This window comes from Pantoea dispersa, assembly GCF_035783935.1.
GTDB classification, from domain to species: domain Bacteria; phylum Pseudomonadota; class Gammaproteobacteria; order Enterobacterales; family Enterobacteriaceae; genus Pantoea; species Pantoea dispersa_C.
This window is the reverse complement of record NZ_JALKOV010000011.1, coordinates 1-57,671: the sequence shown is the minus strand read 5'-3', so window position 1 is coordinate 57,671 and position 57,671 is coordinate 1. Positions and strand designations below refer to the sequence as shown.

Sequence of the window (57,671 nt, the reverse complement as noted above, 5' to 3'; positions counted from 1 at the left end):
GCCTGCGCTTCGACTATCACGATCGGTTTGGCGCTAACTGGAGCCCGAGCCTCAACCTGTCGCAGGGCCTCGGCGACTACTTCACGCTTAAAGCCGGTATCGCGCGCGCCTTTAAAGCGCCAAATCTGTATCAGTCCACTGAGGGCTATATCCTGTCGACGCGCGGTAACGGTTGCCCGATTGGCCTGTCACGCTGTTACCTGCTGGGCAGCAGCGATCTCGATCCCGAGATCAGCGTGAATAAAGAAGTGGGCATTGAGTTCAGCAATCAGGGCTACGTCGCGGGCATCACCTGGTTCCGCAACGATTACAAAAACAAGATCATCTCCGGCACCACGCCGGTGGTGTCAACCGGCTCGTATAACCTGCTGCGCTGGGAAAACGGCGGTAAAGCGATTGTCGAAGGGCTGGAAGGCAATCTGAGCATCCCGCTGATCGCCGACACGCTGGAGTGGCGCACCAATGCCACCTACATGTTCCGCTCGGAGAGCAAAAAAACCGGTAATCCGCTGACGGTGATTCCGGAATTCACCATCAACTCGCAGCTGGAGTGGCAGGCGACCGAGGCGCTGAGCGCCAACATCAACTGGACGCAGTACGGTCGGCAGAAGCCACGCCAGTATGCGGAAACCAGTCTGGAGGCCAGCCGCGGTCTGTCGCAGCGTGAAATCAGCCCGTATTCCATTGTCGGGCTGAACCTCAACTACGACATCACCAAAAACCTCAGCGCCAACGCCGGTATCAACAACCTGTTTGATAAGCGCGTGTACCGCGAGAATGCCGGGGCATCGACCTATAACGAACCGGGCCGCGCCTGGTACGCCGGTGTCACGATGTCGTTCTGAGGAATGGACGCGATTGGTTAGAGCGAGCGAACTTAGCTGAGCGGTTTAAGCACCGCCGCCTGTGTGGCAGGCCTGCGCGCCAGCCGGATGCTCAACAGCGCGCCGGCCGCCAGACAGATCGACATACACACTATCGCCACGATGAAGGCATGGGTAATTTATCCCGGCCCCTTGCCCGTGCCCAGCACGGCATAAAAGATCCCGCCGATAATCGCCACGCTCAGTGCCGTGCTCAGTTGCAACGTGGAGCTGGCGATACCGGCAATCATCCCGGCCCAGGCGGGTGCCACGCGTCCGGTGACGATGTGCATCAGCGTCGGCAGCGCCAGTCCCTGACCAAACCCCACCACAAACAACCCCACGGCCAGCGGCAGCCCAGACGGTGACACCCCGACCGGCGTGCTGGCCATCAGCCACGCCAGGCCCAGCAGGCCGACCACTTCCAGCACCATCCCAGTGGCGTTAACGTAAGGCCCAATCAGCCGTCGCGCAGCGGGCGTGGATAGCGGCCCAAGTAAAAAGCCCGCGCCAAATGGCAGGAAGATCAGCCCGGCGCTCAGTACGCCCTGATGCAGCGCGCCCTGTAAATAGATGGAGAACAGCAGGAAGAATACGCCAATCGAGTAGAACAGCAGTGCCAGCAGCAGCGACAGCCCCAGACCCGGCACGCTGAAGATCGCCGGATCGATCAGCGGATCGCCGCCCTGCTTTGCCAGCCGGCTTTCATAGCGCCAGAACAGACTGCCCAGCACCGGCACCAGCAGCAGCGATAGCCAGGCCCACAGCGGCCAGCCCGCTTCCCGTCCTTCAATCAGCGGCACGATCAGCAGACCCAGCGTCATCATCGACAGTCCCATTCCGCCAAAATCCAGCTTGCGCGCGTGCTGTGCGCGCGTCTCTTTAATTAACCGCACGCCAAACAGCAGCACCAGCAGCGCCACCGGCAGATTGACCAGGAAAATGGCGCGCCAGCCGCTACCGAACAGGTTGAGTGAGATCAGGACGCCGCCCAGCGCCTGGCCGATCACCGAAGCCAGACCAAATACCGCGCCGTACAGGCTCAGCGCACGCGATTTCTCCGCTTCCGGGAAAATCGCCTGAATCGAAGCCAGCGCCTGCGGGGCCATAATCGCTGCAGTGATGCCCTGCAGCACCCGGCCGGCAATCAGCGCGCCCGGCGACCAGGCAAAGCCACAAAGTGCAGAAGCCGCCGCAAACCCGGTCAGCCCAATGAAGAACATGCGCCCGCGGCCAAACAGATCGCCGAGGCGACCGCCGGTAATCAGCGTGACGGCATAAAACCCGGCATAGGACGAGATGACAAATTGCTCCGCCGAGCCGGACGTGGCCAAATCGCTCTGAATCGAGGGCAGCGCCACATTGACAATAAAGAAATCCAGCGGCGGTAAAAACGCGCCTGTCAGCAGAACGATGAACATCGCCCAGCGACGCGGATCGGGAGTTAACGCGTGCGGTTCGGACATCATAACACCTCACTAAGGAACCAATCGGTTCCAATATGGATAAAAAAATTTAGTCGAGCAGACGCATTGTGCAGTCCACCACGGCGTTCATTTCAGCTTCCGTTGCCCCGGTTTTACCGAGGATGCGCATCCCTTCAATCTGGCAAACCAGTAAGCGTGCCAGCACCTGCTCATCACGTTCGGGCAGCTCTCCGCTCAGCTGACCGCGTACCAGCGTTGCCGCATACAACTGCTGCAAACGCCGGAACATGCGCCCCGTGCGTTCGGCAACCTGTTCATCATGTGCAGCTAACTCGGTAGTCAGTGACACTACCAGACAGCCGCGCCGCCCTTTCTCACCGCTGGAGAGCGCGGCATAGCGCAGCAGCGAGGCGCGAATCGCCGCTTTTACTGCACCGGGCTGCGCCAGAATGTCCGAGGTGGCCTTCAGGCCTTCGGTCATGTAGATGTCCAGCGCCGCCAGCAGCAGCCCTTTTTTATCGCCAAACGCTTTGTAGAGACTGCCGCGCGATAAACCGGTTCCGGCGATCAAATCCGGTAGCGACGCGGCTTCATAGCCGCGATCCCAGAAAACATGCATGGCGCTGCGCGCAGCCTCCTCCAGCTCAAACTCGCGCGGGCGACCGATAGCGGACAGATTCTTCATGAGGACACTCACCTGCAATTATAAACCGATTGGTTCCTATCATAGCCGCAGATCAAGTATTAGTGCAAGCTGGCCACGCCAGTCGTTGGAACGCAGACAGGCATCAGACAAAAAACTGGCGTAACGCGTCGGCCAGCGCCTGCGGTTGCTCATCCGGGATGAAGTGACCGCAATACGCGAAGCGAATGCCACTGACGTCGGCAGCAAAGGCGCGCAGCGGCTGGGCCATATCGGCAATCGAGCCCTGGTCGGCGCTCACCGCCAGCAGCGGGATCGCGAGTTTTCCCCGGTTTTGCAGCAGCTGACGATTCTGCTCCGCTGAGGTGCTGACCTCACGGTACGCCGCCATGCCCGCGCGCAGTGCGCCGTTTTGCTGCAACAGCCGCACGTATTCCGCCATCTCCTCGTCACCAAACACCATCGGACTGGCCGCCTTACGCTGCAAAAACCACTGCAGATAGAGCGCTTCCCGACCGGCGATCAGCGCTTCCGGCAGATCCGGCAACAGATGAAAAGCGAAATGCCAGGTTTTCCAGGCTTTGTCCGGTGAGGCAGGCAGCGCATCCGGCAGCGTCACGCCGGGAATGCCGGCATCCAGCAGCGCCAGTTTGAGGATGGCATCACCGTGCAGCATCGCCAGCGGCCAGGCAACCCAGGCACCGACGTCATGCGCCGCCAGGTAGTAACGCGCAACGCCCAGTTGCTGCAACAACCCCTGCAAGCTGTGCGCCAGCGAAGTGGTGTCATAACCGCTGGCGGGCTTGTCGGAATCGCCCTGACCCGGCAGATCCGGCGCAATGATGAAGTAGTCCGTCGCCAGCTGCGCCATCACCTTACGCCAGGCAAACCAGCTCTGCGGAAAGCCCGCCAGCAGGACCAGCACTGGTCCCTGCGCATTGCCACCGCTGACATAGTGCAGCCGCACGCCCGCCACCGTGGCGTAAGCGTGGTTAAATTGCGGCAGATGATCGACGGGCTGTGACCAGCGTGGCGCGGTGTCCAGGGCAGGCAGTGACATAAGCGTTCTCCGGTTATTTTGGTAAAGAGTGTTTCCTTATTGGATGCGCATCTGCTGTGCTGCCTGGCGTTTGGCATGAGCTGATTAAGGAAATGTTTATTTCCTTAATATTAGCGACAGCGACGCGCGCCTTGCAAGCGGGTTGATGAAATTGATCATTTACGCCGGAGGATGTGGCAAAACGCGCCGTAACAGCGCCCGAACACTGCGGCGTTATCCCGCCTTCTTCGCCGTGGGTTTCAGCGATCGATTGAGATCCTGAATGCGCTTCATGGTTTTTACCGTACGCGCCGAACTGGCCGAAGCCACCGCCAGAATCAGCATTTCGAGGCACACCAGCACCGTACCGTGCAGCGGCATGCGACCATTTTCACCGCCGCGCGGCACGTTGATCACCACATCCGCCTGCTGCGCAAACGCCGAATCCAGCGCGTGGGTCAGTAGAATCACCGGCATACCCAGCCGCTGCGCCTCTTTCAGCGTGGTCATGCCTTCACGATGCGCCGATTTCTGCGCCATCATGATCAGCACATCGCCGCGTTGCAGCGTAATCAACTGCTCCGCCAGTGCAATTCCGGCACGGTTAAGCGTCACCGCCGGAATGCCGATGCGCCGAAACAGGCGAGCGCTGTACTCTGCCAGAATGCCGGAGGCGTTGATGCCAAACAGCGCCACCTGGCGCGCTTCCAGCAGCAGCGCTACCGCCGCTGCGACTGCCTGGCGGTTATCCGGCGCTGCCAGCACTTCACAGGCATGCTGATGGCCACCCAGCACAAAATCGATGCCGGAATTAATGTCACACGACAATTCACTGACGGTGGCGCTCATCTTCTCTTCCGAGTTTTGCGCCGGGCCGAACCATGCTGCCAGCGTGGTTTTCAGATCGCGCAAACCGGCAAAGCCCAGCGCCTGAACAGTGCGCACCACCGTGGCATCAGAAGTCTGTGTCGCCTGTGCGATGTCTAACGCCGTCGCCTCTAATATGGCCTCACGATGCTCATGGATATATCGCGCCACGGTTTGCAGGCTGGGCGATAATGTCGCCGCGCGCGCCCGGTAGCGATCGCCTAATACATCCACGCGATTTTTAATGTTATTTGCCGCCATTATGTTGCCCGTTAGTAATATCGCATCGTTGTGAACCGCATCGGCAGGCCGGTTTGTAGTGAAAATTTGCGCTGCTACCGCTGCCCACTCCCTTCACGTCTGGCTTAACCCGGCCAACCTCAAACGCCATAAAATCAATAATTAACTGATTTAAAATAAATTTTATGACAATTCCGGTTCAAAAGTTTTTGCCGCGTTCTGCTGTAGTATCCACGCCATCATTTACATTTACTACTACATTTTTTCATGTTTGAATGATTCTCAATTACATCTCAGCCGCTTTTTTCCGCTGACTGATGGCATAACAATGCCGGGCCGCGAATGTCCTGTTCGTCACCGGCAACTTTTGACTGATAGCTTCGTTGCGCGGAATAAATGCTTCCGCCATTACACCAGGTTTATATTCAATGCAGAACAACTCACCTCTGGCGATTAAATTGCTGTGCCATCCGGCTATCCTTGCCGCTATTTACGGCGTGACCGTACTGAACAGCGCTGACAGCCTGGCCGCTGAACCAGACAGCACGCTTACCGTGACGGCGCAGCAGCAAAATGGAGACGACGGTTACAGCGCCACCAGCAGTTCGGTCGCCAGCAAAACGCCGGTGTCGCGCCTCAATGAAGCACAATCGGTGAGCGTAGTGACGCAACAGCAGCTGGAAGATTATCAGGCCGCCAACCTCGCCGACGCGCTGCGTTTTGTCAGCGGCGTGAGCGAAGGCAACACGCTGGCGGGCACTGAAGATGGCTTTGTCCGGCGCGGCTTTGGCAGCAACTCGGACGGCTCCATCTACCGTGATGGCGTGCGCAGCAGCCAGGGTTTGAATTTCGACGCCACTACCGAGCGCGTTGAGGTGCTGAAGGGCTCAGCGTCACTGCTGTACGGCATCCAGAATCCCGGCGGCGTAATCAATATCGTGAGTAAAAAGCCGCAATACACCTGGCACAGCAAAGTCAGCGGTCGCGCGGCCAGCGAAGGCGGCGGCGCGGGCACGCTGGACGTCACCGGCCCGCTCGGTAACGGTTTTGCCTTCCGCCTGATTGCTGAAAAGCAGAATCAGGATTACTGGCGCAATTTCGGCAGCGATAAACACACCTTAATCGCCCCCTCGCTACAGTGGTATGGCGAGCAGGCCAGCTTCCTCATCAGCTACGAGGATTATCAGTACGATATTCCTTACGATCGCGGCACGGCGTTTGTTAACGGTCAGCCGGCGGCGATTGGCTATAAAGGTCGCCTGGACGATAAAGCTAACCATGCGTGGGGCCACAATAAAACCCTGAACGCGCACTACGACTGGCAGTTTAATGAGGCATGGAGCACACGCCTGACTCTCGGCTGGAACCAGCGTCAGTACGACAACAACGAAGTGCGGGTCACGGCGATCAACCCCACCACCGGCGTGGTGACACGACGCGCCGACGCCAACCGCGGCTTCAACCATAAAACCAAATACGTAGCATGGGATGTGATCGGTTCCCCGCAGCTGTTTGGCATGACGCACGATGTGGTGTTCGGCACCGATTATGAAATGAACCAGACTTACCGTGCGCACCAGTATCAGGGCAAAGCGAACACCGGCTTTAACCTGTACGATCCGCAATACGATATGCTCGCGCCGGTCACTAACAGCAGCAGCGAAAACCGTGCCAACGCCAACCTGCTTAACCGCCTGCACAGTCGCTCGGTGTACGCCAAAGACAGCATTTCGCTCACCGACAACTGGATTGCGGTGCTGGGCGGACGCTATCAGCACTATGAACAGCGCGCGTCAAAGGGCTTCGATCCGGTGGTGCAAACGCTGGACAGCGAGGGCAACAAGTTCCTGCCGCAGGCCGGGCTGATCTACAAACTGACGCCGGATGTCTCACTGTACAGCAGCGTGAGCAAATCCTTTACGCCGTCGACTGACGTCGACGATGACGGCAACGTCGGCAAGCCGGAACAGGGCACCACGTGGGAAGTGGGCAGCAAATGGCAGATTTCGCCCCGGCTGTTTGCCAGCGTAGCGCTGTACCGCATCGACGAACGCGATATGTCGCTCAACATTAACGGCAACACCCGCGCCATCAATAAAGCGCGTTCGAGCGGCGCTGAATTTGAACTCAATGGTGAAGTGCTGCCGGGCTGGGATCTGAGCGCCAACTACAGCTACGATAAGGCCGAAATCGTCGACGATGGCGTCAATCCGGCCAACAATGGCAACCGGCTGCAGAACGCACCGCGTCATGCCGGGGCGCTCTACCTGAGCCATAATCTGACGCTGAACGGCGTTCCCGGCGACTTCCGCGTCGGCGGGGGTGCGCGCTATGTCGGTTCACGTGCCGGCGATCCAGAGAACAGCTTTACGCTGCCGGATTATGTGGTCGCCGACAGCTTTATCGCCTGGAATAATCAGCTGTTTGGCGAGAAAACCCAGCTGAAGCTTAACCTGAATAACCTGTTCAATAAGCACTATTACACCTCCAGCGGCGGCAACCTGCGCGTGCGCGAAGGGGAAACCCGTAACCTGATGGTCGAGGCCAGCGTTGAATTCTGATCGAGCAAAAAAGTCACTGACGTGGCGCGCCAGACTGGCTGCCCTCCTGCTGCTGGTGTTCAGCACCAGCGCGCTGGCAAAGGTGATTACCGACATTGACGGCAATCGGGTGGAGATTCCCGATAATCCGCAGCGCATCGTGCTGGGCGAAAGCCGCATGCTGTATACGCTGGCGCTGCTGGCACCGGACGACCCGTTCCGCCACATCGTTGGCTGGCCGCGCGACCTGCAAAAATATGACAGCCAGACATGGAACAGTTTTGCGCGCCGTTTTCCGCAGATGCTGAACATCCCGGCGCTCGGGTCGGGCGGCCCGCAGGCAATCAATCCGGAGCAGATTCTCGCCCTGCGGCCGGACGTGGTGATTATGCCAAGCCTGGCACGCTACGATGATGCCGATCTGAGGCTGGTGAGCATTCTGAACGCTGCGCATATTCCGGTGGTGAAGATCGATCTGCGCGTGCATTTGTTGAAGAACACCCGGCGCAGCGTGGAGATTTTTGGTGAAGTACTGAATCAGCAGGCGCGCGCGGCGGCGTTCAACCGCTTTTACAGTGCGCACCTGCAGGTGATTGAGAAACGGCTGGCGCGCTATCACGGGCCGAAACCCACGGTGCTGTTGCAGTTGCATCTGGGACGGCGCAATGAGTGCTGCGTGACGGCGATTAACGGCAGCCTCGGCGAGTTGCTCAATGCCGCCGGCGGCGACAATATCGCTGGTAAGACCCAGCACGGCGTGTTTGGCCGTTTGAGTGAAGAGCAGGTGATTGCTGCCCAGCCAGAGTATTACTTTGCCACCGGCTTTGGCGATAACGCCAGCGCAGGCCTGCTGCGCCTTGGGCCGGATGTCGCGCGCGACGCGGTGCTGAGCAGTTTTCGCCAGCTCACCGCACAGCAGAACGGCTTGCGCGAGCTGAAGGCGATTCGCAACGGCCATGCGGCGGTCATCTGGATGAATTTTTATCTCAGCCCGTGGCACATTGCAGCGACCGAGTTCATGGCAAAAACGCTGTATCCGCAGCTGTTCGCCGATGTCGATCCGCAGCAGACGCTGGAAACCCTGTTCCGCGATTTCCTGCCGATCCCCTATCGCGGCACGCTGTTTATGGGGATTCCGGCGGTGGATTAACCGTGCTGTTCACCCTGATATTTCTGTGCAGCCATTCCGGTGCGCATGAATGCGCACCCTACAGATGACCTCAGACCCGATGCCGTTATGCATTGATGCGCCCCCCGGGAATGGTCCCTGTAGGGTCGCCATTTATGGCGACCGCTGAGATGTCTGCGGCTGGCGCTTAAACACCCAGAACGCCCAGCTGTGGTACAGCAGCGTCAGCGGCAACACAATCAGCAGCCCCGTCACCACAAACCCCTGGGTTACCGGTGAGGATGCCTGCTGATGCATCTCCAACTGCCACGGCAATAACCACGGATAAAGCCCGCACGCCAGCGCCGCGACCACCACGCCGATCTGCAGCAGCGTAATCATCAGTAACGCCACCATCGCTTCGCGCCACAGCGTGAGCAATTGCAGCAATCCCAGCACGGGCAACAGGCTCAGCAACACTTTTCCCGGCCAGCGCTGCCAGCTCTGCTGCCACAGCGCCGGCTCCAGCAACAGCACGGCAATGAAGCAGGCCAGCGTCACCACCCACCACAGCATGGCCAGGGTGCGCGCCCGCTCCACCACCGGCTCGCCAATGCGCCAGCACAGCCAGCAGCAGCCCAGCAATAAATCAACCGCCACCAGCCCGACACCGCACAGCAGCGGCGCCAGCGCGAAATCGATCACAATACCGCTGGGCGGGCGCGACACCAGGATCAAGCCGCTCATCCAGCCGGGCAGAAACGCCGTCAGCAGCGAGCTGACCATTAGCAGCCGGTCCAGCCAGCGTTGCCCGGCCTCGCCGGCCTGACCGCGATATGCCAGCGCCAGCCCGCGCACAAACAGCGCCAGCAGAAACACAAACAGCGGCACCCGCAGCGTTTGCAGCAGCAAACTGTACAGCGGTGGAAACAGCGCCAGCATGCCGCCCGCCAGCAGCACCAGCCAGGTTTCATTGGCATCCCACAGCGGCAGCAGGCTGTGCACCATCCACTGCCGTTCTTGTGGCTGGTCGAAACTGTACAGCAGCATGCCGACGCCGGTATCCGTGCCGTCCAGCGCCAGATACATCAGCAGGGCAAACAGCAGGAGCACAGCAGAAAGTTCGGCCATCATCATGCATCTCCTCAGGCTGGCGTCTGTACCGATTCCGCTACTGCGGTCGCCTGCGGGTCCGGCAGCGGCGCAGCGAGATGGCGCAGCAGATAAGTGAGGCCAAACGCAAAGCTCAGACCATAAATCACCACCACCGCCGCGAAAATGGCGACGCTGCTGCCGAGGGACATCGGCGCCAGGCTGTCGGCGGTGCGCAGCATGCCGTACACCGTCCACGGCTGCCGTCCAACCTCAGTTACCACCCAGCCCGCCAGCAGCGCGACGAAGCCAGCCGGTGACATCAGCGCCAGCAGACGCAGCACGCGCCGTGACTGATAAAGACGACCGCGCCAGCGCTGCACATTGCCCACCAGGCTGCTCAGTAGCATCAGCAGTGCCAGTCCGACCATCAGGCGAAAAGCAAAAAACACCGGCAGCACCGGCGGCAGGCTGTCGCGCGGAAATTCACGCAGGCTTTTGATGTGGCCGCTGAGGTTATGGCGCAGGTAGAGCGAGCCGATGGCCGGGATGGCCAGCTCGGCGTGATTCCGCTGCTGCGCCTGATCGGGCAGCGCGAACAGCCGCAACGGCTCGCCCTCACCCGGCGCAGGCGGCTGCCAGCTGCCCTCGATTGCCGCCAGTTTGGCGGGCTGATAGTCACGGGTATTTTCGCCGTGCAGATCGCCCACTACCATCTGCAGCGGCACGATACACAGCGACACCGTCAGCGCGCTGCGCAGCATTAGTCGGCTGGCGGCCTCGCTGGCGTTACGCAGCAGGCGCCACGCCGCCACGCCGCCCAGCAAAAACGCCACGCTGATCCACGAGGCCAGCAACATGTGCGCCAGCCGCCAGCCAAACGAGGGCGCGGAAATCAGACTCCAGGCGCTATCCGGCATAAACTGACCCGCGTCGCTGAGCGTGAAGCCACGCGGCGTTTGCATCCACGAATTGGCGGCCAGGATCCAGAAGGCGCTGAGAACGGCACCCAACGCCACCAGGCAGGTAATGGCGAAATGTACGCCGGGTTTCACCCGATCGATGCCAAACAGCATCACGCCGGTCAGCGCTGACTCGAGGAAAAAGGCTATCAGCACTTCATACAGCATCAGCGGACCGATGATGCCGCCCGCTTTGCTGGCAAACACCGACCAGTGGGTGCCGAACTGAAACTCCATGATCACACCGGAAACCGTGCCAATCGCTACGGTGAGCGCGAATACCTTGATCCAGAAGTGCAGCGCCTGCTGCGCTTCTTCCCGCCTGCCCCACAGCCAGCGCGCTTCAAACCACACCAGAAAGGGTGCCAGGCCCAGCGTCAGCGCCGCCAGCGTAATGTGCATGCCCATCGTCAGGGCAAACTGACCGCGCGCGATCAGCAGCACCCACTCCTGGCTACTCACGGCTCGGCTTACCGCTGTAGCGGGTGATCGGCTTCTCCTCGTCACCCTGCATGGCGCGCGCGAAGGTTTCCAGCGCCGCCAGCAGCGGCCGGATGCCCTGCCACAGCGCTTCATCATTCAGCAGTTTGAGCACGCCGCTGACGCCCGGCGCGCTTTTCTCCTGCTGCGCCGCGTCACTGGCCGGTTTCATCGCCAGCAGGGCATCACGTAGCGCCAGCAGCAAATGGTTGAAGCGCTCTGGCGGCACGGTGCTGAGCGTCATAAACAGCAGCGACAGGTTCTGTACCGCATTCTGCGTGCCGGGGCGGTTGAGCCCGGCGGCGACAATCTTGCCGATATCGTTGTTGGCTTTCACCACGTCGTTAGCCAGACGCAGGAAACCGTGCTGATGCAGATTCTCCAGCAGCTCATTCAGCGCTTCCTGCGCGCTGGGTTCAGTGCGCGTCGGGCTGGGTTGATAGTGCAGCGGTTCGGCCATTAACTTTTCTCCGGATGCGAAACGTGTTCAGGCGGCTGGCGGTATTCAGGCTGCTGCCATTTTTGTTCAACGGGCAGATGATCCAGCGGCGTGCGCTGGCCGTGGCGAAAGTTGTGCAGCGGAATCGGGTGCGGCTGTGGCGCATGCGCCAATTTGCGCATCATCACCGCAATTTCCTTATAGGCGGGCGTGTTGACGTCGGGATCGTGATGTTCACCGGTCAGCCCGTTAATGCCCGGTTTGCCATGGTGAATAGGAATGAATAGCACATTGCCGGCCATCCGTTCGGTCACCACCACCGGCACCTCTACGCTGCCCCGGCGCGAACGCAGCTCCACCCAGTCGCCCTGCTGTAATTGCCGTTCCTGCGCCAGCTGCGGCGAAATCTCAACAAACCAGTTAGGCGACAGCGATTTGATGCGCCCGCCCTGCCCGGTCTGATTGGTCGACTGGAAATGCTCCAGCATGCGGCCATTGTTCAGCAGCAGATCGTACTGCGCATCGGGCGCTTCCATCGGCGGCTGCCACGTCAGCGGATACAGACGCGCTTTGCCATCAGGAAAGGCGAAACGCTCGGTGTACAGCAGCGGCGTGCTGCTGCCGTCGGCGTTTACCGGCCACAGCTGTGACTGCCAGCCGACGAGATTTTCATAGCTGACCCCGGCAAACAGCGCGGCGATACCCGCCGCTTCCGCCATGATGGCGCCGGGATTCGGATAGTGCCAGTGATGGCCAAGACGCGCCGCGACCTCCGTCAGTATCTGCCAGTCGGGCCGGCTGTCGCCGAGCGGTGCAAACGCAGGTGAAAAGTGCTGAATGCGCCGTTCGGTATTCACGAAGGTGCCCTCTTTCTCCAGGCTGGGACAGCCGGGCAGCACCACATCGGCGAACTGCGCGGTGCGGCTCATGAAGATATCCTGCACCACCATGAAATCCAGCCGGCTAAAGGCTTCGTGCACTTTGGTGGAGTCCGCATCAGAAAAGGCGGTCTCTTCGCCGATGATGTACATGGCACGCACCCGCTGTTTATGCGCGTCTTCCACCATCATGAAGTTATCCAGCCCGGCCTCTGAGGAAAGCGCTTCCGGCGCCACGCCCCAGGCGCGCGCCCACTTTTCCCGTACCTGCGCATCGGTGACTTTTTCGTAGCCGGGATAGACATTGCTTAAGCAGCCAAAATCGCTGGCACCCTGCACATTGTTATGACCGCGCATCGGATAGCCGCCGGTGCCTGGCCGGCCGTAGTTGCCGGTGACCAGCAGCAGATTGGAGAGCGCGGTGCTGGTATCCGCACCGTGGCTGTGCTGCGTAATGCCCATCGCCCACAGCAGGCAGGCGCTGCCCGCGTTGCCGATCATCTCGGCGGCCTCAGTCAGCTGCGCCACGCTCAGGCCGGTGACCTCACTGGCCATCTCAAGGGTGAAAGGCGCCAGCGAGGCGCGATAGTCAGCCACCTGATTCACGCGCTCGCGCAGGAATGCTTCATCAGCATAACCGTGGTCAAACATGTAGCGCGCCATTGCCGACGCCCATACCATATCGGTACCGGGGCGGATGCGCAGATAACAGTCGGCGCGCTCGGCCATTTCGTGACGGCGCGGATCGACCACCAGCAGCTTCTGTCCGCGATGTTTATGGCTCTGTTTGATATGTGAAGCGAAAACCGGATGATTTTCTGCCAGGTTGCTGCCAACGGTGATGATCAGGTCGGTCTGCTGCAGGTCGCGCAGCGTGCCGGCATCGCCGCCGTAGCCTACAGTGCGAAACAGCCCTTCCGTCGCCGGGTTCTGGCAATAGCGCGAGGAGTTGTCCACGTTATTGGTGCCGAAAATCAGACGGGCGATCTTCTGCGTCAGGTAGGCTTCCTCATTGCTGGCTTTACTGGAACCAATAAAACCAATGGCATTACCACCGTGCTGGCGCGCCACCGCGCGCAGGCCATCGGCCACCCGCTGCAGCGCTTCGTCCCAGCTGGCCGGGCGAAACTGGCCATTTTCACGAATCAGCGGCGTGGTCAGCCGGTTTGGGCTGTTAACGAAATCCCAGCCGAATTTGCCTTTGACACAGGTTGAGATGCCGTTGACCGGCGCATCGGCCACCGGCTGAATTTTGAGGATGTGGCGATCGCGCGTCCAGACTTCAAAGCTGCAGCCGACGCCGCAATAGGTGCAGACGGTTTTGGTTTTGTTGATCTCGACTTTACGCAGTGCATCATCGATGAGTGAAATACCGGTGATCGGCTCCATGCCAATGCTGTTTTCCAGCGATTTGACGAAATCAATCAGCGGCCGCTTCAGGTCTTCATCCATCGCGGTGAAGGGGCCGGCATCGGGCTGCATGGTTTTTTCCAGTAGCGCGTTACACGGACAGACGGTCACGCAGTGACCGCAGCTGACGCAGCTGGAACCGGCAATCTGCGTCCCGCCATCCCACAGCACGCGCGGGTGATCGGCGCTGTAATCAATCGACAGCGTCTCATTCACCTCGACATTCTGGCAGGCTTCCACGCAGCGTCCGCACAGAATGCACTGATCCGGATCGTAGGTATAAAACGGATTGCTGTGATCTTTGCTGTCCGGTTTGCGCTGGTAAGGGTAATACTGAATCGGGATGTGCATATCCGCGACGGTGTTATGCAACGTGCAGTCGCCGGTATTGTGTTCACATACCGTGCAATAAAGCTCGTGGCGATTCAGGATGCGGTCCATGCCCTCCTGCTGTGCCGCCTGCAGCACCGCGCTCTGGCTGACCACGCGCAAGCCCTCGGCGCTGCGCAATGTGCAGCCGCGCACGGGTTCGCCATCCACCTCCACCCAGCAGACATCACAGGTTTGCAGCGGCGGCAGCGCCGGGTGATAACAGACGTGAGGCAGCTTTTTTCCCTGCTCCTGCAGAAAATCAATTAACGGTTGATTTGCGGTTCCGCTTAAGCGCTCACCATTAAATATAATGGTACATTGTGCTTCGCTCATTTAACGCCTCGTTTAAGCCATCGCTCATAATTATTCGGGCCGGCCAGAACCGGTTATTATGTAAAGTTATGCTTAGAGCTTAGAAACAAATATCTTTCGCGCAAGCAGGCCGACTCGCTTAATAACGCGCACGGCTTACGCAGCGTTAAAATAATCATTACGTTAGTGATTTTGTAACTAAAAATATCATTTCAGCCACGCCCGCCCCGCTTTAATAAATCGCGACTGCTTATTTTTTGACGTGACAAATATCACATCTCTGCCAGGCTTAATTTACTCGTTCCACTGTACAAGGAGATAGGTATGACTTCATTTACTAACAAAACGCTGATTACCCAGGAATATCCAAAGCCGCCATTCAAAAAGCAGCATCAGCCCATTCCGGGATTAGCCAGTAAGATGGAACCCCGTCCCGATCACGGTGAAACCAGCTATCGCGGCACTGGCCGTTTAACCGGGCGCAAAGCGCTGATTACCGGGGGTGACTCCGGTATTGGTCGCGCGGTAGCCATTGCGTATGCCCGCGAAGGGGCAGACGTGGCGATCAACTACCTGCCGGAAGAGGAGCAGGACGCCGCTGAAGTGGTGCAATTAATCGAAGCGGAAGGCCGTAAAGCAGTGGCAATTCCGGGTGATATTCGCTCAGAATCTTTTTGCCAGCAGCTGGTAAAAGAAGCCGCAGAGAAACTGGATGGTCTGGATATTCTGGTGAATAACGCCGGACGCCAGCAATTTAATGAGTCAATCCGTACGCTCTCAACGGAAGATTTTGACGCCACCTTTAAGACCAACGTTTACGCGATGTTCTGGATCACCAAAGCGGCACTGGAATATCTGCCTGCCGGATCATCCATTATTAATACCTCGTCGGTTCAGGCATATGAACCGAGCGCTATTCTGCTGGATTACGCGCAAACCAAAGCCGCTATCGCCGCCTTTACTAAAGCACTGGCGAAGCAGCTGGGCGAGCAGCAAATTCGCGTCAATGCCGTCGCACCAGGGCCTTACTGGACCGCGCTGCAAGTGTGCGGCGGTCAGCCGCAGGAAAAAATCGAGAAGTTTGGTGCCAGCGCGCCGCTGGGGCGTCCGGGTCAGCCGGCTGAAATCGCGCCGTTGTACGTGACCTTCGCTGAAACCACCAACAGCTTCACCTCAGGTCAGGTGTGGTGCTCCGATGGCGGTACCGGTACCGTCTGACCGGGGAATTCCACCCGCATCACGTGGCTGCCAGCAGGCGGCCACGCTGCCGTTTCTGCTGACAGGGAAGATCCATGAATAATCAAACGTTCCAGTCGCCGGTGCGCGAACGGGGCTTCGCGCGTCTCGGTGACTACGCGGCCATCGGTGAGGGCCGGTCGGTGGCGCTGATCGCCCCCGACGGCGCGATTGACTGGTGGTGCGCGCCCAATCTTGACTCTGCCCCGCTGTTTGACCGCCTGCTCGATCCCGAGATCGGCGGTTTTTTCCAGATCGAACCTGACGCTCCTTACCGTACCGAACGCGCCTACCGTGCTAACAGCAACGTGCTGGAAACCCGCTTTTTTACCGATGACGGCAGCGTGCTGCTGACCGAATCGCTAAACAGCACGCTGGCAGGCCGTCTGCCGTGGAGTGAGCTGGCGCGGCGCGTGGAAGGCGTTGACGGCGAAGTGACGCTGCGCCTGACGCTGCGCTTTGGCACCGTTGCCGAAACCCGCTCGCCGTGGCAGGACAGCACCGAACAGGGCGACGTCTACCACATTGGCGATCTGATGGCGATGCTGCGCACCAGCGAGGACTGGCAGCTTGAACAGCGTGACGATGAGCAAATCTGCGCCACGCTGCGTACGGCTGCCGACAGCCGATCGCTGGTGGCGTTGCTGGTGACCGAGCGCGAACCGCTGGCGGTGCCGCCGCTGGAGGCGATCGATACCCGTATTCAAACCAGCCATACCGCCTGGTGCGACTGGACCCGCAGCCTGAGCTATCAGGGCCGCTTTGCCGAACACGTGCGCCGCTCGGCGCTGTCGCTGAAATTTTTATGGTACTCCCCCACCGGCGCGCTGGCCGCTGCGGCCACCACGTCGCTACCGGAAGGCATTGGCGGAGAGAAGAATTATGACTACCGCTATGCATGGGTGCGCGATGCCTGTCTGATCATCAAAGCCTTTGTTTTTCTCGGTGCGCTGGAAGATTGTAAAGCGGCGTTCTCCTGGCTGTCGAAAACCATTATTCGCCACGGTACCGCGCTGCGCACCTGCTACACGCTGGAAGGCAACGAAGTACCTGCCGAACGCTTCGTGCCGCTGCGTGGCTATCATCATTCCCAGCCGGTGCGCGTGGGCAACAACGCGCGTGACCAGCTGCAGCTGAGCATGTACGGCGATATGCTGGCGACCGCCGAGTTGTTTATTCGGGCCGGGCACGTGCTGGATTTAGCCACCTCGCGCATGCTGGGTGCGCTGGCCAATCACTGTGCCGATCGGTGGCGGCTGAAAGACAGCGGTATCTGGGAGCTGCCCGGGCAGCAGCACTATACCCATTCGAAAATGGCCTGCTGGCTGGCGCTGGATCGCGCCGTCGCACTGGCCGAAGCGCGCCACATTGAACCGACCTGGCTGAAACGCTGGCAGCGCGAGCGCGACCGCATCAGCAGCTGGATTGAAGCGCACTGCTGGAACGAAGAGAAACAGGCGTATGTGTTTTATCCCGACAGCAACGGCCGGCTGGACGCTGCGCTGGCGCTGGTGCATCCCTATGGCAGCCGCGTCAACCCGGCACGTATGCAGGCCACCTACCGTGCCATTGAGCAGGAACTGGGCCACGGCAGCGCCATGCTGTATCGCTACAGCGGCACGGAACAGGAAGAGAGCACTTTTATCGCCTGCTCATTCTGGCTGGTGGAAGCCTGGGCGGCGCTGGGGGAGACAACGCATGCCGAAAGCGCCATGCAGCAGATCCTCGACAAACTGTGCCAGCGCGGCAACGTGGAAACCTTCAATGAAATGTTCGACGTGCGCAGCGATGAGTGGCGCGGCAATATGCCGCAGGGCCTCAGCCATCTGGCGTTGATCTGTGCCGCGCAGGCGCTGACCGATTATGGCTGAAATGCCCACAGCAGCAAAAAGCCTGACGTCGCGGCCGGCGCGGTCAGCGACGACGAAGAAGAATGCATATTCATGCTCCTGACACCGGGCAAGGCGTCGCGCAGAAAGATCGATGCTCAGGGAATCACAACGAGTGCCGGCAGCGGCCGGCAGCAAACTGGCGAAGGTCAGATGACGATGCAGGGTCAGCAGAAAGTGCCATGAGCGCGCCTGTCACCGTGAGTTTGAGGCCATAACAGATTGCTTACGCATTATCATCCATTGAGCCGCGGCGGAAATACCTCCCGCAGCCAGTCGATAAAGACCCGCAGACGCTGGGTGAGATGGCGGCTCTGCGGATAGACCACGTGGAACGGATAGTCGGACGGACGCCAGTCGGCGAGGATCTCCACCAGCCGTCCGGCCTGTAGATCCGCGGCCGCAGCGTAACGAAACGTCTGGATGATGCCCAGGCCCGCCACCGCCGCGGCGAGGTGCGCGTTGCTCTCATTGACGCCAACGCGGTGCGCGATCTTAACCTCAATTCTCTCTTCGCCGTGGCGGAAGCGCAGCGGAAAGGCGCGACCGCTCTGCGGCGAGAGGTAGCTGATGATGCGGTGACCGTTGTTCAGTTCCTGCGGATACGCCGGAATGCCGTAGGTTCGCAAATAGCCGGGCGCGGCGCAGGTGATCATTTGCGCATTGCCTAAGTGCCGCGCCACCAGCGACGAATCGCTCAGCGGGCCGCCGCGCACCACGCAGTCCACGTTATCGCTGATGAGATCCACGGTACGATCGGACACGCCAAGGTCAAGGATGATGTCAGGGAACCGGGCGACAAAATCGGGCAGCGCCGGCAGCAGCACATCGCGCGCCGTTGAGCCGCCAATATCGATGCGCAACTGGCCGCGCGGCTTTGCCGTGACGCTATTGAAAGCGCAGTCGATGTCTTCCAAATCGCGCACGATGCGCAGCGCCCGCTCGTAGTAATCGCGCCCTTCCGCCGTCACTGTGACCCGGCGCGTGGTGCGCTGCAACAGGCGCACGCTGAGATGCGCTTCCAGCTCCTGCACCAGCTTACTCAATGTCGCGTTGGGCATATCCAGTGAATCGGCTGCACGGGTAAAGTTGCCTGCCTCCACCACACGCGCGAACGCCCGGATTGCCAGCAATTGATCCATCACCGCACCTCAGCTGATTATCCACCCAGAGAAATAGTCCTTTCGATTTTACACCATTTATCAGCAAAAGCAGCGGCGCTACAGTGCATTTCAGCGGCGGCAAGTCCGCCAGAATGTAACTTAACGAGCTGTGGAGCACAGGGTATGAATATGAATCTGCAAGACAAAATTGCGTTAGTCACCGGCGGCACTACGGGTATTGGCCTCGCTTCTGCGCAGGAGCTGGCGGCACAGGGCGCGCGCGTGTTTATCACCGGTCGTCGTCAGGCTGAGCTGGATGCAGCCGTCGCCAGCATCGGCGCCGCCGCCACCGGCATTCGCGCCGATGCGGCACAGTTAAGCGATCTGGATGCTGTTTATGCGCAGATTGCGCGCCAGGCCGGTCGGCTGGATATTCTGTTTGCCAACGCCGGTGGCGGCGACATGCTGCCGCTGGGTGCCATCACAGAAGAACATTTTGACCGTATCTTCGGCACCAACGTCCGCGGCGTATTGTTCACCGTGCAGAAAGCGTTGCCGCTGCTGAGCGATAAGGCGTCGGTGATTCTCACCGGATCCACCGCCGCGACTGAGGGTACGGCGGCCTTTAGCGTCTACAGTGCCAGTAAGGCGGCGGTGCGTAACTTTGCCCGCTCGTGGGCGCTGGATGTGAAAGATCGCGGCATTCGCATTAACGTGGTGAGTCCCGGCCCGGTAAAGACGCCCGGCTTAGGCGGCCTGGTGCCGGAAGAGCAGCGCCAGGGGCTGTTCGATGCGCTGGCCGCGCAGGTACCGCTTGGTCGTCTGGGTGAGCCGGGAGAAATCGGCAAGGTAGTGGCGTTTCTCGCCTCAGACGCCGCCAGCTTCATCAACGCCGCCGAACTGTTTGTTGATGGCGGCATGGCCCAGGTGTAAACGGTTATCTGACAGGTGCGCCGCCCGGCGCACCTGCGCTCTGCCTGAAGCATGGCCGTTATCAACGCAGCGAATGCTCGCCTGCTACCGCGCCCGGCGCACCGGCGGTGAGCTGTTGCTCCAGCTGCTCCAGTGAAATGCCTTTGGTCTCCGGCACGCGGCGCAGCACAAAGATAAAGCCCAGCGCACAAATCACGCCGTACAGCATAAAGCTGCCCGCCGCACCGAGTCCGGCATTTAGGATGGGAAAGGTATAAGTCAGCACAAAACAGGCAATCCACAGCGCCAGCGTGGCCACCGACATTGCCAGACCGCGAATGCGGTTGGGGAAAATTTCCGCCAGCAGCACCCAGGTGACCGGCGCCAGCGTCAGCGCGTAAACCGCAATCGCCGCCAGTACCAGAATCAGCACCGGCCAGCCGGTGATGCCCAGCGTGTAGGCACTGGCGATCAGCGCGTAGCACAGCGTCAGTCCGCCGGCGCCGATCAGCATCAGTTTGCGGCGGCCGAGCCGGTCCACCAGCGGCAGCGCCAGCACCGTGGCCAGCAGATTGATCAGTCCGGTCGCTACAATCGACTTCAGCGTGCCGTTGATATCGAAACCGGCCGAAGCAAAGATCTCCTGCGCATAGTTGAAAATCACGTTGATTCCGCACCACTGCTGGAAAATCGCCAGCACCACGCCGGTAATCACAATCGGCAGCGTGCGCGGTGCCAGCAGCGAGCCCGCACGGGCGCGCGTTTGCTGGCGATCCTGTTCCAGCGCGCGGGCAATCTCGCGCTGCGTCTGCTGCGCGTAAGCAGGCGAACCAATTTTGTTTAGCGTCGCCAGCGCGCGCTGTGGCTGGCCCGCCAGCATCAGCCAGCGCGGCGACTCCGGCACCCACATCATCAGTAACAGAAACGCCAGCGACGGCACGGCGGCCGAGGCGAACATCCAGCGCCAGCCAACCTGGCCGTTCCAGGTTTCACGCAGCGCCACATGGGTGGAAGCACCGACGACCGGATCGGCGATCATCAGGTTGATCAGCTGCGCCGCCAGTACGCCAATGACAATCGTCAGCTGATTAACCGCGACGAACTTGCCGCGCTTATCCGCCGGGCTGATCTCCGCGATGTACATTGGGCTGAGCGCCGAGGCGATACCAATACCGACGCCGCCGAGAATGCGCCACCAGACAAACAGCGTAAAACTGCTGGCCAGCGCGGTGCCGATCGCCGACACCACAAACAGCAGCGCGGCGACAATCAGCGGTAAACGCCGCCCCAGCTTGTCCGCTGACCAGCCGGACACCAGCGCGCCCACCACGCAGCCCACCAGCGCCGAGCTCATCGCCCAGCCGGACGCCGCCGGATCGGTGACGTTGAACCAGGCCTCATAGAAGGGTTTGGCTCCGCCAATCACCACCCAGTCATAGCCAAACAGCAAACCGCCGCAGGCTGCCACCAGACAAATGCTCCACACGTAACGCATATTCAGATGTTGATGATTATTCACGGCCACTCTCCGCACCAGGGTCAACGTGCGGCTATCTCACCACCGATACCGCAGGGTGAAAGTTCAGGCCCTCACAGATTTTAGTAACAGGAGTTTAGTAAACTACGCCGTACCGGGATCGGCCTCGACATAGAGATAACCGATGCCGAGGACCTGACGCGGGCGGTCCAGCTGGCCAAAATGCACGTTGGTGGCTTTGCTTTTCAGCGCATCGCGCGGATCGAAGGGATTGAAATCAATCTGGTGCACAATGGTCTGCAGCCAGCTTTCGCCAAAGGTACAGCTGCGACCGTACAGCCAGATTTGATTAATGTTCAGGGTATTAAGAAAATTATACAGGCTCATGCCGATGGCTTCCGCGCTGCGCTGCGCCCACTCGACGATCCACGGTTCGCCAGCCTGCCAGGCGGCCAGTAACTGACGACTGGACGGCTGCGCGGCCTGCGGCGCGCGCTGGTGCGCCAGCTGTTTCAGCGTGCTGAGCGAAGCGATGGTTTCCAGACAGCCCTGCCGTCCGCAGTTACAGCGCGCACCGTGTGGATCAAGAATGGTGTGGCCAATCTGCCCGCTGCCATACAGGTTGCCGCGAAAGATCTCCCCGTTAATCACAAACGATGAGCCGATGCCGTAATCGACGTTGATGACGCAGAATTCGGCCAGTGCGTTGCGGTTCAGCCACTTTTCCGCCAGCGCCAGCATCACGCAGTCGTTATCAACGCGCACTTCCACCGCCAGCTTCTCCTCCAGCAGAAATTTCAGCTGCAGCGGGCTGCGCCACGCCGCCTGTGGCATATGCTGCGAGACACCGGTTACCGGATCGACCTGCCCGTGCACCGCCAGCGCCAGATTAATTTGCCGCTTCGGCCAGCGTTTACAGGTCGCGCGCCACACCGTTTCAATTTCCGCCAGCAGCTGCTCCGGCGTCAGGGCGTTGATGCTGATTTGCTGGTAGTCGCCCTGCGCCACCAGCTGCGCATCCGCCAGTTGCAGTTCGATGCTGGTCGGCTTGACGCACAGGCACAGCGTCCACGCGCCCTCGGCCGGCAGCTGAAAACTGCCGTTACTGTTGCCGCGCGTGCTCAGCGTGGCGCTGGAGTGCTGCACTTTGCCCTGCTCCAGTAGCGCCTGCAAAATCTTGCTGGCCGCCGGAATGGTCAGCCCGCTGAGCTGCGCCAGCTGCGATTTGCTCAAACGTTTATGACGCCACATCAGCTGCATAAACAGCGCTTTGTTGTGCTTACGCACCTGGAAATTATTCAGTCCGACAATTTTCACGCGGCCTCCTTTCGCTTCATCCGCGCTCATCTTACTAAACAGTGTTTACTGACTTCTGTGATGGTTGCGCCATCCTGCGCGCCTGCCGTGCTTTAGAGTTCCTGCTCATAACAACCCGTTCGCGCTATCCCGGTAAAAACCGCTGTTGATGATGCCGGACGAACGCTTTATCTGGCTGTGCTGACACCAACCCTGTTGAGAAAACATAATGACAACATCACCTGCAACCCATCCGTGGCTGATCCGCCTCGGCATTCCGCCCGCGCTGGCCTGGGGCTATCTCGCGGTCCTGCTGTTTATGATTGGCGACGGCGTCGAGTCCAACTATCTCGCGCCCTATCTGCACGAAAACGGCTTTTCACTGAACATCGCTGCCTGGGTAATTGCCTTTTACGGCGTCACCGTCACGCTGGGTTCGTGGCTGGCTGGTTCGCTGTCAACGCTGATCGGCCCGCGCAAAGTGATGCTGGCGGGCGGCCTGATCTGGATTGTGTTTGAAGTGCTGTTCCTGGCTGTGGCGCTGCCGTCGCACAGCGTGCTGCTGCTGGCGCTGACTTACGGCCTGCGCGGCGTAGCTTATCCGATGTTTGCCTACGCCTTTCTGGTGTGGATTCAGTCGGCGGCGCCGGCGGAGATGCGCGGCTCCGCCACCGGCTGGTTCTGGCTGGCGTTTACCGGCGGGCTGCCGACGCTCGGTTCGCTGGTAGCGATCTTCTCTATCCGCCTGGTGGGCGAATACGCCACCTTCTGGCTGTCGCTGGGTCTGGTGGTGATCGGTCTGCTGGTGATGCTGCTGGCGCTGAAAGAGCGCAGCGGTTATCAGTCGCTGCTGGATGCCGAACATCGTCAGCAGGGCACGCTGCGCACGCTGATGGGTGGCATCGATATTCTGTGGCGTGAGCCGCGCATCGCTGCCGCGGCAGTGGTGCGCATCATCAACACCACGCCCTACTTCGGCTTCTTTATTTTTCTGCCGGGCTTCTTCACCGAACAGATTGGCTTTTCCCAGACCGAATACCTCAGCCTGATCACCATTATGGGACTGGTGGGCATGAGCTTTAACCCGATCGTCGGCAAGCTGAGCGACCGCATCGGCTGGCGCAAAGTGCTGACGGTGTTTGGCGGCCTCGGTTCCGGCGTCTCGATGCTGCTGATGTACTTTGTGCCGCAGTGGAGCCACGGCAGCTTTGTGCTCAGCGTGATCTGCGCCTGCCTGTACGGCATCACGCTGTGCGGCTACGTGCCGGCCGCCGCGCTGTTCTCGTCACTGTGCCAGCCGAAGGACAAAGGCAACGCCATGGCGATTTACTGCTTCGCCGCTGGCTTGTCTACCTTCTTCGGTCCGGCGCTGTACGGCGCGATCAATGCGCTGCTGGGCACGCTCGGGGTGATTTGGGGCTACGCCTTCCTGTATCTGGTGAGTGCGTTTATCTCGTGGCGTTACCTGCTCAGTCCGCTCGATCCAGGCGAGCAGCACAACCCGGCGGCGCAGCGTCTGCGTCGGTTAGATTCCATCGCGTCGGAGTAAGCGGAGCGTTATGAAAGAGTACGATTACATTGTGGTGGGCGGCGGGAGCGCGGGCTGTATCGTTGCCGCGCGCCTGGTCAGCGAAGGAAATGCGCGCGTGCTGCTGCTGGAGGCCGGGCGCGACGAATACCATCCGGTGCTGAAAATGCCTGCCGGCTACATGAAGTTTCTCGCCAGCGACCGGTTTCTGACGATGCATCAAACTGAAGCGCAGCCGCAGCTCAACGGACGCGGCGTGATCGTGCCGCAGGCCAAAGTGCTGGGCGGCGGTTCGACCGTCAACGCCATGGTCTACATGCGCGGCCATAAACAGGATTACGCTGACTGGAACCAGGCGCTGGGCCATCAGGGCATCGACTGGTCGTGGGAGGCGCTGCTGCCGCACTTTACCGCCATCGAAGATAACGATCACCTCGGCGCACCGAATCACGGCGTCGGCGGCCCGATGAAGGTGTCCCATCTCGGCCACTTCAGTCCGCTGAGCCGCGCCTATGTCAAAACCCTGCAGGGGCTCGGTATTCCCTACACGCCGGATTTTAACAGCGGCAATCCGTCAGGCGTCGGCTTTATGCAGCACACCATTGACGGTCAGACGCGGCAGCGCTGCAGCGTGGTTGATGCGTTTATCAACCCGCTGCGCCATGACGCACGGCTGACGCTGGTCACCGGCGCGCAGGTTGAAGAGGTGCTGTTCGACGGCACCTGCGCCAGCGGCGTGCGCTATCGTCAGGATGGCCAGCCGCAACAGGCGCGCGCGCGCCGCGAAGTGATTCTGGCTGCCGGTGCCTATCAGACGCCGAAACTGCTGATGCTCTCCGGCATCGGTCCACAGGAGCAGCTGCAACAGCACGGCATTGCCGTGCGCCATGCCTTGTCGGGCGTGGGTAAAAACCTGCAGGACCATTACGAAGTGCCGGTGGTTGCCAGCACGCGTGGTGCGTTTGGCTACTACGGCCAGGATCGCGGCTGGCCGATGGTCAAAGCCGGACTGCAATATCTGCTGTTCAAAAGCGGCCCGGTGACCACCACCGGCGTGGAAGCCTGCGCCTTTTTCGATCCACTCGATTTCACTGCGACGCCCACCATTCAGATGTTCTGCGTACCGACGGTCTATCTCGATCGCGATGTGATGGGCGCCGATCCCGGTGACGGTGTCACGGTTAATTCTCTGCTACTGCGCCCTAAAGCCACCGGCGAGGTGACGCTGCGCGATAGCAACGCCAGCAGCCTGCCGGTGATTGATACGCAGATTTTTGGCCATCCGGACGACTTAGCCCGCACCCTCGCCGGCTTTCGCTTTGCGCGTCAGGTGCTGGCGGCCGCGCCCATTCGCGAGATGGTCGACCAGGAGATCTTTCCCGGTGCGGAGGTTACCAGTGATGAAGCGATTAGTGCTCACTGCCGGCGCATGGTGAAAACCGGCTATCACCCGGTCGGCACCTGCCGCATGGGCCACGACGACGATCCGCTGGCGGTACTGCACGACGACCTGCGGGTGCGTGGCGTACAGCGGCTGCGCGTGGTGGACGCCTCGATGATGCCGAATATTATCAGCGGCAACACCAATGCGGTGGTGATGGCGGTGGCACACCGCGCCGCGCAACTGGTTCTGCAGTCGCAGCCTGTCCCAAAACCGGAGGCCGTGTATGAGTGACAAACTGGCGCGCCTGCAACAGGCGCTGGCGCACTGGCAGCTGGATGCGGTATTGCTGACGCGCCGCGATAACATCGCCTGGCTGGCCGACGGGGCCAGCTATTATGTGGTGGAGCGCGCCGAAACCGGCGTTGCCAGCCTGCTTATTGCCCGTGACCGGGTCATGCTGCTGGCACCGGATAACGAACTGCCGCGCATTCTGGCCGAAGAGCCGCTGCCGTTCGCCTGTGCGACTCAGCACTATCCGTGGTATCAGTCGCTGAGCAGCGTGCTGCCGGCGGGTAATATCGGCAGCGACACACCCGTAGCCGGGATGAGCGATATTCAGCCACAGATGATTACCCTGCGCCAGGGGCTGAGCACGCTGGAACAGCAGCGCTTTCGCCTGCTGGGTCAGGAGACAGCGCAGATTGTCGAAACGGTGGCGCGCCAGCTGCGCGCGGGCGTCAGCGAATGGCAGGTCGAGGCCGACATTGCCGCCGGCTGTCTGGCGCGCGGCATTCGCCCGATGTGCACGCTGGTGGCCGCCGATGAGCGCATCGCCGCGTTTAAACATCCGGTGCCGACGCGCAAAACGCTGCAGCGCAGCATGCTGATCACCCTCGGTGCCGAACGGCACGGTTTGCATGTCAGCCTGACGCGGCTGGTGCATCTCGGTGAACCCGACGCGGCGCTGCGCCAGCGCATTCTGACGCTGGCGGAGATCCACGCCGATATGCTGTGCGCCACCGCAGCGCAGCGCAGCTGGTCAGCGGTGTTTGCCGACATAACTCAGGCTTATCAACGCCACGGCCACGCTGAGGCGTGGCGCGATCATCATCAGGGCGGTCCGGCCGGATATGGCTGCCGGGACTGGATTATTACCCCGGAGAGCCGCGGTGAGGTGCAGCCTGACATAGCCGTAGCGTGGAATCCGACGCTGAGCGGTGTGAAAAGCGAAGACACTTTTTTGCTCAGCCGCAGCGGGCCGGTGCCGCTCACGCGCAGTGACAGCTGGCCGCTGATTCGCCTGCAGCGCGGCGATAAAACCCTTGAGCTGGCCGACTGGCTGATTCTCCCGACATCCTCATAAGGAAGCGACCATGTCCCTACGTTTAGCCAACAAAACCGCGATTATCACCGGTGCCGGCAGCGGTATCGGCAGCGCCATTGCCACGTTATTTGCGCGCGAAGGTGCCAGCCTGGCGCTGTTTGACCGCGATACAGATAGCTGTGAAACGCTGGCGACGCTGTTGCAACAGCAGTCCGGTCAGCGCTGCCTGGCCTGTGCAGCGGATGTCACGCAGCCGCAGCAGGTCAGCCGTGCGGTACAGCTGGCGCAGCAGGCGCTGGGGGATATTGATATCCTGATTAACTGCGCCGGGGTAAACGTCTTTCGCGATCCGCTGACGCTGGACGAGGATGACTGGCAGCGCTGCATGGACACCAATCTGCAAGGGCCTTACAACCTGATACGTAGCGTCCTGCCGGCGATGCTGGCGCGCCAGTACGGCAACATCGTTAACGTTGCCTCGGTGCACGGGCACAAAATCATTCCCGGCGCGTTTCCTTATCCGGTGGCTAAACACGGGCTGATCGGCCTGACGCGTTCGCTGGGCGTTGAGTACGCCGCGCAGGGCATCCGCGTAAACAGTATCTCGCCCGGTTTGATCATGACGCCAGCCGCTGAAGCCTGGCTGGCGAGCTGTCCGGATCCGCAGGCCGAGCGCGCGCGCCAGGCGGCGCTGCTGCCGTGCAAACGCATCGGCGAGCCGGATGAAGTGGCTTACACCGCGCTGTTTCTCGCCAGCGATGAGGCGCGCTTTATCAATGCCACCGATATCCTCATCGACGGCGGGCGCAGCCAGATGTATCACGAGTAAACCGGAATCAACGGTTACGGATGTACGCGCCGGCAGCGATCGGCCCCCGCCGCCACCGGATGGGCGGCGATATCAGCGCGGTCAGCGCGGATTTTCGCGGTATCGACGTCAAAGCGCTTATCGCGGTCGGCCAGCAGCGCCGGATTCAGCTGGCCGTCGGCGGTAAAGCCCATCATCAGCGCCGGTTCACCCAGCGGCAGGGTTTTATCACGATCGGTATGCCAGGTGTGCCAGGTTTTGCCATAGGTATTAACGATTTTGCTCATCAGCGCATGCTCTGCGGCGGGCGGCAGGCCGGGTGCCGTCAGCGTGCCGGATTTCACTTCATAACGGTGACTGTGCCAGTACTGTTTTTCCTGCGCCGGCAGCTGCTTAAATAAGCGTTCGCTGATGATGTATTCCACGCCCATTAATTTGGCGTCTTTTTTATTGCCGTCAAAAATAACCGCCTGCATCACATCGTCATTAAGAATGGTGACGTAGTGATGGGCCTCCATCTGCCCCTGCTGATTTCCGCAGTAATAATGAAAACCATCCAGATACGTATTGATGGCTTCAATCGGCGGCCGCGACTGTAACGCCGCTGCCCCACTCTCCAGCAGCGCGGTTTTCCCGGCGACCGGCGCGCCCGGTGCTGTGACCGGCGACGCGCTGTTATTCGCGCCACAGCCGGATAATAGCAACAGCGCCAGCACGCTAAATACCCTGTTTCGCATTTCATCACCCCTTCTTTTATTGAGTGATAAACATAGTTAATCAGCGTCAGGACGCGAGCGCAGCGGGAACGATCTCCCGCATGCCACATGGCAAATAACCGGCCATTGAGCTGCCCGCCGATTCAGCGATTAATGTGTCGGCCACTGTTATTAGAATGAGAGGCTGAGACGTTAGCCAAAGATGGTGAATAAGTGTCGTGAGTGAACAGACGATTCCGCTATCATGAATCAACGCTCATAAAACAAGGCTGCACCGATGAGAGAGTTACCGCCTACCGCCATGCTGCGCGCGTTTGAAGTGGCAACGCGCCATCCGACCTTCACCGCCGCCGCTGAAGAGCTGTTTATCACCCAAAGCGCCGTCAGCCATCAGCTGAAAAACCTCGAAGAAATCTGGGGTGTGCAGCTGTTTCAGCGTGGCAAAACGCTGAGCCTGACGCCAGCCGGTGCCGCGCTGGCACCGATTGTGCGCGAATTTTTCAGCAATCTGCAAACCACCTTAGCCGACCTGCGCGAGCAGAAAGGCCGCGTGCGGCTGCGCGTGAATACCACTTATTCATTTGCCCTGAAATGGCTGTTGCCGCGCCTGCCGGGCCTGACGCGCCTGCATCCGGAGATTCTGGTGACGCTGGAAAGCACCGATGATGCCATTACCTTCTCGCGCCAGGATTCTGATGTGGCGATCCGCTTTGGTCATGGCAATTATCCGGCGCTGCACAGCGAATTCATGTTTCGTGAACAGCTGTTTCCGGTCGCCAGCCCGGCACTGCTGCAGCGCTTCGGCACGCCGCAGGAACCGGCAGAACTGCTGCGCTATCCTTTGCTGATGCGTGATGGTGCCGATCTGGTACCGAAGTGGGAGAGCTGGTTTAAACAGGTCGGCCTGACGCTGGATGCCTTGCAGGAGAGCGTGCGCTTTGCCGACACCAACATGACGCTGGAAGCCGCGCTGCTGGGGCAAGGCGTGGCGCTGGCGCGCAGCGGTCACGTCGAAAAAGAGCTGCGTGACGGTAGCCTGGTACGGCTGTTCAACGTCGCGTTTTCCTCGCCCGCCGCCTACTATTTCGTCTGTCCGCAGGGCATTGAAAGCCAGCCACACATCGTTGATTTCCGCCGCTGGCTGCTTGCCGAATCGCGCCAGGCGCAGCAGGATTATCAGTGAAGCATGAGCATTTATTCATATCGCAATGATAAATCTTCGCTTTTCAATTGGCCTGCCGCTGCCTAGCATCAGCCTATGCCTGATTACATTATTGTCTTAACGCTGTGCGCCGCGCTGCTGCACGCCAGCTGGAACACCTTACTGCGCGGCGGGTCCGATCGCCTGTGGTCGATGACCATTATGTGCGTGGCGATCGCGCTGGTATGCGCGTTCAGCACGCTGTTTCTGCCGCTGCCGGCGCGCGCCAGCTGGAAATATGCGCTGCTGTCGGCGCTGCTGCACGTCGGCTATAACCTGTGTCTGGTGCGCAGCTACCAGAGCGGCGATCTCGGCCAGACCTATCCGATTGCGCGCGGATCGTCGCCGCTGCTGGTGACCTGTGCCGCCGCGCTGTTTGCCGGCGAGCACATCGCGTTCGCCACGCTGTGCGGCATCGTGCTGGTGTCCGCTGGCATTGTGTCGCTGGCGCTGCGCGGCGGCAAACTGGCGCTGCCAGGCCTGCGCTACACGCTGGCGACCGGTGCCTTTATCGCCGCGTACAGCGTGGTGGACGGCATGGGTGTGCGCGTGGCCGGCAATGCGTTTGCGTATACCGCCTGGATGTGCAGCTTGTGGGGCATATTGATGCCGGCGGTGTATATCGCGCTGCGCGACAGCAAAAGTCTGCTGCAGTGGCGACCGGGCGTGCTGAGCGCGGCGGCGGGTGGCCTGGTTTCGCTGCTGGCCTACGGCATCATCATTTACGCCATGACGGCAGCGCCGATGGGCGCGGTGTCGGCCCTGCGTGAAACCAGCGTGCTGTTTGCCGCCGTGCTGGGCGCGCTGTTTCTCGGCGAAGCATTAACGGTAAGGAAAATGCTGGCGTGTGCGGTGATTGCCATCGGCACGCTGATGATCGGTTAAACGATGAGGAGATGGCAGCATGTCTGAACGTTGTAAAATCGCCCTGCTGGGCCCCGGTGCGATTGGCACCACCGTCGCGGCAGTGCTGCACGAAGCCGGCCGTACGCCGCTGCTGTGTGGCCGCACGGCCCATGCGCAGTTAACGCTGCGCCACGATGCGGGCGAAATCAGCGTGCCCGGACCGGTATTACATGATGCCGCACAGATGACACAACGCTGCGACCTGCTGTTTGTGGCGGTTAAAACCACCCAGGTGGCGGACTGCGCCGCGTGGCTCGCTACCCTGTGCGATGAAAAAACCGTGGTGTGCGCGCTGCAAAACGGCGTCGAGCAGCAGATCCAGCTGGCGCCTTACGTCAACGGTGCCACGGTATTGCCTTCGGTGGTGTGGTTCCCGGCGCAGCGCGAGCCGGATGCGTCAGTCTGGCTGCGCGCCCAGCCTCGCCTGACCTTGCCGGATGTGCCGCAGGCCGCGCGCGTGGTGGATGCACTGCGCGACACGCGCTGTGAGGTGGCGCTGGCAGCTGATTTTCTCTCCATCGCCTGGCGCAAGCTGTTACAGAACGCCGCCGCCGGTTTGATGGTGCTGGCCAACCGTCGCGCCGGCATGTTTAGCCGCGGCGATATTACGCAGCTGGGGTTGGCCTATTTGCAGGAGTGCCTGACGGTGGCGCGCGCGGCCGGTGCGGTGCTGGACGACAGCGTGCCACAGGCAATTATCGATGGATTTCACCGCGCGCCGCCCGATCTGAGCACCTCGATTCTCGCCGATCGCCAGGCCAACCGCCCGCTGGAATGGGATACCCGCAACGGTGTGGTGCAGCGTTATGGTCGTCAGCACGCTATTGCGACGCCCGTTAGCGATGTGGTGGTGCCGCTGCTGGCAGCGGGCAGCGAAGGACCGGGCTGATACACTATTTTGCCTTTCGCGCGGAGAGAAAAAGGTATGCTGTGAATTCTTAACACCACGGCTACGCTTTGATTGCGGCGCAATGTGTTGCGCGATGAATCGCGCCGCTACCAATAGGATGCAATGTTCAGCTGAATTAAACGGCCGCCTTTTCGGCATAATTACAGTTACGGCAACAGGACGCGCTTATGACAGATTACGTTTTTCATCGCAAACAACAGGTTATCGCCACGCTGGAACGAGCTGATGTGGAACGTGCCCGGCTGCTGATGGCGGACGGATACAGCAAAATGGATGAAGAAATTGATGCAGCCAGCGCGCAGGCGGCGCTGCGGCGGCTGGCTGATATTCGCCATGAAGAGCAGATGACCGGACACGCCTTTGCCACCGGTTCGGTATTTAGTGCGGTGGTGAGCGCGCTGTTCAGGCACTGAGATTACGCGCCAAACGCTCCATCAATGGTGTGCATGGCACCGGTAACGAAGCCGGCTTCGGGTCCTGCCAGCCAGGCCACCATGCCAGCCACTTCTTCAGCGCGGCCATGGCGTTTGATCGCCATGAAACTGTGCATCAGATCCTTCATCGGGCCATTTTCCGGATTGGCATCGGTATCAATCGGGCCGGGCTGCACCACGTTGATGGTGATGCCGCGCGGTCCGAAATCCCGCGCCAGGCCGCGCGCCAGCCCCTGCAACGCAGATTTACTCAGCGCATAAGACGCCATACCGGGAATCGGCATGCGGTCGCCATTAACCGAACCGATGATGATGATGCGGCCACCGTCTGGCATCTGTCGGGCGGCTTCGACCGCAGCATGGTACGGCGCGTGAATGTTAATGCGGAACAGGCGATCCACCGCATCCGGATCCTGTTCCAGCGCATCGCCAAACAGGGCGATACCGGCATTGACCACCAGCACATCCAGCGGTCCGCTGTCGCGTACGGTGGCAATCACCGCATCGCGCTCTGAACTGTCGCTATGAACCGCAGCCGAACCGGTGTCATGTGCCAGCTGCGCAGCGGCCTCGGGCGAGCCTGAGAAGGTGAAAGTCACGCTGGCACCCTCATCAGCAAAGCGCCGTACAATAGCCGCACCAATACCGCGACTGCCACCCAGTACCAGAACCTGCTTATCTTTGAATCCGCTCATTTGCATCTCCACCTGTGATTTCTTAGTATGCATTACAAAATGAGCCCGAATGAATGTCAACGCAATTTTGTAGCGAGCACTATAAAATATGAAATCACCTGGTCGTCCCCGTAACTTCGACCCTGAACACGCCGTGGCTGTGGCGCAGGGATTATTTCATGCCAAAGGTTATGACGCCGTGAGCGTCGCTGATGTCACTGACGCGCTGGGCATCAATCCGCCAAGCTTTTACAGCGCATTTGGTAACAAGGCCGGCTTGTATGCCCGCGTCCTCGATCGCTACGCCGCCACCGGCTCGATTCCGCTGGCGGAAATACTGCGCGAGGATCGGCCGGTGGCCGAGGCCCTTGATACATTGCTGAAAGCGGCGGCGCGGCATTATGGCCGGGATGACGTGTGTACGGGCTGTCTGGTGCTGGAAGGCATTCGCTGTCAGGATCAGCAGGCGCGCGCGGCGGCCAGCGTGTTTCATCGCGCCGCTGAGGACACCATCCGGCGCTATATCGCCGTTCGCTATCCGCAGGAGGCACAGCGCCTGACCGATTTTGTCAGCACCGTGATGTCGGGACTTTCTGCCAGAGCGCGTCAGGGCCACAGCGTTGAGCAACTGCTTGCCAGCGCGCAACTGGCAGGTCTGGCGGTGGCTGCTGCGCTTGAGACGTGATCGATCTTCAGCTGAGTGGGGGTGACCGGTTAACCGCGCGCGCCGGCGTCGGCCACCGACCGCTGGAACATGCGCATGATGCCGCCGAGGTGCCAGTGCAAAAGTTCCAGCGCCTGTTCGTCTTCATATTGGGTTAACAGCGCCACAATCGTTTCATGATCGTTTTGCGATCCCTGAAACTCTTCCGGCGTGCGTGTCAGGTGGTTAAGAAAGGCGCGAATGCGGTTGATGCTGGTTTTGTAAAACCCGACCAGCTCACTGTTCTGGCTGGCCTCAATCAGCGCCATATGAAACGCCGCATCGGTTTCACGGTAGGTCTCCGGCGCGTTTTGTAAGGCATCGCGTCCACGCGCTAGCTGTTCGTTCAGGCGCGCGATCAGCGCCTGACGATCGTGCTGCAGCGCCAGCTTTAACGCACCCGATTCCAGAATTTGCCGCATCTCACAGGTTTCCCGCATCTCGCGCTCGTTGAACGAAAACACGAAGGTGCCGCGCTGCGGGATAATCTGCACCAGTCGCTCCATCTCCAGCTTTTGCAGCGCCGCTCTGACCGGCGTGCGGCTGACGTTGAGCTGAGTGGCAATGTCGTTCTCGGAAATCAATGCACCGGGCTCAATCTGGCAGTTGACGATCAAATCACGAATATGATCGGCCAGAATGCTGCTCAGCGACTGCGGGCGGAGGATATTTTTTGCTGACCAGTCAATGATGAGTTTATCGGCGGGCATAGCGCAGCGAACGTCCTTTAAACAGCGAGCATTTAGGGGGTCACAATGACGGAAGGAACTGTTTTGTAGTATACAAGAGACAGATCCCCCAAACAATAACGGGCCTGTTTGGGGGAGGTTGGGTTACGACGTGAACAGATAGCGCTGCTGCTGGATATGCGCGGGATTAAGCGCCATGCCCATGCCGGGCCCCTGTGGCACCGGGATCAATCCCTGTTGTGGCACCAGCGGATCGCGCAGGAAGTACTGATGAATATCGTTCCATTTCACCAGATATTCCTGATACGGCGTGTGGATCGGCGATTGCGTAGTGCTGAAATGGGCCGTGGCGATACTGGAATGCCCGTGCGGAATCACCTGCAGGTCGTACAGGCTGGCGATGGCAGCGATCTTTAACGTTTCTGAAAGGCCACCGCACCAGTAGATATCGGGCTGAATCACATCCAGCGCTCCGGAATCAAAGAAGCGTTTGAAGCCCCAGCGCGTGTACTCATGTTCGCCTCCCGCCATCGGGATCGACAGTTTGTCCTTAAGCCGGCGCATACTGTCTATTCTGTCGGCCATCACGCACTCTTCCAGCCAGCGCGGGCGATACGGTTCGATGCCCTTCGCCAGTTCCAGCAGATACGTCACATCCATCGACTGCCAGCAATCAAACATCAGATCGTAATCATCCCCCACCGCTGCGCGTAGCGTTTTTGCCAGTTCGATGTTTTTCTTCAGCCCTTCTCTGCCGCTCATCGGCCCGTGGCGGAAAAACCATTTTTGTCCGCGATATCCCAGCGCCTTGTACTCCAGCGCCCGCTCGTGCACCCGCGCCATATCCTGCACCGCAAACCCCAGCATGGAGGCATAAGCCGGGATCTCTTCGCGGATCGATCCGCCCAGCAGGCGAAACACCGGTTGCTGCATCCATTTGGCACGCAAATCCCACAAGGCACAGTCCACCGCGCTGATCGCCAGCATGCCATCGCCGTGACGCCCATGAATCTGCGCCCGGTACATCTGATCCCACAGGCGCTCGGTGTCGCGCGGGTCCTGACCCAGCAGCAACGGCCGCAGCTGACCATGAATGATTGACGCTACGGCGTGCGGCACCGGGCCTGCCAGCCCGTCCACGCCTTCATCAGAAACGATTTCAAGAAACACGGTGGTAATCGCGAAACCGTCTTCGCGCTGAACGCCGCCGTCATGATTATCCACAGTCCGAAACTGCGCATACACATCGGTTGGACGCGCCAGCCGCTCTTCCCAGAAATCGCCGTTCCCTGGCATCACGCCTTGCACTTCAAGTAACCGGACATCGACAATCTTCATACTACTGCCCCTCACGTTGTTCATTGCTGGTCTGATAAGCCGGTAAACGCTGGCGACGGAAGATGATGCTCAGGGTAATGATTGAGAGCATGGCCATCGCCGCCAGCCAGTAAAATCCGCCGTTGTAACTGCCGCTGCGATCGCGAATCACGCCGATCACCCATGGGTTCACGACGCTGGCAATACTGCCGAGGGCGTTGATCAGCGCGAGGCTGCCTGCCACCACGGATGCCGGAATAAACTGCGCTGGCAAGCCCCAAAACACCGGCATCGCGCCAAAAAAGCCAAATGCCGAACAGCAGAGAAACATCATTTTCACCAGCGAGTTATCGAACCACGCGACGCACAGCAGCCCGACAAAGGAGAACATCAGCGCGAGGTAATTGGCCAGCAGCCGTGATCCTGGCCGGTCGGCGATACGGCCCAGCACCAGCATGCCGGCCAGACCAAACACGTAAGGGATAATGGTGATGAAACCGGTTTGCACATGGCCTAACCCGGTTTCGCTGATGATCAATGGCAGGAAGGTGCTCACCGCGCCGTTGAGATTCGCCAGCCCGTAATAGGTGAGGCTGAACAACAATACCAGCGGACTAAACAGCGCTTTCAGCAGCCCACCGTGGCCGCGCGGCGGCAGTTTTTGCCGTTCCGCGGCTAATGTCGTCATCAGCCACTGCTGCTCATCTGCGCTGAGGAAGCGGGCATCTTTAGGCCGATCGGGCAAGGCAAAGGGGACGATCAGCCCCAGCACAATCGCCGGGATGGCCTCCAGCAGAAACATCAGCTGCCAGCCGCGCAGCCCCAGCCATCCATGCAGTTCCAACAACAGGCTGGAAACCGGCGTGCCGATAATCAGCGCAATCGGAATGCCGGTCATAAACGAGGCGATGATGCGGCCGCGCCACGCCACCGGAAACCACAGGGTGAGATAGAACACGATGCCGGGGAAGAAACCGGCTTCAGCCGCGCCGAGCAGCGCGCGCATCACATACAGGCTGTTTTCGTTCCACACAAACATATGCGCACCGGAGATGATGCCCCAGGTCACCATGATGCGGGCGATCCACCAGCGCGCGCCCACCCTTTCCATCAGCAGGTTGGAAGGCAGTTCAAGGAGGGCGTAAGGCAGAAAAAACAGACCGGCGGCGAGGCCAAAACTGGCGGCGCTGATGCCCAGATCGGCATTCATGGTCAGCGCGGCCACGCCGATGTTGGCCCGATCAATCACGGCGATCACGTAGCAGGCGATCAGGAGCGGAATCAGTCGCCACGAGAGTTTGCGGATCACCCGCTTTTCAATCTCAGTATCTGTGCTTTGCATGGTCTTTCCCGATGTTGGTGTCACGGATAAAAAATGCACTTGTATACAAGTTCTGTTGTATACATCCATCGTTGACAGTTCAATCGCCTTGCAGAGGAAATGAGATGTGAAACGTTTCAGCGCAAAAGACCCGGTGAGGGCGATACACCTCCGCTGTGTCGATGCCGGTGCGCGTGTAAATGTGCGCTGCGGCATGATGCAGGTTACTGGAGTCAGCGATTATTGCAGTTGGGAGATATTTGCCGGAAAGGTAAGCTGCAGGTCACGATTAATCGCGCTGCACACCAGCATATTTCGCTATCAGTCACAGGCTCACCACAGAATATGGTGCGCGCGCCGGGAAATTCCGCCCTGACCAGCACGATTGGTTATTTCAGCCGCTGCGGCTTTTGACAGTCACATACTCTAACGCTACGCTTAATTGCAAGGATATATGTCGCAAACTTGCGTAAAGATAAAATATTTCCTAAGGTGACCGCCTTTCAGCCTCTTATAGCTTTCATTTCCCTTTGTGAAGTGCCGGCTGCGAAAGCTATAAGATCGCTCCAATTTTACTCATGGGGAGTTTATGAGCACCGGAACGATGACCAGTAAACCTGATTTGACCGTTGACGATATTACCGTCATTGACAATAAATTATTGAAACGCGCCGTCAGCGCCGCTGCGCTGGGTAATACCATGGAGTGGTTTGATTTCGGCGTTTATAGTTATCTCGCCGTGATTATCGGCCAGGTATTTTTCCCTGACGCCAGTAATACCGCGCAGTTAATTGCGTCGTTCGGTACCTTTGCCGCGGCATTTTTAGTGCGTCCGATTGGTGGCATGGTATTTGGCCCGCTCGGTGACCGCTTTGGCCGGCAAAAAGTGCTGGCGTTTACCATGATTATGATGTCGATTGGCACCTTCTGTATTGGCCTGATTCCCAGCTATGCCAGCATTGGCATTGCCGCGCCAGTGCTGCTATTGCTGGCACGCCTGCTGCAGGGGTTTTCTACCGGCGGTGAATATGGCGGTGCCGCCACCTTTATTGCGGAATACTCCACCGACAAACGTCGCGGCTTTATGGGCAGCTTCCTGGAATTCGGTACGCTGGCCGGTTATCTGCTGGGCGCCAGCCTGGTGACCGGCATGATCGCGCTATTACCGCATCAGGCGATGATGGACTGGGGCTGGCGTATTCCATTTTTCCTGGCCGCGCCGCTGGGGCTGTTTGGCCTGTATATCCGCCTGAAGCTGGAAGAGACGCCGGCCTTTAAAGAGCATATGGATAAACGTGAAGAGGCAGAGCATAACAAGCCGCCACTCACGCTATGGCAGATGCTGCGCACCCAGAGTAAACCCCTGCTGAAATGTATTGGCCTGGTGCTGCTGTTTAACGTGTCTAACTATATGCTGACCGCCTACATGCCAAGCTATTTAACCGGCATTCTGGGGCTGAGCGAAATATCCGGCCTGCTGCTGGTGATGGTGGTGATGTTTATCATGATGCCGCTGACCTTAATGTGGGGCCATTTTACCGACCGCATCGGCCGTAAACCGGTGATTGGTTTCGGCGCGCTGGGATTATTAGTACTGGCGATTCCGGCATTCATGCTGATTGGTTCCGGCAATATGCTGTGGGTATTTGCCGGTCTGGCGGTGCTGGGCTTACTGCATACCTGCTTTAGCGGCACCATGCCAGCGACATTACCGGCGCTGTTTGTCACCGATATTCGCTACAGCGCGCTGGCCATCGGTTTTAATTTATCAGTCTCGCTGTTCGGTGGCACCACACCGTTAATCACCGCATGGCTGGTCGACACCACGCACAATACCATGATGCCAGCGTATTACATGATGGCCGCCGGGGTTATCGGCTTGATTACCGTATTAACGCTGAGTGAGACGGCGCGTAAACCGCTGAAAGGTTCATCGCCTGCGGTGGCGACCAAAGCCGAGGCGCATAAGCTGATTGATAAACTGCGTAAACAGCGCAGCCGTAAAAAACAGCAGCCGGCATAGTCCGCGCTGATATTCACTTCAGGTGCGCGTCAATGCGCACCTTTTTTTGTGCCCTGCGTCAGACTTATTCCTCAAATATTCTGCCTGCGCTGCGGTAGACTGACTTTCTCTGACTGTTTTTTACGCATTAAGGAATAATGATGTCATCTGCAGCGTCTTCCGCCGTTAATCAAAAGCGCGTTCTGATTGCCGGTTCCGTCGGCAACTTCATTGAGTGGTATGAATTCGCCGTTTACGGTTTTATGGCGACGCTGATCGCTAAACATTTCTTCCTGCTGGAAGGAGAAAGCGCCCTCACCAGCCTGATCCTCACCTATGCGGCTTTCGCGGTGGCGTTCTTTTTTCGTCCGTTAGGGGCGGTGCTGTTTGGCCGCCTGGGCGACCGCTATGGCCGTAAACCGGTGCTGATCGCAGTGCTGGTGTTGATGACGCTGGCAACCGTCGCCATCGGTCTGGTGCCGGTTTATGCCAGCATCGGCGTGGCTGCGCCACTGCTTATAACGCTGTTACGCATTCTGCAGGGACTGTTTGCCGGCGGAGAATACGGCGGCGCGGTCTCGCTGATGACCGAATCGGCGCCGCCCGACAAGCGCGGGTTCTATGGCGCGTGGCAGTCGCTGACGGTGGCGCTCGGACTTCTGGCGGGCGCGGGCGTGGTGGCAGTACTGCCGCTGTTGCTGGGCGATGCGGCAATGAATGACTGGGGCTGGCGCGTTCCGTTCCTGCTGGCGCTGCCGCTCGGCGCGGTGGCGCTGTGGCTGCGCAGCGGACTCGACGAATCACCGCAGTTCAGCCAGAACCAGGCGGCGCCGCAACAGCAGGCATCGCTGAGTGTCACGCTGCGCGCTATCGTGCTGGGCATTGGCCGGTTAATGGTGTGGTCGGCCGCCGGTTATACCTATCTGGTGATCATGCCCACCTATCTGCAGGCCGCGCTGCACACCGGCTTTAACCAGGCGCTGCTGATTGCGGTGATCTCTAACCTCGGCTTTGCCGCCACGATTTTGCCGGCCGGCATACTCAGCGATCGCTATGGTCGTCGCACACTGATGCTCCTGGCGACGTTTTTGCTGCTGGTGCTGGCTTTCCCGCTGCTGAAAGTACTGCAGCATCCGGAAAGCGGGATGGCGATTAAAGCGCTGGTGGTGTTTATCGCCGGTGCGCTGGTGGGCATGCTGGCCGGACCGGGACCGGCGATGCTGGCCGAGATGTTCCCGACCCGCGTGCGTTATACCGGGCTGGGTCTGGCCTATTCGCTTTCCAACGCACTGTTTTCCGGCTGCGCAGGTCTGATTATTACCGGCCTGATGAAGCAAACCGGCAACGCCGACATTCCCGCCTGGTATGTGATGGCCACCGCCGTAGTGAGTTTTATCGCGCTGCTGACGCTGAACAAGGACGATCACCGCAGACCCCTTTAAGGAAAAGTGTTTATGCAGATAAGCACCTGTCATGGGTCGCCTTCAGTGGCGATCATACAGCGGGCGAAGGGTTATTTACCGGCGTTATTAATACGAACAGGTGTTTATGTCTTAAATAACAGAAAATAAAAGCAAGACATGCATGACATTTTATTGGCGGCAAAAAACAGTGCCATCAGAAATAATAAACCCCGGCACATTACTGCACCGGGGATAACCAACGCTACCACTTAAACTTGTTGCTGTCTTCCCACTCTTTGACTTCTTTCTCTGCTTGTTCTTTACCGTAACCGTAGCGCTCCTGAATGCGGCCAAGTAATTGATCGCGCTTCCCTTCGGCTACGTCTAAGTCGTCATCTGTAAGCTGGCCCCATTTCTCTTTCACTTTTCCTTTGAACTGCTTCCAGTTTCCGCTGATACGATCTTCGTTCATCAGTGCTCTCCTCATATAGGTGACAGTGCCGCCTGGCATTATTTCGCGCATCGGTTAACTGCGCAGAGATAAGCGTAGCCTATGACTGAGATTAAAAGGTGCTTAAGCGAACAAATCGGAAAATTTACGTAACGGTAAGGTTTAAAGCGCAGCGGGAATTAAATTTGAAAATATAGGCTATGATTTTTCAGGGTACTCAGTGATTTATCTGCGCACCCGTTTGCTACCAGGGCATTTAGTCTTTTGTATTCAGAGAGTAAATGGTTTTAAGGAACGCGAATCGCTTGATGTCGTCCATTCCCCGTGCGGGGCTTAACGAGGCAATAGAATGGAATCCACAACGTTGGAAAAATCCTGGGGTGCTGAAATCCTTGCTGACGGCAGCGTGCGGTTTCGCCTTTGGGCACCCGGTCAGCAGCACATTACCCTTCACGCCGGGGGAGAGTCGCATGCCATGCAGCCGCAGCAGGATGGCTGGTTCAGCCTGACGCTGAATGGTCCTGGTCACGGCAGCGAATATCACTATGTGCTGGCCGATGGCAGCACGGTGCCCGATCCGGCCGCGCGGGCGCAACGCGCCGATGTCAACGGCCCTTCTCTGGTTATCGACCCAAACCATTACGACTGGCAACAGCGTGACTGGCAGGGACGGCCGTGGCACGAAACGGTGGTCTACGAGCTGCACATCGGCACGTTTACCGCCGAAGGCACCTTCCGCGCGGCTATCGAAAAACTCCCTGCGCTGGCAGAGCTTGGCATCACGATGCTCGAAGTGCTGCCGGTGTCGCAGTTTGGCGGCGCACGCGGTTGGGGCTATGACGGCGTTCTGCTGTATGCGCCGCACTCGGCGTATGGCTCACCGGATGATTTCAAAGCCTTCGTCGATGCCGCGCACGCGCTGGGATTGTCGGTGGTGCTGGATATTGTGCTCAATCACTTTGGTCCGGAAGGCAATTACCTGCCGCTGCTGGCGCCGGCCTTTTTCCACGAAGAGCGCATGACGCCGTGGGGTGCCGGGATTGCATACGATGTGGACGCCGCGCGGCGTTATATCGTCGAAGCGCCGCTCTACTGGCTGAAAGAGTTTAACCTCGACGGCCTGCGTTTCGATGCCATCGACCAGATTGAGGACACGTCCAGCAAACATGTGCTGATCGAGATTGCCGAACGCATTCGCAGTGAAATCCATTCTCGCCCGATCCATCTCACCACTGAAGACAGCCGCAACGTGATCTTCCTGCATCCGCGCGATGCGGACGGTAACGCGCCACTGTTCAGCGGTGAATGGAACGACGATTTTCATAACGCCATTCACGTCTTTGCCACCGGCGAGACGCACGCGTATTACCAGGATTTCGCCGACGTACCGGAGAAATTAATCGCGCGCATTCTCACCGAGGGCTTTGCTTATCAGGGCGAGCTGTCGCCACAAAGTGGCCAGCGGCGCGGCGTACCCAGCGCAGGCCAGCCGCCGGTGGCGTTTGTCGATTTCATCCAGAACCACGATCAGGTGGGCAATCGCGCCCAGGGCGAACGCCTGATTAGCCTGGCCGGTGTCGAACGCACCAAAGTGCTGCTTGCCACCCTGCTATTGTCACCGCATATCCCGCTGCTGTTTATGGGCGAAGAGTACGGTGAAACCAACCCGTTCCTGTTCTTCACCGATTTCCACGGCGATCTGGCGAAAGCGGTGCGCGAAGGACGGGCGCGCGAATTTACCGGTCACGCCGGTCATGACGAGACGGTGCCGGATCCCAACGCTGAAGAGACCTTCACGCGGTCGAAACTGGACTGGAGCAAAGTGGAAAATCCCGCAGGCCAGGCGTGGCTGACGCTCACGCGCCAGTTGCTGGCGTTGCGCCAGCAGCACATCGTGCCGCTGCTGCCGGATGCACGTCAGCACAACGGCCAGGTGCTGCGCACCGCACCGGGCTTTGTCGCCGTTAGCTGGCAGTTCCCGCAGGGCCAGCTGTCACTGGCGCTGAATATTGGGCAGCAGAGCCAGCCGCTGCCCGCGATGCCCGGCGAGACGCTCTTTGCGTGGCCACAGGAAAGCGGCGAGCTGCCGCAGCACTCTCTCATCGTGCGTCTGGCAAAAGGAGCAGCGCAATGAGTATTCCAACCGCGACTTACCGTATCCAGTTCCGTAACGGCATGACCTTTAACCGCGCGGCGCAGCTGGTGCCCTATCTGCAGCAGCTGGGTATCAGCCATCTTTACGCCTCGCCGATCTTTACCGCCACGCGCGACTCGACGCACGGCTACGACGTCACCGACGCTAATGAGATTGACCCGGCGATTGGCGGACGCGCCGGTTTCGACCGCCTCAGCGCGGCATTGCAGCAGGCCGGGATTGGCCTGATTCTCGATATCGTGCCTAACCACATGGCGGCGTCGCTGGAAAATGCCTGGTGGCGCGATGTGATTGAACACGGGCAAGCCAGCCGCTACGCACGCTACTTTGATATCGACTGGTCGCGCAGGCTGACGCTGCCGTTCCTCGGCGATGATTTTGACCGCGTGCTGGCCAACGATGAACTCAGCATCAAGGCCGATCCGCACAGCGGCAACCCGGCGCTGGTCTATTACGACAGTTATTATCCGCTGACGCCGGCCAGCTGGCAGCAGCGTAAAGAGGTCGTGCTGGCGATGCGCGATCGCGCGGCCATCGCAGAACTGCATGCGCAACAGCCGTGGCAGCTGATGAACTGGCGTGAGGCGCGCAGCGCGCTCTCCTACCGCCGCTTCTTTGAAATTACCGGGCTGGTGGGCGTGCGCGTAGAAGATGAAGAGGTGTTCGCGGCGACGCATCGCCTGATTCTCGAACTGGTACACAGCGGTGTAGTGAGCGGGCTGCGCATCGATCACGTCGACGGGCTGGCCGATCCGCTCGGCTATCTGCAACAACTGCGTCAGGCTGCGGGCGACGCGTGCTACATCACAGTGGAGAAGATTCTCGCAGACGGTGAGCAGCTGCCTGCCGACTGGCCGGTGTCCGGCACCACCGGTTACGAGTTTATCGCCGCGCTGTCGCATGCGCTGATTGATGATAATCAGATCGATATGCTGCATCTGGCCTATGAAGCGGTGTCCGCCGAGCGTAACGACGTCGCCGCTGGGCTGCGTGCGGCGCGTGAGCTGATGGTCGATCGCAACTTTGCCGGGGAATTCAGTCGTCTGCTGGCACTGGCTACCGAGGCAGCCGATCTGGTGCATCGCAACTTCAGCGAGGCTGAGCTGCATGTGGCGCTACGCGAACTGCTGATCGCCTTCCCGGTGTATCGCACTTACGGCCGCAAGGCCGGGATGCCGCTGGAAGGCGAAACCCTGCTGTTACAGGTGCTGGAGCAGGTCAAACACAGCGCCTCACCAGCAGCGCTGAGCTTTTTGCAGGCGCTGCTGCTCGGTGCCATCACTGAACAGGGCGAGCAGGACGCGGCAGAGTTCCGCGCCCGTTTCCAGCAGCTGACCGGTCCGCTGATGGCGAAATCGGTCGAAGACACGCTGTTTTTCCGCAATCACGTGGCGCTGGCGATTAATGAAGTGGGTGCCGAACCACTGCCACACGCGTTTTCGCTCGAACGCTTCCACAGCGACATGCAAACCCGGCTGCAGCATCAGCCGGACGGGCTGTCCGGCACCTCCACGCACGACACCAAGCGCGGCGAAGATGCGCGCGCGCGGCTGTATACCCTGAGCGAAGCGCCGGCGCTGTGGGCGGAAAACGTCACGCGCTGGCGGCAGATGAATCAACCGCACGTAGTCGCGCTGGCGGACGGCCCGGCTCCCGAACCGCCGGTCGAGTGGATGCTTTATCAGGCGCTGGCCGGCGTCTGGCCCACCACGCTGCAGCCGGAGGACACGGCGGCACTCGACGCGCTGCGCGATCGCTTTTTACCGTTTGTGGAAAAAGCCCTGCGCGAAGCGAAGTTACGCACCGACTGGGCGGACGGCAATGAGGCTTACGAAAACGCCGTACTGGAGTATGCCCGTCAGCTGCTGTCGCCCACCAATCCAGCATTCCTGCAGGACTTTAGCCACGCGCTGCAGCCGTTCATCCGTGCCGGACTGGTTAACAGCCTGAGCCAGACGGTGATCAAACTGACCGCGCCGGGCGTGCCGGATATCTATCAGGGCTGCGAAGCGCTGGATTTCAGCCTGGTCGATCCGGATAACCGTCGCGAGCCGGATTTCGCTCAGCTGACGGCGCAGCTGGATGTCCACGCCGCACCGGACTTTGCCAGCCAGCAGGACTGGCTGAGCGGCCGCCTGAAACAGCAGATGGTTGCGCGCCTGTTGCATCTGCGCCGCGACCATCCGTCGCTGTTCCGCTTTGGTGATTATCAGCCGCTGAGCGCATCGGGCGAACACGCAGAAAAAGTGATCGCTTTTGCCCGGCAGGACAGCGACCACGCGCTGCTGGTGATTACGCCACGGCTGATTTTCAATGGTGCACAGTGGAATCACACCCGACTGGCACTGCCAGAATCGCTGGCGCATCGCCACTATCGCAATGTGCTGACCGGTGAAACCGTAGTGATTAATGATGATATTACGCTGGACAATGTGAGCTATAGCGCGCCGCTGGTGCTGATTAGCCAGTAGCGTCCCCGATAAACCTGTTGTTTTACATGACTATCTATTCACTGGATGGAGAGGATTGAATGTCTAACGGTAAACCTATGGAAATCACCGCCGGATCGGGGCACCAGCTTGGCGCCAATTATGATGGCGCAGGCGTCAACTTTGCGCTGTTCTCAGCACACGCGGAGCGGGTCGAACTCTGTTTGTACGATGAGAGCGGCCAGCATGAAATTGCCCGCTTCGATCTGCCGGAATATACCCACGAAATCTGGCACGGCTACGTGCCCGGGCTGAAACCCGGCGCGCTGTATGGCTATCGCGTTCACGGACCGTTCGATCCGGAAAGCGGTCACCGTTTTAACCCGAGTAAATTACTGATTGATCCCTATGCCCGCGAGCTGCAGGGCAACATCGACTGGAACGAAGCGCACTTCGCTTACGATTTATTGCACGAAGATAAAGATCTGACGCTGGATACCCGTGACAGCGCGCCGTTTACCCCCAAGTGTCGGGTAATTGACACCAATGAGTTTGACTGGCAGGACCACAACCGTCCCAGTATTCCGTGGTCCAGCACGGTGATTTATGAAACCCACGTCAAAGGTTTCACCCAGCTTAATCCGGCCATTCCGGCAGAGATGCGCGGCACCTATGACGGCATGAGCCACAAATCTACCGTTGATTACATCAAAAGCCTTGGCGTGACCTCAGTGGAATTGCTGCCGGTGCACTGGTTCCCGGACGATCAGCATTTGCTGGATCGCGGACTGAAAAACTTCTGGGGCTACAACTCGCTGGCCTTTTTCGCGCCTGCCAGCCGCTATTTTGGCCCGCGCGGTATTCAGGGCTTTCGCGACATGGTGCGCGCTTTCCACGATGCCGGTATCGAAGTGATTCTCGACGTGGTTTACAACCACACGGCAGAAGGTAACGAACTGGGGCCAACGCTGTCGTTTAAAGGCATTGATAACTTCTCTTATTACCGTACGCTGCCGGATCAGCACCGTTACTACATCAACGATACCGGCACCGGTAACACGGTGAACACCTCTCATCCGCGCGTGCTGCAGCTGGTGACGGATTCGCTGCGCTACTGGGCAGAATCGATGCATGTCGACGGTTTTCGCTTCGACCTCGGCACCATTCTCGGCCGCGAGCCGGAAGGGTTCGATCAGCGCGGCGGCTTCTTTGACGCCATGACGCAGGATCCGGTGCTGTCTAAACTGAAGCTGATCGGCGAACCCTGGGACATCGGGCCTGGCGGCTATCAGGTCGGTGGCTTCCCGCCCGGCTGGGCCGAATGGAACGACAAATATCGCGACACGGTGCGCGAATACTGGAAGGGCGACAACGTCTCAACTGACTTCGCCGCGCGCCTGCTCGGCTCCGGCGATCTCTACGACCAGCGCGGCCGTCGCCCGTGGGCCAGTGTGAATTTCATCACCGCGCACGATGGCTTTACGCTGAACGATCTGGTCTCGTACAACGACAAGCACAACGATGCCAACGGGGAAGATAACAACGACGGCCATAACGATAACCGTTCTTACAACTACGGTGCCGAAGGCCCCACCGACGACGAAGGCATTAACGCAGTGCGCGAGCGGCAGAAACGTAATTTCCTCGCCACGCTGTTTTTCTCGCACGGCACCCCGATGCTGCTGGCGGGCGATGAGTTTGGCCGCAGCCAGATGGGCAACAATAACGGCTATTGTCAGGACAGCGAGATTTCCTGGCTGCACTGGGAAGATCTGCCGGCTTCCGCTGATGCGTTACGCGATTTCACCCGTCAAATCATTGCGCTGCGCGCGCAGCAGCCGCTGCTGCGACGTGAAAGCTGGCGCGACGGGATGGAGATCAAATGGTTTAACGCTGGCGGCGGTTTCCAGCAGGCGGAACAGTGGGACGAGGGCTCAACGCTCGGCGTGTACATTGGGCGTCCGGATCTGCAAACCGAAGAAGGTATCTGGCACGATGTGCTGATGCTGTTCAATCCGTTTGAAGGCAATGTGCCGTTCCGCATTCCGCAGTTTGGCGAAGGCGGCTGGGTGCTGGAGCTGACCACCTCCGACAGCGCCAGTAAGGGACTGGTGATCACCAAAGAGAAGGATTTCGAGCTGGAGGGACGCAGCCTGGCGCTGTTCAGACGGCCATGAGTTAAGCGCGAAGTGCCGGTTTCCAGGTGCGCAGGGATGTGCACCCTACAGAAACAACGGGACATATACTCCCCGTTTCCAGGTGCGCATGAATGCGCACCCTACGGAAATAATGAGACATACCCCCTCAGTTTCCAGGTGCGTCTGGATGCGCACCCTACGGAAATAACGGGACATGCACCGTAGGGTCGCCGTTTACGGCGACCTTGTCGCATTCCGCACCCATCGTTAAACCCGCACCATCACAGGGTCGCCGTTCACGGCGACCTGATCCACAACTTGCACCACTGTTAACCTGCCAATCTCTGCCGCTACCCGCCGCTAAAATTTCATTAACTAAAAACCACAATCTGCCGATGTTCTTTAATCTGCCCTTGTACCCGCCGCGTCATGCGCCGGGACGCGTTTAGATTAAGGATAATAAGATGAACATCTCCCAACGATTGCTACTGACCTTTTCCATGCTGTTTGGCGCCATTATCCTGCAGGCGGTGCTCGCCATCTCACTGCTGTCCGGCTTTCAGGAGCGCTTTGAGTACGTGCAGACCAACGCCATTCCGTCGATTAAAGACCTCAATACGCTGATTGATCGCAGCAATCAGTTGGCGCTGACGCTCTACAAACATCAGACTCAGCTGCAGGACAGCAATATGCCTGCGGTTGAAGCGGACATTGATAAACAGATCGGCGGCCTGAAATCGCTCACCGATTACTACCTGACCCACAACATTTCCAGCGAGGAAGATAAACGCCTGACCGAGCTGGCTTTTGCCAATATACAACGCGTAAGCGAGCGGCTGCCGGCGTTTCTCACTGCGTCGCGCGCGCATCAGAACGCCATCAGCCTTGATCTGATCGAGGGGCAGAACGGCATTGGTGCCGCCATCCGCCAGCTGGTCACCAATTACCAGCAGCAGCTGATGCTGAATATTTCTATCGGCGATGAATTACGCGCCACCAACCTCAGCACCTTCCATGAAGTGCTGTGGACCACCATTACTGGCGTGATAGCCACCGTGATTATTTTTGGCCTGTTCGCCCTGTTCACCGTGCTGCGCATTCGTCGCAGTCTGTCCGATGTCGGCAAAGTCATGATGCGCGCCAGCGAAAATCTTGACCTGACGCTGAGCGCCGACGAAAGCCGTCGCGATGAAGTGGGCACCATGGCGCACTCTTTCAATCAGCTGATGCGCAGCGTCGCCAGTTCGTTAAGCGCCGTGCGCAGCGCCTCACATTCGGTGGGCAGCGCGTCAGTGGAAATCGCCGCCGGTAACGAAGACCTCTCTTCACGTACCGAGCAGCAGGCTGCTTCGCTGGAACAGACTGCGGCCAGCATGACTGAACTGAGTGAAACCGTGCGTCAGACCGCCGATAATACGCGCCAGGCCAGCCAGCTGGCGGCTAACGCCAGTGCGCTGTCGGAAAAAAGTGGCTCCTCGCTCACCACGATGCTCTCGACCATGGATGACATTCGTGGCAGTTCGCGCAAGGTCACGGACATTGTTTCGATGATCGAAGGCATTGCTTTCCAGACCAATATTCTCGCGCTCAACGCGGCAGTGGAAGCGGCACGGGCCGGTGAGCACGGCAAGGGCTTTGCGGTGGTCGCCGGCGAAGTACGCAGCCTGTCCCAGCGCTCAACCTCGGCCGCGCGCGAAATCAAAGGGCTGATTGAAGAGTCGCATCGACTGACCGAGGCCGGGGCCGCCCAGGCCAGTGACGTCAGCAGCAACATGCAGGTGATGAATGACGCCATCCATCAGGTCAGCGAACTGATGAGCGAAATCGCGGCGGCCGCGGTTGAGCAGAGCCAGGGAATCAGCCAGGTGCAGCAGGCAGTCAACCAGATGGACGATGTCACCCAGCAGAACGCCGCGCTGGTGGAACAGGCTTCAGCCGCGTCGCAATCGCTGCAGGAGCAGGCCGAAACGCTCAACCAGCTGGTCGCCAGATTCGTGCTGGCGGAATCCGACGCCGCGCCGACGATTAAGCCTGCGGCAGTCAGCCACAAAGCGCCACAGCCTGCGCGCCTGGCAGTGGCCAGCGATGCCGACTGGCAGAGTTTCTAATCCCCTCACCCTCCGCGTCGCCGCGCGGAGGGGTTTGCTGCCCGCTGACGGTAAGCATCAACCAAAGCGTTCTACCCCGCGCGCCTGCGTCAGGCAAAAACACCGGCTGAACTATGATTTCTCAGGGCACGCGCCAGCTGCCCTGCCAGCCTTCCGCGCTGGCCTCAAATCGTGCACGCTGATGGGGCTCGCGGCTGACATCCAGCCACTCCGCGCTGTGCAGCGTGATCTGCACCAGCGCGAAGTGCGCGTCAGGGCTGGCATCCACCTCCGGCGCGCTGGCAGGCAGTGCAGCGTCAGGATGGGTGATTACGCTGCCCGGGCTGACAGGTGACTGAAACAGCGCATGCGAATGCGGACGTAATTTGTGCCAGGCGGCGGCGCGCTGTTGTGCATCTTCAACGATCTGAGCCTTGCCCGCCAGCCTGAGCTGAACGCTGTTGGCGGCGTCATAAGCCAGTAGCGCCACCTGCTGCTGCGCCGCGATATCGTCCATTTTGGCGCTGCGCCGATCGGCGGTAAACCGCAGGGCCGGCAGTGCCGGTAAAAACTGCCGTATCACCACGGTGCGCAGGCTGGGCTGGCCGTCGGCACTCACCGTCGCCAGCTGCATCACAGTGAAAGCCGAACGCGACGTGGTTGCGGTGCTAAGCAACTGCCAGATGGCTTGCAGGCGGTCGTCGAGTGAGATCATGTTTCCCTTCCTTAACGGGCGTGAAGCGGGTTGCTGCCCGCACGTTTCAGCGCCGACAGCGCCAGGGCGCTGAGCAGCAGACCAATGACGATCAGCAGCGTATAGCTCAGCCATTGCAGCAACAGAATGCCCAGCACGCCGCCGGCGAGAAACGCCAGCACGGTGTAGCAATGCAGTTTTAGCCGCTCAATGTACAGCGGCGCATCTTTCGGTGACTCTTTACGGCGCAGCACATCAAACAGCATCGCCAGCTCAATGCCAATATCGGTTGCCGTGCCGGACACATGGGTGGTGCGCACGCGCGCATTGGAAATCCGGGTAACTACGGCATTTTGCAGCCCCATCAGGAAGCTCAGGCTGAGAATCAGTAACACACCGGCCTGACTAAAATGAAAGCCGCTTTCAACAATCCCCAGCACCAGCAACGCAATGCCCTCCAGCAGAATATTGATAGCGTAGATGCCGCGTATCTGCCGCCTGCGGCCGGAGTTGATGATCAGCGTGGAGACCGACGAACCGGCGATGAATAACAGCACAATCAGCAGGAAGAACAGCCCGATATGCAGATTGGCTTTGGCCAGATGATCGGACAGGGATGAGACGTTGCCGGTCATGTTGGCGGAGAAGAAGCCAACCGTTTCGAACGCCGCGGTGTTGAGCGCGCCCGCCACGGCGGCCAGCGTCGCCGCCAGACGGATGTCAGTATTAAAGGTGCGCGTATCCTCAGTAGAGATCAGCATGCAAAGGTCCCGGCCCGGCAAAAAAACGTATCATCCTCCGGCCTCCGAAAATTCTCAACCGCAGGGCTGAAGATTTCACCGCCCCGGCGGTTGATCTCTGCATTCAGGGCCACGGTTTCGCTGATGATTTGACCCTGCCAGCGTTAAGCCGGATAATTTGGAAACGATTCATTCTGAATAGCCGCTTTATGACCAGTAAACCCAATCCGGCGCCGGTTGCCAGAGAGCGCGGCAGACCGCGCAATTTTGATATCGATGACGCGCTCGACAGCGCCATGATCGTGTTTCGCCAGAAGGGTTTTCATGCGGCGTCGATTGCTGATTTAGGCGAAGCGATGAACCTGACGGCGGGCAGTATCTATAAAGCGTTTCAGGACAAGCGATCGCTGTTTCTGCGGGTGTTTGAGCGCTACATCCTGCTGCGCAACGTTGACCTGCGCGCCCGTTTGCAACAATACCCGACCGGCCGGGAGCGCATTGCTGAACTGCTACAGTTCTATCTTGATTCCGCCAGCGAAATCGAGGGCAGACGCGGCTGTCTGGTGGTTGGCAGCACGGTAGAGCTACAGACGCTGGATGAAGAGTTATCTCAGCTGGTGCGCGAAGCGGTATTACGTAACCGCAACTTCCTGACGTCATTGATTGAGCAGGGACAACAGGACGGATCGATCGCTGCGCGACTGGATGCGGATACCGCCGCCGGGCTGCTGCTGTGCGTGGCATTCGGCATGCGCGTCGTTGGTAAAATTCAGGATGTGACTAATGGCAAAGAAACCATTAATATGGTGCTTAGCGTTCTGGACTGATTTGTCTGGCCTATTAGGAAATATGCATTTCCTAATTACTGCGTTGTGAGTTTTTGTACCCTGGAATAGTGCACGTAATAATAATTATCAATTAGTAACACATTGCTTAAGTTTATTTGTCCCGGGGGATGAGTGAAGCAGGATGAGTCAGAAGATGCCGATGAAATCTATCTTTTATTAGGCAAAGTCGTCACAGAGATTGTACAACCAGGTGAAACCTTATCTGTTCAGCAAATTATCGGCGCGTTGTATCGCACAGGATTGCGCTCAGAAAATCCAGCTATCCAGCAGGCCTGCGATAATGCGATCAGGCTGTTAGCTAAAAAGCTAAATTAACTCACTGTTATCAGGGTAATGACGATGCGATACGATCCATTTCATAATAATACTGATGATTCATTACCATGGACTGGCGGATCGCTGCAGGCAAAGCAGCATGAATTACTGGGCACGCTGGTGCAGGAAATTTTATGTAGCGGCAAGCAGTTAAACAGAAAAACACTGTGCATCACGCTGTTATCACGCCTTGACCAGTGTGACGATGTGATATTAAAGACGCATTATGAAGCTATTTTCGCTTTGCTGCTCGGCCGGTTATCGGCGGAGTAATAGCCTGACCTCTTCTCACCACACCTTTATACGCGGCACAACTCATTAGCCGCGCCTGATAATTGCCGCCTCATCAGTTTCACGCTAAACCGCATTAATTGTGCAAAGAAAGCGGGTCAGGTCAGACCAGAATCCGGATTTTGTTCTACGCTTATAGCTGGACTTCAGACCAATCAGGGAAATTATTATGAAGAAACTGACTGTAGCGGCTGTGTTATTGACCTCGATTTTCGCCATCGCCGGCTGTTCATCTAATCAGGCGATTAAAACCACCGATGGTCGCACGATCGTTACCGACGGTAAGCCGCAGGTGGACAGCGATACTGGCCTGGTCTCTTATAAAGACGCGCAAACCGGTAAAACAGAACAGATTAACCGTAACCAGATCACCAATATGAGTGAACTGGATAACTGATCTACTCGATAGGGAGAGCGATATGAAAAAAGTGATCTTGTTACCTCTGGCAGCCATCGTGGCACTGAGCGCCCTGACCGGCTGTACCCGCACCAGCTATGCCATTCATACCAATGATGGTCGTACCATTGTCAGTGATGGCAAACCGCAGGAAGCGGAAAGCGGATTGCTGGGCTACGTTGATGCCAATGGTGTTAAACAGCAGATCAACAAAGCGGATGTCAAAGAGGTCTCGGAGATTCCGCATTAATCTGTTCTTATCAAGCCCGCGCAGCGGGCTTTTTTGTGCCAGAACTTTGTCATTGAACCCATACGCAGGGCCATTGTAAGAGAGCAATCCGGTCCATCGCGACGCCATCGGTCAGGGACGAACGACGGTGAGTTTAAACGGCCCGCTGTTTTTCGCAGCATGCGCGACGGAATCATTCACTCTCTCAAGCGGAAACTCGGTTACGTCATAGTGGCTCAGATCAAGCAGTCCCGCGCGTATAAGGCCGCAGAGCGTAGAGACTGCCGAAGGTTCATACATCCACTGCCCTTTTACGGTAATGAGGTTACGCATTATCCAGGGATAAGGCAGTGAAAGATCGTCCCCACCCAGCATGCCAACACCGCCCATAAGAACTGCACGACCATAAGGTCTGACTGACATAATCGCATTCCGGGCGACAGAGGCCTGCGCAGACGGCGGAAGGAAATCAAGGACCGCATCAATGGGCCCCCCGGCTGTTTGCTTCATGGCAGAAATATCGATCTCTGCTTTACCTGTGAGCTTTACTGTTTCCACACGCGATCCAAAACGTTTTTTCAAACCGCTCAGCACCCGTTCATTACGGCCCGGTGCGATGACTTTATGGGCTCCCATTGCCAGGGCAGCAAGCACAGCGGAACTGCCGAAATTACCGGTTGCACCACTGACCAGCAGGCGCTCTCCCGCTTTCAAATCCATAGATAACAATCCGCCATAGGCGATAAGCAGCGTATTGATGGCACACCACCGCCCCGCTTCTGCAGGCGATATGTCGCCAATGGGCACGGCGTTTTCAGTTGGAATGCGTATTTGTTCAGCAAGACAGCCATTCAGATGATATTGCTGGATTTTTTGTCCTCCTTCACCACGGGCACTCCATCCCTGAAGGACAATTTCTGGCGACAGCGCGTTGTCACGGGAACGCACCGTCGGATCGCAGAACACCCAGTCTCCTGGTTTCAGCCAGGCTGAGTCAGGGCCGGTCTGGCGAACCTTGCCGATGGCACCGCAGCCCGGGGTGACCGGCACGGGTAAAAGATATTTTCTTTCCCCACTCAGTACTTCATTCGTGTAGGAAAGAACGGGCGCCGCCACCACATCGACAATGACTTCCCCGGTGCCCATCACCGGTGCAGGCACATTCTTAACGACTAACGGACGGCCAAAGGCAGTAAGCACAGCAGCTTTCATGGTCATATTCTCCTGAGGGCATAGAACAATATGAAACCATCCTGGAGCGACAAAAGGCGGCGTAAAATACACTAGTTTTATACAGGTATAATTTACTACCAGGTTCAAAAAAATGGTTAAGAATACTGAGCTCAGTCAGTTTTTTACGTTCACGACGTTCAAGGGTGAAGCCTGAGCGTCCCTCCTCTGCCGGGCCAGAAAGACGGCGAACGCCCGGACTAAGGCGTGAGGAAGTTGCAGCGATGCTGGAAATAAGTACGGAATGGTATACCAAAATCGAACAGGGACTGGTCAACACGCTTTCCGAACGGATAGTTAACGCCCTGGGTAAGGCTCTGCAGCTGAACGAGGCAGAATTTCTGCACCTGAGAACGCTGACAGGCCGAAAAAAAAGTGCAGATATCGAACATGAAGTCCCGGCTAGCTTATCGCATCTGGTCAGGGCGCTGAAGGAGCCTGCCTACGTCACCAATGACAGATGGGATGTATTGGTGTGGAATTCTGCAGCAGAACAGGTCATCACGGACTTCCGCCTGTTGGCTGCAGATAAGCGAAATATCATGGTTTTCATGTTCACCACACAGGAGGCCAGATACCTTTTTGGCGACACCTGGCCTGCAGAGGCACAGAGAATGCTTGGCCTGTTTCATTCCGGTTATTCACGATATGCAGACGATGAGACCTTCACTGCACTGGCAGAACGCTTAAGCCGTGAATGCCCGGAGTTTGATACATGGTGGAGCGAGCATGTGATAACGGCGCCGATTTCCGGAGAGAAAAAACTCACAGGGAAGGACGGGATAACGCGGACATACTGCTATTCAACGTTTACGTCAAATGACTCCCCTGCACTCAAGCTGGCAATTTATGTCCCCGCCGTTATCGGCATCGGGCAGCAAGGTGATATGACATCATGATCCCGCCGGAGCAGTGTTAAGGGGGTTTAGCTGTGTCTGCCTAGCCTGTAAAGAGCGCTCGAACCTGCCGGTGATCCATGACAAAGTGGAGCGCCAGCAGCGTGAATAAATACGTTATTACCTCCAGGAGAGCCGACATTATTCCGGGTTATGCCGACTGCTGGACTGCACGAGCTGTTCATACATAACCCATCTGCTACTCAGCACAGGTTACAGGCTGTTGTTCAAAACATCATATTGCGTCCCGCAGGCTACCAGCGTGGTGTGGAAAACCATGAAGTCAGCCAGTCGGTTAATGCACTGATTTTTGCCGACTGCAACTGGCTTGAAGGTTTCATTAACCAGACACCATCCTCGCCTGTAGCCTGCCAGTCCGACAGCACTGGCACCAGTGAACCCTCAGCCAGTTCTTTCTGTACCAGCCAGTTGGCGGCGAGTAATATTCCCATACCCGATTGAGCGGCCAGTATAAGCCCATCCATTTCGTCACTCTCATAACGCGTCTTCACCGGTACCGCTATCTGTTGACCATCTTTCTCGAGTCGCCATTCAGGCCAGCTGTGCATGGGTGTGAAACCCAGGCAATCATGATTACGAAGGTCCTGAGGGTGCGTTACAGGAGAATGGCGCTCCAGGTAATCCGGCGCGACACATAAAATGCGACTTGTATTTGCCAGCCTTCGGGCAATTAATCTGCTGTCCTTCAGAACACCAATACGGATTGCCATATCAAAATTATCACCCAGTAAGTCTACGTAGCGATCGCTGCAGTGCAGCACAATACGGATGTCAGGATAGGCTTTCAAAAAGAATGGTAAGGCCTGCACGACCCACTTTCGTCCGAATGAGGCTGGAACGGTAAGGCGAATCGTCCCGGCCGGACGCGCTGCCAAATCACGGGCTTCTTCTTCCGCTTCCCGCAGCAGTTCATCTGCCAGTTCAATTTTTTGCCGATAGCGTAAGCCCTCTTCTGTGGGACGTATGCGGCGGGTGGTGCGTTCCAGCAGGCGAATTCCCAGACGTTTTTCTAATGCAGCTACACGCCGGGAAACGACGGAGACATCTCTTCCCAAATCGCGCGCACCAGCACTAAAGCTGCCAGCGCGCACTACCGCAAGAAAAGCTTCCCGCTGACGAAAATCGTCATCATGCATTATTGCACCTCATGCAACAGTTATTTGTTTTTCAGGCTCATTATAGCGTCAGTTCTGCCGCAAAATGGTCGTATTAATCGAACAGGGGGACACCATGAAAGCTATCCACTTATCTGCTGCAGGAATAGACGGCTTAAAAATATGTGATATTTCACGACCACAACCAGGGTATGGCGAAGTGCTGATTCGTCAGCATGCTGTGAGTCTGAATTACCTTGATTTGGCGCTGGCCACGGGTAAATTCGGCGCTATTTCGCAGCCGGTTATTCCAGGTGCAGACAGCGCGGGAGAAATTGTTGAGTCTGGAGAAGGAGTTGAAGGCTGGCAAATCGGCGAACGTGTGGTGCCGGGTATGATGTCTCACTGGCATGCTGGAGCAATACGATCTGAACACCATCAAACATTACGCGGAGTTACGACCAACGGCGGGCTGGCAGAATACGCTGTAGTGCCTGCTGAGTCACTGGTGCGTATACCCGATTTTCTCAACTGGCAGCAGGCAGCGACATTACCCATTGCCGCAACGACCGCATGGAACGCTATAGTGCGCGGTAAAATACAGCCCGGCAGCACTGTTTTACTGCTTGGTACGGGAGGGGTGAGTCTGTTTGCATTGCAATATGCGAAGGCAGCAGGTGCGCGGGTGATCATCATCTCCTCTTCTGATGAAAAACTGGAAAGAGTGAAAGCCCTGGGAGCGGATGAAGGAATTAACTATCACGAGATACCCGAATGGGATCAGCGGGTGCTTAAGCTGACTGATGGGCATGGCGCTGATCTCGTACTGGAATCAGTGGGCGGCGCAACATTTGCGAAATCGATTAACGCAGCAGCTCATAACGGAACCATTTTCGTTATTGGCTTTGTTGGTGGCGCTGAAGTCAGCATGCCTGTCCTGCCCGTGATGCAAAAGATGTTGAATATTGTGGGTAACAATACGGGTTCGACTTCAGATTTGCGCGCGGCGGTCAGGGCGATTGAGACCTCGACGATTTATCCCGTCATTGATCGTATTTTCCCTTTTGCCGATACACGGAAAGCTTATCGCTACCTTGAGGCTGCCGGACATATCGGGAAAGTGGTTATTAGTCTGGATGCATAATAAGTACAGACAGAAAAAAACTGGATGTGCAGGCTATCCATCTCTATCTCACGAGATCAACCTGGGCTAAAGGGATTGATCTGGCTCTTGTCCGTGCATCCGTTGAAAACAGCCTTAATTTCGGTGTTTATCACGATGACGCCCAGATTGGTTTCGCGCGCTTAATAACAGATTACGCTACGTTCGCTTACCTTTGTGATGTTTATATCCTGGAGGAATATCAGGGAGAAGGGTTGGGTAGATGGGTGATGCAATGCATACATGATCATCCTGTTTTTGAGCGGCTTCGCAGGATCATGTTGTTTACAACCACAGCGCCCTGGCTCTATGAAAAATTTGGCTACGAGCCTGTTAATCGGGAAAACTATGCATGGAGTATCACACGTCCTGATATCTACACTCATGCAAAAAAGACTGGCTGACCTGCGCTCCTGTCTGTCTCCAGTCTGGCGTATACAATCAGTCTGCAATGTCCGCTCCTGGCACAAAGCGGACGGGATCAGATAAACGTCCGCTCTGAGCGAAAAACGGGCATTACTTTAATGTAAATAATGGCATTTTTGATAGATGTTTACCGCTGTACGGTTTTCAAAACGAGATGTATATG

Annotated in this window: 49 protein-coding genes and 1 pseudogene (1 of these 50 running past the window's edge); 29 read left to right on the top strand and 21 right to left on the bottom strand. The window is 58.5% G+C overall.

The features are described 5' to 3' along the window. A protein-coding gene (locus tag MXF20_RS19240; protein ID WP_325970977.1) for a TonB-dependent siderophore receptor crosses the window boundary here: on the top strand, positions 1 to 845 show its final stretch. The gene continues 1,324 nt to the left of window position 1, outside the view; the window shows 845 of its 2,169 coding nt (coding positions 1,325-2,169); its start codon lies beyond the left edge, outside the window; the stop codon is at positions 843 to 845. Positions 846 to 877: 32 nt separating this feature from the next. On the opposite strand, the pseudogene MXF20_RS19235 reads toward MXF20_RS19240, so the two are convergent. From MXF20_RS19235 to MXF20_RS19220, 4 genes and pseudogenes are all read right to left on the bottom strand, one after another. After that, positions 878 to 2,329 (bottom strand): annotated as a pseudogene (locus MXF20_RS19235) (MFS transporter). Positions 2,330 to 2,378: 49 nt separating this feature from the next. Beyond that, positions 2,379 to 2,975 (bottom strand): TetR/AcrR family transcriptional regulator, encoded by a 597-nt coding sequence (locus MXF20_RS19230; protein ID WP_325970831.1) that lies wholly within the window; start codon positions 2,973 to 2,975, stop codon positions 2,379 to 2,381. 103 nt (positions 2,976 to 3,078) lie between these two features. Then, complete coding sequence (locus MXF20_RS19225) at positions 3,079 to 3,993, bottom strand: alpha/beta hydrolase (protein WP_325970830.1); 915 nt, start codon at positions 3,991 to 3,993, stop codon at positions 3,079 to 3,081. 213 nt (positions 3,994 to 4,206) lie between these two features. Continuing rightward, on the bottom strand, positions 4,207 to 5,100 hold the full coding sequence (locus tag MXF20_RS19220; RefSeq protein ID WP_325970829.1) for a MurR/RpiR family transcriptional regulator: 894 nt from the start codon (positions 5,098 to 5,100) through the stop codon (positions 4,207 to 4,209). 407 nt (positions 5,101 to 5,507) lie between these two features. Here MXF20_RS19220 and MXF20_RS19215 point away from each other — a divergent pair, with 407 nt between their 5' ends. Together MXF20_RS19215 and MXF20_RS19210 are read left to right on the top strand one after the other, a co-directional pair. After that, complete coding sequence (locus MXF20_RS19215; protein ID WP_325970827.1) at positions 5,508 to 7,640, top strand: TonB-dependent siderophore receptor; 2,133 nt, start codon at positions 5,508 to 5,510, stop codon at positions 7,638 to 7,640. Beyond that, positions 7,630 to 8,769 (top strand): ABC transporter substrate-binding protein, encoded by a 1,140-nt coding sequence (locus tag MXF20_RS19210; protein ID WP_418936866.1) that lies wholly within the window; start codon positions 7,630 to 7,632, stop codon positions 8,767 to 8,769. The genes MXF20_RS19215 and MXF20_RS19210 overlap by 11 nt, the downstream gene beginning before the upstream one ends. Before the next feature lie 132 nt (positions 8,770 to 8,901). Here the strand turns inward: MXF20_RS19210 and MXF20_RS19205 are convergent, their stop codons facing one another. From MXF20_RS19205 to fdhF, 4 genes are read right to left on the bottom strand one after another with little or no spacing between them, the layout of a single operon-like run. Beyond that, positions 8,902 to 9,864, bottom strand: coding sequence for a cytochrome d ubiquinol oxidase subunit II (locus MXF20_RS19205; RefSeq protein ID WP_325970826.1), 963 nt, complete (start codon positions 9,862 to 9,864; stop codon positions 8,902 to 8,904). An 8-nt stretch (positions 9,865 to 9,872) separates the two neighbouring features. After that, on the bottom strand, positions 9,873 to 11,243 hold the full coding sequence (locus MXF20_RS19200) for a cytochrome ubiquinol oxidase subunit I (RefSeq protein WP_325970824.1): 1,371 nt from the start codon (positions 11,241 to 11,243) through the stop codon (positions 9,873 to 9,875). Next, positions 11,236 to 11,721: a DUF1641 domain-containing protein gene (locus MXF20_RS19195; RefSeq protein ID WP_325970823.1), complete on the bottom strand. Its 486-nt coding sequence runs from the start codon at positions 11,719 to 11,721 to the stop codon at positions 11,236 to 11,238. Before MXF20_RS19195 ends, MXF20_RS19200 begins: the two co-directional genes overlap by 8 nt. Next, positions 11,721 to 14,693 carry a formate dehydrogenase subunit alpha gene (gene fdhF, locus MXF20_RS19190; RefSeq protein WP_325970822.1) on the bottom strand — a complete coding sequence of 991 codons (2,973 nt, stop codon included), beginning with the start codon at positions 14,691 to 14,693 and terminating at the stop codon, positions 11,721 to 11,723. The genes MXF20_RS19195 and fdhF overlap by 1 nt, the downstream gene beginning before the upstream one ends. Positions 14,694 to 14,996: 303 nt before the next feature. On the opposite strand from fdhF, the gene MXF20_RS19185 reads away from it, so the two are divergent. Both MXF20_RS19185 and MXF20_RS19180 read left to right on the top strand, forming a co-directional pair. Beyond that, positions 14,997 to 15,890: an SDR family oxidoreductase gene (locus MXF20_RS19185; RefSeq protein ID WP_021509546.1), complete on the top strand. Its 894-nt coding sequence runs from the start codon at positions 14,997 to 14,999 to the stop codon at positions 15,888 to 15,890. Positions 15,891 to 15,964: 74 nt separating this feature from the next. Continuing rightward, positions 15,965 to 17,779 carry a glycoside hydrolase family 15 protein gene (locus MXF20_RS19180; protein WP_325970820.1) on the top strand — a complete coding sequence of 605 codons (1,815 nt, stop codon included), beginning with the start codon at positions 15,965 to 15,967 and terminating at the stop codon, positions 17,777 to 17,779. A 254-nt stretch (positions 17,780 to 18,033) separates the two neighbouring features. Here MXF20_RS19180 and MXF20_RS19175 read toward each other — a convergent pair whose 3' ends face one another. After that, positions 18,034 to 18,939 carry a LysR family transcriptional regulator gene (locus MXF20_RS19175; protein ID WP_325970818.1) on the bottom strand — a complete coding sequence of 302 codons (906 nt, stop codon included), beginning with the start codon at positions 18,937 to 18,939 and terminating at the stop codon, positions 18,034 to 18,036. A gap of 144 nt (positions 18,940 to 19,083) precedes the next feature. On the opposite strand from MXF20_RS19175, the gene MXF20_RS19170 reads away from it, so the two are divergent. Beyond that, positions 19,084 to 19,833, top strand: coding sequence for an SDR family oxidoreductase (locus MXF20_RS19170; RefSeq protein ID WP_325970817.1), 750 nt, complete (start codon positions 19,084 to 19,086; stop codon positions 19,831 to 19,833). A gap of 61 nt (positions 19,834 to 19,894) precedes the next feature. Here the strand turns inward: MXF20_RS19170 and MXF20_RS19165 are convergent, their stop codons facing one another. Next, entirely contained in the window at positions 19,895 to 21,331 is a 1,437-nt protein-coding gene (locus MXF20_RS19165; RefSeq protein WP_325970815.1) for a sugar porter family MFS transporter, read from the bottom strand. A gap of 102 nt (positions 21,332 to 21,433) precedes the next feature. Beyond that, a complete protein-coding gene (locus MXF20_RS19160) occupies positions 21,434 to 22,606 on the bottom strand; it encodes an ROK family protein (protein ID WP_325970814.1) in 1,173 nt (390 codons plus the stop codon). A gap of 208 nt (positions 22,607 to 22,814) precedes the next feature. Between MXF20_RS19160 and MXF20_RS19155 the strand changes: the two genes are divergently transcribed. Genes MXF20_RS19155 through MXF20_RS19140 form a run of 4 tightly spaced genes read left to right on the top strand, consistent with a single transcriptional unit; the run spans position 22,815 to position 27,650 of the window. Beyond that, positions 22,815 to 24,134 (top strand): MFS transporter, encoded by a 1,320-nt coding sequence (locus MXF20_RS19155; protein ID WP_325970813.1) that lies wholly within the window; start codon positions 22,815 to 22,817, stop codon positions 24,132 to 24,134. A gap of 10 nt (positions 24,135 to 24,144) precedes the next feature. Next, a complete protein-coding gene (locus MXF20_RS19150; RefSeq protein WP_325970812.1) occupies positions 24,145 to 25,788 on the top strand; it encodes a GMC family oxidoreductase in 1,644 nt (547 codons plus the stop codon). Next, the gene (locus tag MXF20_RS19145) at positions 25,781 to 26,860 is read left to right on the top strand and encodes a M24 family metallopeptidase (RefSeq protein WP_325970811.1); all 1,080 of its coding nucleotides are present in this window, start codon (positions 25,781 to 25,783) and stop codon (positions 26,858 to 26,860) included. Before MXF20_RS19150 ends, MXF20_RS19145 begins: the two co-directional genes overlap by 8 nt. Positions 26,861 to 26,870: 10 nt before the next feature. Then, the gene (locus tag MXF20_RS19140) at positions 26,871 to 27,650 is read left to right on the top strand and encodes an SDR family oxidoreductase (protein ID WP_325970810.1); all 780 of its coding nucleotides are present in this window, start codon (positions 26,871 to 26,873) and stop codon (positions 27,648 to 27,650) included. Between the two features lie 14 nt (positions 27,651 to 27,664). Here the strand turns inward: MXF20_RS19140 and MXF20_RS19135 are convergent, their stop codons facing one another. Beyond that, positions 27,665 to 28,366: an OBAP family protein gene (locus MXF20_RS19135; RefSeq protein WP_325970808.1), complete on the bottom strand. Its 702-nt coding sequence runs from the start codon at positions 28,364 to 28,366 to the stop codon at positions 27,665 to 27,667. A gap of 256 nt (positions 28,367 to 28,622) precedes the next feature. Here MXF20_RS19135 and gcvA point away from each other — a divergent pair, with 256 nt between their 5' ends. The 4 genes from gcvA (at position 28,623) to MXF20_RS19115 (ending at position 31,775) form a co-directional block, all read left to right on the top strand. Beyond that, a complete protein-coding gene (gene gcvA / locus MXF20_RS19130; protein WP_211724734.1) occupies positions 28,623 to 29,528 on the top strand; it encodes a transcriptional regulator GcvA in 906 nt (301 codons plus the stop codon). Between the two features lie 75 nt (positions 29,529 to 29,603). Then, a complete protein-coding gene (locus MXF20_RS19125; protein ID WP_325970805.1) occupies positions 29,604 to 30,431 on the top strand; it encodes a DMT family transporter in 828 nt (275 codons plus the stop codon). Positions 30,432 to 30,450: 19 nt separating this feature from the next. Next, entirely contained in the window at positions 30,451 to 31,341 is an 891-nt protein-coding gene (locus tag MXF20_RS19120) for an oxidoreductase (protein WP_325970804.1), read from the top strand. A gap of 188 nt (positions 31,342 to 31,529) precedes the next feature. After that, complete coding sequence (locus tag MXF20_RS19115) at positions 31,530 to 31,775, top strand: hypothetical protein (protein WP_325970803.1); 246 nt, start codon at positions 31,530 to 31,532, stop codon at positions 31,773 to 31,775. Between the two features lie 2 nt (positions 31,776 to 31,777). Here MXF20_RS19115 and bdcA read toward each other — a convergent pair whose 3' ends face one another. After that, positions 31,778 to 32,491, bottom strand: a complete 714-nt coding sequence (gene bdcA, locus MXF20_RS19110; protein WP_282996156.1) for an SDR family oxidoreductase — start codon at positions 32,489 to 32,491, stop codon at positions 31,778 to 31,780. A gap of 88 nt (positions 32,492 to 32,579) precedes the next feature. On the opposite strand from bdcA, the gene MXF20_RS19105 reads away from it, so the two are divergent. Then, the gene (locus MXF20_RS19105; RefSeq protein WP_325970801.1) at positions 32,580 to 33,155 is read left to right on the top strand and encodes a TetR/AcrR family transcriptional regulator; all 576 of its coding nucleotides are present in this window, start codon (positions 32,580 to 32,582) and stop codon (positions 33,153 to 33,155) included. Positions 33,156 to 33,184: 29 nt separating this feature from the next. On the opposite strand, the gene MXF20_RS19100 is transcribed toward MXF20_RS19105, so the two are convergent. From MXF20_RS19100 to MXF20_RS19090, 3 genes are all read right to left on the bottom strand, one after another. Next, positions 33,185 to 33,883, bottom strand: coding sequence for a GntR family transcriptional regulator (locus MXF20_RS19100; RefSeq protein ID WP_325970799.1), 699 nt, complete (start codon positions 33,881 to 33,883; stop codon positions 33,185 to 33,187). Between the two features lie 123 nt (positions 33,884 to 34,006). After that, positions 34,007 to 35,200 (bottom strand): enolase C-terminal domain-like protein, encoded by a 1,194-nt coding sequence (locus MXF20_RS19095; protein WP_325970797.1) that lies wholly within the window; start codon positions 35,198 to 35,200, stop codon positions 34,007 to 34,009. A 1-nt stretch (position 35,201) separates the two neighbouring features. Further along, entirely contained in the window at positions 35,202 to 36,521 is a 1,320-nt protein-coding gene (locus MXF20_RS19090; RefSeq protein ID WP_325970795.1) for an MFS transporter, read from the bottom strand. Positions 36,522 to 37,089: 568 nt separating this feature from the next. Between MXF20_RS19090 and proP the strand changes: the two genes are divergently transcribed. Both proP and MXF20_RS19080 read left to right on the top strand, forming a co-directional pair. Continuing rightward, positions 37,090 to 38,523: a glycine betaine/L-proline transporter ProP gene (gene proP, locus MXF20_RS19085; protein WP_325970793.1), complete on the top strand. Its 1,434-nt coding sequence runs from the start codon at positions 37,090 to 37,092 to the stop codon at positions 38,521 to 38,523. Positions 38,524 to 38,663: 140 nt separating this feature from the next. Continuing rightward, entirely contained in the window at positions 38,664 to 39,944 is a 1,281-nt protein-coding gene (locus tag MXF20_RS19080; RefSeq protein WP_325970973.1) for an MFS transporter, read from the top strand. Positions 39,945 to 40,167: 223 nt separating this feature from the next. Here MXF20_RS19080 and MXF20_RS19075 read toward each other — a convergent pair whose 3' ends face one another. Then, on the bottom strand, positions 40,168 to 40,377 hold the full coding sequence (locus MXF20_RS19075; protein WP_325970792.1) for a CsbD family protein: 210 nt from the start codon (positions 40,375 to 40,377) through the stop codon (positions 40,168 to 40,170). 328 nt (positions 40,378 to 40,705) lie between these two features. Between MXF20_RS19075 and treZ the strand changes: the two genes are divergently transcribed. The 4 genes from treZ (at position 40,706) to MXF20_RS19055 (ending at position 49,186) form a co-directional block, all read left to right on the top strand. Beyond that, positions 40,706 to 42,490 (top strand): malto-oligosyltrehalose trehalohydrolase, encoded by a 1,785-nt coding sequence (gene treZ, locus MXF20_RS19070; protein ID WP_325970791.1) that lies wholly within the window; start codon positions 40,706 to 40,708, stop codon positions 42,488 to 42,490. Continuing rightward, entirely contained in the window at positions 42,487 to 44,982 is a 2,496-nt protein-coding gene (gene treY, locus MXF20_RS19065) for a malto-oligosyltrehalose synthase (RefSeq protein ID WP_325970789.1), read from the top strand. The genes treZ and treY overlap by 4 nt, the downstream gene beginning before the upstream one ends. Before the next feature lie 59 nt (positions 44,983 to 45,041). After that, entirely contained in the window at positions 45,042 to 47,117 is a 2,076-nt protein-coding gene (glgX, locus tag MXF20_RS19060) for a glycogen debranching protein GlgX (protein ID WP_325970788.1), read from the top strand. A 425-nt stretch (positions 47,118 to 47,542) separates the two neighbouring features. Continuing rightward, a complete protein-coding gene (locus MXF20_RS19055; RefSeq protein ID WP_325970786.1) occupies positions 47,543 to 49,186 on the top strand; it encodes a methyl-accepting chemotaxis protein in 1,644 nt (547 codons plus the stop codon). Between the two features lie 121 nt (positions 49,187 to 49,307). Here the strand turns inward: MXF20_RS19055 and MXF20_RS19050 are convergent, their stop codons facing one another. Both MXF20_RS19050 and MXF20_RS19045 read right to left on the bottom strand, forming a co-directional pair. Beyond that, positions 49,308 to 49,880, bottom strand: coding sequence for a pyridoxamine 5'-phosphate oxidase family protein (locus MXF20_RS19050; RefSeq protein ID WP_325970784.1), 573 nt, complete (start codon positions 49,878 to 49,880; stop codon positions 49,308 to 49,310). Positions 49,881 to 49,891: 11 nt separating this feature from the next. Then, the gene (locus tag MXF20_RS19045; protein ID WP_325970783.1) at positions 49,892 to 50,620 is read right to left on the bottom strand and encodes a YoaK family protein; all 729 of its coding nucleotides are present in this window, start codon (positions 50,618 to 50,620) and stop codon (positions 49,892 to 49,894) included. A gap of 188 nt (positions 50,621 to 50,808) precedes the next feature. Between MXF20_RS19045 and MXF20_RS19040 the strand changes: the two genes are divergently transcribed. The 5 genes from MXF20_RS19040 (at position 50,809) to MXF20_RS19020 (ending at position 52,700) form a co-directional block, all read left to right on the top strand. Further along, positions 50,809 to 51,426, top strand: a complete 618-nt coding sequence (locus tag MXF20_RS19040; RefSeq protein WP_325970782.1) for a TetR/AcrR family transcriptional regulator — start codon at positions 50,809 to 50,811, stop codon at positions 51,424 to 51,426. A gap of 132 nt (positions 51,427 to 51,558) precedes the next feature. Further along, positions 51,559 to 51,762 (top strand): hypothetical protein, encoded by a 204-nt coding sequence (locus tag MXF20_RS19035; protein WP_325970781.1) that lies wholly within the window; start codon positions 51,559 to 51,561, stop codon positions 51,760 to 51,762. 24 nt (positions 51,763 to 51,786) lie between these two features. Beyond that, the gene (locus MXF20_RS19030; RefSeq protein WP_325970780.1) at positions 51,787 to 52,035 is read left to right on the top strand and encodes a biofilm development regulator YmgB/AriR family protein; all 249 of its coding nucleotides are present in this window, start codon (positions 51,787 to 51,789) and stop codon (positions 52,033 to 52,035) included. A gap of 187 nt (positions 52,036 to 52,222) precedes the next feature. Beyond that, positions 52,223 to 52,450, top strand: coding sequence for a YgdI/YgdR family lipoprotein (locus MXF20_RS19025; protein WP_325970779.1), 228 nt, complete (start codon positions 52,223 to 52,225; stop codon positions 52,448 to 52,450). Positions 52,451 to 52,472: 22 nt separating this feature from the next. Then, positions 52,473 to 52,700, top strand: a complete 228-nt coding sequence (locus tag MXF20_RS19020) for a YgdI/YgdR family lipoprotein (protein WP_021508704.1) — start codon at positions 52,473 to 52,475, stop codon at positions 52,698 to 52,700. 111 nt (positions 52,701 to 52,811) lie between these two features. Here MXF20_RS19020 and MXF20_RS19015 read toward each other — a convergent pair whose 3' ends face one another. Next, positions 52,812 to 53,891, bottom strand: a complete 1,080-nt coding sequence (locus tag MXF20_RS19015; protein WP_325970777.1) for a zinc-binding dehydrogenase — start codon at positions 53,889 to 53,891, stop codon at positions 52,812 to 52,814. Positions 53,892 to 54,055: 164 nt separating this feature from the next. Between MXF20_RS19015 and MXF20_RS19010 the strand changes: the two genes are divergently transcribed. Beyond that, complete coding sequence (locus tag MXF20_RS19010; RefSeq protein WP_325970775.1) at positions 54,056 to 54,808, top strand: helix-turn-helix transcriptional regulator; 753 nt, start codon at positions 54,056 to 54,058, stop codon at positions 54,806 to 54,808. A 251-nt stretch (positions 54,809 to 55,059) separates the two neighbouring features. Here the strand turns inward: MXF20_RS19010 and MXF20_RS19005 are convergent, their stop codons facing one another. After that, the gene (locus MXF20_RS19005) at positions 55,060 to 55,962 is read right to left on the bottom strand and encodes a LysR family transcriptional regulator (RefSeq protein ID WP_325970773.1); all 903 of its coding nucleotides are present in this window, start codon (positions 55,960 to 55,962) and stop codon (positions 55,060 to 55,062) included. A 94-nt stretch (positions 55,963 to 56,056) separates the two neighbouring features. On the opposite strand from MXF20_RS19005, the gene MXF20_RS19000 reads away from it, so the two are divergent. Further along, entirely contained in the window at positions 56,057 to 57,064 is a 1,008-nt protein-coding gene (locus tag MXF20_RS19000; RefSeq protein ID WP_325970771.1) for an NAD(P)-dependent alcohol dehydrogenase, read from the top strand. Positions 57,065 to 57,090: 26 nt separating this feature from the next. Continuing rightward, positions 57,091 to 57,486, top strand: coding sequence for a GNAT family N-acetyltransferase (locus MXF20_RS18995; RefSeq protein ID WP_418936865.1), 396 nt, complete (start codon positions 57,091 to 57,093; stop codon positions 57,484 to 57,486). Positions 57,487 to 57,671 lie beyond the last annotated feature (185 nt).

Coding starts and splice junctions, on each gene's coding strand:
- MXF20_RS19230 (WP_325970831.1), bottom strand. CDS start 2,975: ATGAAGAATCTGTCCGCTATCGGTCGCCCGCGCGAGTTTGAGCTGGAG.
- MXF20_RS19225 (WP_325970830.1), bottom strand. CDS start 3,993: ATGTCACTGCCTGCCCTGGACACCGCGCCACGCTGGTCACAGCCCGTC.
- MXF20_RS19220 (WP_325970829.1), bottom strand. CDS start 5,100: ATGGCGGCAAATAACATTAAAAATCGCGTGGATGTATTAGGCGATCGC.
- MXF20_RS19215 (WP_325970827.1), top strand. CDS start 5,508: ATGCAGAACAACTCACCTCTGGCGATTAAATTGCTGTGCCATCCGGCT.
- MXF20_RS19205 (WP_325970826.1), bottom strand. CDS start 9,864: ATGATGATGGCCGAACTTTCTGCTGTGCTCCTGCTGTTTGCCCTGCTG.
- MXF20_RS19195 (WP_325970823.1), bottom strand. CDS start 11,721: ATGGCCGAACCGCTGCACTATCAACCCAGCCCGACGCGCACTGAACCC.
- fdhF (WP_325970822.1), bottom strand. CDS start 14,693: ATGAGCGAAGCACAATGTACCATTATATTTAATGGTGAGCGCTTAAGC.
- MXF20_RS19185 (WP_021509546.1), top strand. CDS start 14,997: ATGACTTCATTTACTAACAAAACGCTGATTACCCAGGAATATCCAAAG.
- MXF20_RS19180 (WP_325970820.1), top strand. CDS start 15,965: ATGAATAATCAAACGTTCCAGTCGCCGGTGCGCGAACGGGGCTTCGCG.
- MXF20_RS19175 (WP_325970818.1), bottom strand. CDS start 18,939: ATGGATCAATTGCTGGCAATCCGGGCGTTCGCGCGTGTGGTGGAGGCA.
- MXF20_RS19170 (WP_325970817.1), top strand. CDS start 19,084: ATGAATATGAATCTGCAAGACAAAATTGCGTTAGTCACCGGCGGCACT.
- MXF20_RS19155 (WP_325970813.1), top strand. CDS start 22,815: ATGACAACATCACCTGCAACCCATCCGTGGCTGATCCGCCTCGGCATT.
- MXF20_RS19150 (WP_325970812.1), top strand. CDS start 24,145: ATGAAAGAGTACGATTACATTGTGGTGGGCGGCGGGAGCGCGGGCTGT.
- MXF20_RS19145 (WP_325970811.1), top strand. CDS start 25,781: ATGAGTGACAAACTGGCGCGCCTGCAACAGGCGCTGGCGCACTGGCAG.
- MXF20_RS19140 (WP_325970810.1), top strand. CDS start 26,871: ATGTCCCTACGTTTAGCCAACAAAACCGCGATTATCACCGGTGCCGGC.
- MXF20_RS19135 (WP_325970808.1), bottom strand. CDS start 28,366: ATGCGAAACAGGGTATTTAGCGTGCTGGCGCTGTTGCTATTATCCGGC.
- gcvA (WP_211724734.1), top strand. CDS start 28,623: ATGAGAGAGTTACCGCCTACCGCCATGCTGCGCGCGTTTGAAGTGGCA.
- MXF20_RS19125 (WP_325970805.1), top strand. CDS start 29,604: ATGCCTGATTACATTATTGTCTTAACGCTGTGCGCCGCGCTGCTGCAC.
- MXF20_RS19120 (WP_325970804.1), top strand. CDS start 30,451: ATGTCTGAACGTTGTAAAATCGCCCTGCTGGGCCCCGGTGCGATTGGC.
- MXF20_RS19115 (WP_325970803.1), top strand. CDS start 31,530: ATGACAGATTACGTTTTTCATCGCAAACAACAGGTTATCGCCACGCTG.
- bdcA (WP_282996156.1), bottom strand. CDS start 32,491: ATGAGCGGATTCAAAGATAAGCAGGTTCTGGTACTGGGTGGCAGTCGC.
- MXF20_RS19105 (WP_325970801.1), top strand. CDS start 32,580: ATGAAATCACCTGGTCGTCCCCGTAACTTCGACCCTGAACACGCCGTG.
- MXF20_RS19100 (WP_325970799.1), bottom strand. CDS start 33,883: ATGCCCGCCGATAAACTCATCATTGACTGGTCAGCAAAAAATATCCTC.
- MXF20_RS19095 (WP_325970797.1), bottom strand. CDS start 35,200: ATGAAGATTGTCGATGTCCGGTTACTTGAAGTGCAAGGCGTGATGCCA.
- MXF20_RS19090 (WP_325970795.1), bottom strand. CDS start 36,521: ATGCAAAGCACAGATACTGAGATTGAAAAGCGGGTGATCCGCAAACTC.
- proP (WP_325970793.1), top strand. CDS start 37,090: ATGAGCACCGGAACGATGACCAGTAAACCTGATTTGACCGTTGACGAT.
- MXF20_RS19080 (WP_325970973.1), top strand. CDS start 38,664: ATGTCATCTGCAGCGTCTTCCGCCGTTAATCAAAAGCGCGTTCTGATT.
- MXF20_RS19075 (WP_325970792.1), bottom strand. CDS start 40,377: ATGAACGAAGATCGTATCAGCGGAAACTGGAAGCAGTTCAAAGGAAAA.
- treZ (WP_325970791.1), top strand. CDS start 40,706: ATGGAATCCACAACGTTGGAAAAATCCTGGGGTGCTGAAATCCTTGCT.
- treY (WP_325970789.1), top strand. CDS start 42,487: ATGAGTATTCCAACCGCGACTTACCGTATCCAGTTCCGTAACGGCATG.
- glgX (WP_325970788.1), top strand. CDS start 45,042: ATGTCTAACGGTAAACCTATGGAAATCACCGCCGGATCGGGGCACCAG.
- MXF20_RS19055 (WP_325970786.1), top strand. CDS start 47,543: ATGAACATCTCCCAACGATTGCTACTGACCTTTTCCATGCTGTTTGGC.
- MXF20_RS19050 (WP_325970784.1), bottom strand. CDS start 49,880: ATGATCTCACTCGACGACCGCCTGCAAGCCATCTGGCAGTTGCTTAGC.
- MXF20_RS19045 (WP_325970783.1), bottom strand. CDS start 50,620: ATGCTGATCTCTACTGAGGATACGCGCACCTTTAATACTGACATCCGT.
- MXF20_RS19040 (WP_325970782.1), top strand. CDS start 50,809: ATGACCAGTAAACCCAATCCGGCGCCGGTTGCCAGAGAGCGCGGCAGA.
- MXF20_RS19030 (WP_325970780.1), top strand. CDS start 51,787: ATGCGATACGATCCATTTCATAATAATACTGATGATTCATTACCATGG.
- MXF20_RS19025 (WP_325970779.1), top strand. CDS start 52,223: ATGAAGAAACTGACTGTAGCGGCTGTGTTATTGACCTCGATTTTCGCC.
- MXF20_RS19020 (WP_021508704.1), top strand. CDS start 52,473: ATGAAAAAAGTGATCTTGTTACCTCTGGCAGCCATCGTGGCACTGAGC.
- MXF20_RS19015 (WP_325970777.1), bottom strand. CDS start 53,891: ATGAAAGCTGCTGTGCTTACTGCCTTTGGCCGTCCGTTAGTCGTTAAG.
- MXF20_RS19005 (WP_325970773.1), bottom strand. CDS start 55,962: ATGCATGATGACGATTTTCGTCAGCGGGAAGCTTTTCTTGCGGTAGTG.
- MXF20_RS19000 (WP_325970771.1), top strand. CDS start 56,057: ATGAAAGCTATCCACTTATCTGCTGCAGGAATAGACGGCTTAAAAATA.